The organism is Sphaerochaeta globosa str. Buddy, assembly GCF_000190435.1.
In the GTDB taxonomy this organism is placed as follows: Bacteria; Spirochaetota; Spirochaetia; order Sphaerochaetales; family Sphaerochaetaceae; genus Sphaerochaeta; species Sphaerochaeta globosa.
The window spans coordinates 3,161,907-3,217,724 of sequence record NC_015152.1 but is presented as its reverse complement, the minus strand read 5'-3'; the positions used below and the strand labels follow the sequence as shown (position 1 = coordinate 3,217,724).

At 51.6% G+C, this 55,818-nt stretch carries 55 protein-coding genes (2 of these 55 running past the window's edge); 16 read left to right on the top strand and 39 right to left on the bottom strand.

What is annotated here, in order from left to right:
- A protein-coding gene (locus SPIBUDDY_RS15050) for a GntR family transcriptional regulator (protein ID WP_013608622.1) crosses the window boundary here: on the bottom strand, positions 1–185 show its 5' portion. 466 nt of this gene lie to the left of the window's left edge; the window shows 185 of its 651 coding nt (coding positions 1–185); it begins with the start codon at positions 183–185; its stop codon lies off the left edge, out of view.
- A gap of 295 nt (positions 186–480) precedes the next feature.
- Here SPIBUDDY_RS15050 and SPIBUDDY_RS15045 point away from each other — a divergent pair, with 295 nt between their 5' ends.
- From SPIBUDDY_RS15045 to SPIBUDDY_RS15030, 4 genes are all read left to right on the top strand, one after another.
- Complete coding sequence (locus tag SPIBUDDY_RS15045) at positions 481–1,371, top strand: transketolase (protein ID WP_013608620.1); 891 nt, start codon at positions 481–483, stop codon at positions 1,369–1,371.
- Positions 1,368–2,285: a transketolase family protein gene (locus SPIBUDDY_RS15040; protein WP_013608619.1), complete on the top strand. Its 918-nt coding sequence runs from the start codon at positions 1,368–1,370 to the stop codon at positions 2,283–2,285. Before SPIBUDDY_RS15045 ends, SPIBUDDY_RS15040 begins: the two co-directional genes overlap by 4 nt.
- A gap of 12 nt (positions 2,286–2,297) precedes the next feature.
- On the top strand, positions 2,298–3,575 hold the full coding sequence (locus SPIBUDDY_RS15035) for an iron-containing alcohol dehydrogenase (RefSeq protein WP_013608618.1): 1,278 nt from the start codon (positions 2,298–2,300) through the stop codon (positions 3,573–3,575).
- Between the two features lie 61 nt (positions 3,576–3,636).
- Positions 3,637–4,455, top strand: a complete 819-nt coding sequence (locus SPIBUDDY_RS15030) for a sugar phosphate isomerase/epimerase family protein (protein ID WP_013608617.1) — start codon at positions 3,637–3,639, stop codon at positions 4,453–4,455.
- Positions 4,456–4,494: 39 nt separating this feature from the next.
- Here the strand turns inward: SPIBUDDY_RS15030 and SPIBUDDY_RS15025 are convergent, their stop codons facing one another.
- From SPIBUDDY_RS15025 to SPIBUDDY_RS15005, 5 genes are all read right to left on the bottom strand, one after another.
- Positions 4,495–5,268, bottom strand: coding sequence for a metal ABC transporter substrate-binding protein (locus SPIBUDDY_RS15025; protein ID WP_013608616.1), 774 nt, complete (start codon positions 5,266–5,268; stop codon positions 4,495–4,497).
- Positions 5,265–6,080, bottom strand: coding sequence for a metal ABC transporter permease (locus SPIBUDDY_RS15020; protein ID WP_013608615.1), 816 nt, complete (start codon positions 6,078–6,080; stop codon positions 5,265–5,267). Before SPIBUDDY_RS15020 ends, SPIBUDDY_RS15025 begins: the two co-directional genes overlap by 4 nt.
- The gene (locus SPIBUDDY_RS15015) at positions 6,073–7,104 is read right to left on the bottom strand and encodes a DUF1893 domain-containing protein (protein WP_013608614.1); all 1,032 of its coding nucleotides are present in this window, start codon (positions 7,102–7,104) and stop codon (positions 6,073–6,075) included. The genes SPIBUDDY_RS15020 and SPIBUDDY_RS15015 overlap by 8 nt, the downstream gene beginning before the upstream one ends.
- A gap of 135 nt (positions 7,105–7,239) precedes the next feature.
- Positions 7,240–7,656, bottom strand: coding sequence for a DUF3842 family protein (locus SPIBUDDY_RS15010; RefSeq protein WP_013608613.1), 417 nt, complete (start codon positions 7,654–7,656; stop codon positions 7,240–7,242).
- Positions 7,644–8,270, bottom strand: coding sequence for an SAM-dependent methyltransferase (locus SPIBUDDY_RS15005; protein WP_013608612.1), 627 nt, complete (start codon positions 8,268–8,270; stop codon positions 7,644–7,646). Before SPIBUDDY_RS15005 ends, SPIBUDDY_RS15010 begins: the two co-directional genes overlap by 13 nt.
- A gap of 790 nt (positions 8,271–9,060) precedes the next feature.
- On the opposite strand from SPIBUDDY_RS15005, the gene SPIBUDDY_RS14995 reads away from it, so the two are divergent.
- Positions 9,061–9,699, top strand: a complete 639-nt coding sequence (locus tag SPIBUDDY_RS14995) for a rhomboid family intramembrane serine protease (protein WP_013608611.1) — start codon at positions 9,061–9,063, stop codon at positions 9,697–9,699.
- On the opposite strand, the gene SPIBUDDY_RS14990 is transcribed toward SPIBUDDY_RS14995, so the two are convergent.
- Positions 9,696–10,781: an adenosine deaminase gene (locus SPIBUDDY_RS14990; protein ID WP_245523783.1), complete on the bottom strand. Its 1,086-nt coding sequence runs from the start codon at positions 10,779–10,781 to the stop codon at positions 9,696–9,698. The two genes, SPIBUDDY_RS14995 and SPIBUDDY_RS14990, sit on opposite strands and share 4 nt — an antisense overlap.
- Positions 10,782–10,956: 175 nt before the next feature.
- On the opposite strand from SPIBUDDY_RS14990, the gene SPIBUDDY_RS14985 reads away from it, so the two are divergent.
- Positions 10,957–11,469 carry an ankyrin repeat domain-containing protein gene (locus SPIBUDDY_RS14985; RefSeq protein WP_013608609.1) on the top strand — a complete coding sequence of 171 codons (513 nt, stop codon included), beginning with the start codon at positions 10,957–10,959 and terminating at the stop codon, positions 11,467–11,469.
- Between the two features lie 111 nt (positions 11,470–11,580).
- Here SPIBUDDY_RS14985 and SPIBUDDY_RS15935 read toward each other — a convergent pair whose 3' ends face one another.
- The 9 genes from SPIBUDDY_RS15935 to SPIBUDDY_RS14940 form a co-directional block, all read right to left on the bottom strand.
- Positions 11,581–12,453, bottom strand: coding sequence for an Ig-like domain-containing protein (locus SPIBUDDY_RS15935; RefSeq protein ID WP_013608608.1), 873 nt, complete (start codon positions 12,451–12,453; stop codon positions 11,581–11,583).
- Between the two features lie 254 nt (positions 12,454–12,707).
- Complete coding sequence (locus SPIBUDDY_RS14975; RefSeq protein ID WP_013608607.1) at positions 12,708–13,853, bottom strand: ankyrin repeat domain-containing protein; 1,146 nt, start codon at positions 13,851–13,853, stop codon at positions 12,708–12,710.
- A gap of 112 nt (positions 13,854–13,965) precedes the next feature.
- Positions 13,966–15,732, bottom strand: coding sequence for a proline--tRNA ligase (locus tag SPIBUDDY_RS14970; protein WP_013608606.1), 1,767 nt, complete (start codon positions 15,730–15,732; stop codon positions 13,966–13,968).
- 59 nt (positions 15,733–15,791) lie between these two features.
- Entirely contained in the window at positions 15,792–16,880 is a 1,089-nt protein-coding gene (locus tag SPIBUDDY_RS14965; RefSeq protein WP_245523841.1) for a Gfo/Idh/MocA family protein, read from the bottom strand.
- A 14-nt stretch (positions 16,881–16,894) separates the two neighbouring features.
- Positions 16,895–18,046, bottom strand: coding sequence for a Gfo/Idh/MocA family protein (locus tag SPIBUDDY_RS14960; protein WP_013608604.1), 1,152 nt, complete (start codon positions 18,044–18,046; stop codon positions 16,895–16,897).
- The gene (locus SPIBUDDY_RS14955) at positions 18,043–19,533 is read right to left on the bottom strand and encodes a tripartite tricarboxylate transporter permease (protein ID WP_013608603.1); all 1,491 of its coding nucleotides are present in this window, start codon (positions 19,531–19,533) and stop codon (positions 18,043–18,045) included. The genes SPIBUDDY_RS14960 and SPIBUDDY_RS14955 overlap by 4 nt, the downstream gene beginning before the upstream one ends.
- Positions 19,534–19,544: 11 nt before the next feature.
- Positions 19,545–20,039 carry a tripartite tricarboxylate transporter TctB family protein gene (locus SPIBUDDY_RS14950; protein ID WP_013608602.1) on the bottom strand — a complete coding sequence of 165 codons (495 nt, stop codon included), beginning with the start codon at positions 20,037–20,039 and terminating at the stop codon, positions 19,545–19,547.
- A 69-nt stretch (positions 20,040–20,108) separates the two neighbouring features.
- Positions 20,109–21,119, bottom strand: a complete 1,011-nt coding sequence (locus SPIBUDDY_RS14945; RefSeq protein WP_013608601.1) for a Bug family tripartite tricarboxylate transporter substrate binding protein — start codon at positions 21,117–21,119, stop codon at positions 20,109–20,111.
- A 12-nt stretch (positions 21,120–21,131) separates the two neighbouring features.
- Positions 21,132–22,154, bottom strand: a complete 1,023-nt coding sequence (locus tag SPIBUDDY_RS14940; RefSeq protein ID WP_013608600.1) for a LacI family DNA-binding transcriptional regulator — start codon at positions 22,152–22,154, stop codon at positions 21,132–21,134.
- Positions 22,155–22,351: 197 nt separating this feature from the next.
- Between SPIBUDDY_RS14940 and SPIBUDDY_RS14935 the strand changes: the two genes are divergently transcribed.
- Both SPIBUDDY_RS14935 and SPIBUDDY_RS14930 read left to right on the top strand, forming a co-directional pair.
- A complete protein-coding gene (locus SPIBUDDY_RS14935) occupies positions 22,352–23,017 on the top strand; it encodes a class II aldolase/adducin family protein (protein ID WP_013608599.1) in 666 nt (221 codons plus the stop codon).
- 53 nt (positions 23,018–23,070) lie between these two features.
- Entirely contained in the window at positions 23,071–23,799 is a 729-nt protein-coding gene (locus tag SPIBUDDY_RS14930) for a DUF6062 family protein (RefSeq protein ID WP_013608598.1), read from the top strand.
- Here SPIBUDDY_RS14930 and SPIBUDDY_RS14925 read toward each other — a convergent pair.
- From SPIBUDDY_RS14925 to SPIBUDDY_RS14865, 14 genes are all read right to left on the bottom strand, one after another.
- Positions 23,783–24,367, bottom strand: coding sequence for a hypothetical protein (locus SPIBUDDY_RS14925; protein ID WP_013608597.1), 585 nt, complete (start codon positions 24,365–24,367; stop codon positions 23,783–23,785). The genes SPIBUDDY_RS14930 and SPIBUDDY_RS14925 overlap by 17 nt on opposite strands.
- 5 nt (positions 24,368–24,372) lie before the next feature.
- Positions 24,373–24,759: an OsmC family protein gene (locus tag SPIBUDDY_RS14920; RefSeq protein ID WP_013608596.1), complete on the bottom strand. Its 387-nt coding sequence runs from the start codon at positions 24,757–24,759 to the stop codon at positions 24,373–24,375.
- A gap of 72 nt (positions 24,760–24,831) precedes the next feature.
- Positions 24,832–25,983: a GGDEF domain-containing protein gene (locus tag SPIBUDDY_RS14915; protein ID WP_172634210.1), complete on the bottom strand. Its 1,152-nt coding sequence runs from the start codon at positions 25,981–25,983 to the stop codon at positions 24,832–24,834.
- 80 nt (positions 25,984–26,063) lie between these two features.
- The gene (locus tag SPIBUDDY_RS14910) at positions 26,064–26,936 is read right to left on the bottom strand and encodes a cation diffusion facilitator family transporter (protein WP_013608594.1); all 873 of its coding nucleotides are present in this window, start codon (positions 26,934–26,936) and stop codon (positions 26,064–26,066) included.
- A gap of 127 nt (positions 26,937–27,063) precedes the next feature.
- On the bottom strand, positions 27,064–28,860 hold the full coding sequence (aspS, locus tag SPIBUDDY_RS14905) for an aspartate--tRNA ligase (RefSeq protein WP_013608593.1): 1,797 nt from the start codon (positions 28,858–28,860) through the stop codon (positions 27,064–27,066).
- A 74-nt stretch (positions 28,861–28,934) separates the two neighbouring features.
- Positions 28,935–32,144, bottom strand: coding sequence for a carbamoyl-phosphate synthase large subunit (carB, locus tag SPIBUDDY_RS14900; protein ID WP_013608592.1), 3,210 nt, complete (start codon positions 32,142–32,144; stop codon positions 28,935–28,937).
- Entirely contained in the window at positions 32,141–32,707 is a 567-nt protein-coding gene (locus SPIBUDDY_RS15930; RefSeq protein ID WP_049787887.1) for a glutamine amidotransferase-related protein, read from the bottom strand. Before SPIBUDDY_RS15930 ends, carB begins: the two co-directional genes overlap by 4 nt.
- A gap of 33 nt (positions 32,708–32,740) precedes the next feature.
- On the bottom strand, positions 32,741–33,286 hold the full coding sequence (locus SPIBUDDY_RS15925; RefSeq protein ID WP_049787886.1) for a carbamoyl-phosphate synthase domain-containing protein: 546 nt from the start codon (positions 33,284–33,286) through the stop codon (positions 32,741–32,743).
- A gap of 132 nt (positions 33,287–33,418) precedes the next feature.
- Complete coding sequence (locus SPIBUDDY_RS14890) at positions 33,419–33,808, bottom strand: hypothetical protein (protein WP_013608591.1); 390 nt, start codon at positions 33,806–33,808, stop codon at positions 33,419–33,421.
- Positions 33,805–35,067: a DUF1576 domain-containing protein gene (locus tag SPIBUDDY_RS14885; RefSeq protein ID WP_013608590.1), complete on the bottom strand. Its 1,263-nt coding sequence runs from the start codon at positions 35,065–35,067 to the stop codon at positions 33,805–33,807. The genes SPIBUDDY_RS14890 and SPIBUDDY_RS14885 overlap by 4 nt, the downstream gene beginning before the upstream one ends.
- A gap of 102 nt (positions 35,068–35,169) precedes the next feature.
- On the bottom strand, positions 35,170–36,042 hold the full coding sequence (locus SPIBUDDY_RS14880; RefSeq protein ID WP_013608589.1) for a DUF4097 family beta strand repeat-containing protein: 873 nt from the start codon (positions 36,040–36,042) through the stop codon (positions 35,170–35,172).
- Position 36,043: 1 nt separating this feature from the next.
- Positions 36,044–36,400, bottom strand: a complete 357-nt coding sequence (locus tag SPIBUDDY_RS14875) for a PspC domain-containing protein (protein ID WP_155816133.1) — start codon at positions 36,398–36,400, stop codon at positions 36,044–36,046.
- Between the two features lie 5 nt (positions 36,401–36,405).
- Positions 36,406–36,753: a hypothetical protein gene (locus tag SPIBUDDY_RS14870; RefSeq protein ID WP_013608587.1), complete on the bottom strand. Its 348-nt coding sequence runs from the start codon at positions 36,751–36,753 to the stop codon at positions 36,406–36,408.
- 14 nt (positions 36,754–36,767) lie between these two features.
- Entirely contained in the window at positions 36,768–37,421 is a 654-nt protein-coding gene (locus SPIBUDDY_RS14865; protein ID WP_013608586.1) for a PspA/IM30 family protein, read from the bottom strand.
- Positions 37,422–37,633: 212 nt separating this feature from the next.
- Here SPIBUDDY_RS14865 and SPIBUDDY_RS14860 point away from each other — a divergent pair, with 212 nt between their 5' ends.
- Positions 37,634–38,653 carry a sigma 54-interacting transcriptional regulator gene (locus SPIBUDDY_RS14860; protein WP_013608585.1) on the top strand — a complete coding sequence of 340 codons (1,020 nt, stop codon included), beginning with the start codon at positions 37,634–37,636 and terminating at the stop codon, positions 38,651–38,653.
- A gap of 55 nt (positions 38,654–38,708) precedes the next feature.
- Here SPIBUDDY_RS14860 and SPIBUDDY_RS14855 read toward each other — a convergent pair whose 3' ends face one another.
- Both SPIBUDDY_RS14855 and SPIBUDDY_RS14850 read right to left on the bottom strand, forming a co-directional pair.
- Positions 38,709–38,912 carry a PspC domain-containing protein gene (locus SPIBUDDY_RS14855; RefSeq protein ID WP_013608584.1) on the bottom strand — a complete coding sequence of 68 codons (204 nt, stop codon included), beginning with the start codon at positions 38,910–38,912 and terminating at the stop codon, positions 38,709–38,711.
- Positions 38,912–39,586, bottom strand: a complete 675-nt coding sequence (locus SPIBUDDY_RS14850; RefSeq protein ID WP_013608583.1) for a PspA/IM30 family protein — start codon at positions 39,584–39,586, stop codon at positions 38,912–38,914. The genes SPIBUDDY_RS14855 and SPIBUDDY_RS14850 overlap by 1 nt, the downstream gene beginning before the upstream one ends.
- 232 nt (positions 39,587–39,818) lie before the next feature.
- Here SPIBUDDY_RS14850 and rsmI point away from each other — a divergent pair, with 232 nt between their 5' ends.
- From rsmI to SPIBUDDY_RS14835, 3 genes are read left to right on the top strand one after another with little or no spacing between them, the layout of a single operon-like run.
- Positions 39,819–40,526 (top strand): 16S rRNA (cytidine(1402)-2'-O)-methyltransferase, encoded by a 708-nt coding sequence (gene rsmI / locus SPIBUDDY_RS14845; protein WP_041381413.1) that lies wholly within the window; start codon positions 39,819–39,821, stop codon positions 40,524–40,526.
- Complete coding sequence (locus tag SPIBUDDY_RS14840; protein WP_013608581.1) at positions 40,504–41,304, top strand: TrmH family RNA methyltransferase; 801 nt, start codon at positions 40,504–40,506, stop codon at positions 41,302–41,304. The genes rsmI and SPIBUDDY_RS14840 overlap by 23 nt, the downstream gene beginning before the upstream one ends.
- Positions 41,301–42,677, top strand: coding sequence for an MATE family efflux transporter (locus SPIBUDDY_RS14835; RefSeq protein ID WP_013608580.1), 1,377 nt, complete (start codon positions 41,301–41,303; stop codon positions 42,675–42,677). The genes SPIBUDDY_RS14840 and SPIBUDDY_RS14835 overlap by 4 nt, the downstream gene beginning before the upstream one ends.
- Here SPIBUDDY_RS14835 and SPIBUDDY_RS14830 read toward each other — a convergent pair.
- Positions 42,660–44,693 (bottom strand): Lon protease family protein, encoded by a 2,034-nt coding sequence (locus SPIBUDDY_RS14830; protein WP_013608579.1) that lies wholly within the window; start codon positions 44,691–44,693, stop codon positions 42,660–42,662. The two genes, SPIBUDDY_RS14835 and SPIBUDDY_RS14830, sit on opposite strands and share 18 nt — an antisense overlap.
- A 52-nt stretch (positions 44,694–44,745) precedes the next feature.
- On the opposite strand from SPIBUDDY_RS14830, the gene SPIBUDDY_RS14825 reads away from it, so the two are divergent.
- Genes SPIBUDDY_RS14825 through SPIBUDDY_RS14810 form a run of 4 tightly spaced genes read left to right on the top strand, consistent with a single transcriptional unit; the run spans position 44,746 to position 47,341 of the window.
- On the top strand, positions 44,746–45,498 hold the full coding sequence (locus SPIBUDDY_RS14825) for a Nif3-like dinuclear metal center hexameric protein (protein WP_155816132.1): 753 nt from the start codon (positions 44,746–44,748) through the stop codon (positions 45,496–45,498).
- Between the two features lie 13 nt (positions 45,499–45,511).
- Positions 45,512–46,039 carry a signal peptidase II gene (gene lspA / locus SPIBUDDY_RS14820; protein WP_013608577.1) on the top strand — a complete coding sequence of 176 codons (528 nt, stop codon included), beginning with the start codon at positions 45,512–45,514 and terminating at the stop codon, positions 46,037–46,039.
- Positions 46,032–46,319 (top strand): hypothetical protein, encoded by a 288-nt coding sequence (locus tag SPIBUDDY_RS14815; protein WP_013608576.1) that lies wholly within the window; start codon positions 46,032–46,034, stop codon positions 46,317–46,319. The genes lspA and SPIBUDDY_RS14815 overlap by 8 nt, the downstream gene beginning before the upstream one ends.
- Before the next feature lie 5 nt (positions 46,320–46,324).
- A complete protein-coding gene (locus SPIBUDDY_RS14810; protein ID WP_013608575.1) occupies positions 46,325–47,341 on the top strand; it encodes a hypothetical protein in 1,017 nt (338 codons plus the stop codon).
- Here the strand turns inward: SPIBUDDY_RS14810 and SPIBUDDY_RS14805 are convergent.
- The 6 genes in view from SPIBUDDY_RS14805 to SPIBUDDY_RS14780 are tightly spaced (at most 39 nt apart) and all read right to left on the bottom strand, a layout consistent with a single transcriptional unit that may run on beyond the window.
- Positions 47,334–48,158 (bottom strand): acyl-[acyl-carrier-protein] thioesterase, encoded by an 825-nt coding sequence (locus SPIBUDDY_RS14805; RefSeq protein ID WP_013608574.1) that lies wholly within the window; start codon positions 48,156–48,158, stop codon positions 47,334–47,336. The genes SPIBUDDY_RS14810 and SPIBUDDY_RS14805 overlap by 8 nt on opposite strands.
- On the bottom strand, positions 48,151–48,834 hold the full coding sequence (rsmD, locus tag SPIBUDDY_RS14800; RefSeq protein WP_281047955.1) for a 16S rRNA (guanine(966)-N(2))-methyltransferase RsmD: 684 nt from the start codon (positions 48,832–48,834) through the stop codon (positions 48,151–48,153). The genes SPIBUDDY_RS14805 and rsmD overlap by 8 nt, the downstream gene beginning before the upstream one ends.
- A complete protein-coding gene (gene recG / locus SPIBUDDY_RS14795; RefSeq protein ID WP_013608572.1) occupies positions 48,770–50,857 on the bottom strand; it encodes an ATP-dependent DNA helicase RecG in 2,088 nt (695 codons plus the stop codon). Before recG ends, rsmD begins: the two co-directional genes overlap by 65 nt.
- Positions 50,858–50,860: 3 nt before the next feature.
- Positions 50,861–51,517 (bottom strand): YggT family protein, encoded by a 657-nt coding sequence (locus tag SPIBUDDY_RS14790; RefSeq protein ID WP_013608571.1) that lies wholly within the window; start codon positions 51,515–51,517, stop codon positions 50,861–50,863.
- Positions 51,518–51,556: 39 nt separating this feature from the next.
- Positions 51,557–55,024 carry a DNA polymerase III subunit alpha gene (dnaE, locus tag SPIBUDDY_RS14785; protein ID WP_013608570.1) on the bottom strand — a complete coding sequence of 1,156 codons (3,468 nt, stop codon included), beginning with the start codon at positions 55,022–55,024 and terminating at the stop codon, positions 51,557–51,559.
- Between the two features lie 20 nt (positions 55,025–55,044).
- Positions 55,045–55,818, bottom strand: partial view of an FAD binding domain-containing protein gene (locus tag SPIBUDDY_RS14780; protein ID WP_013608569.1) — the 3' portion only. It continues 114 nt past the right edge of the window; 774 of the gene's 888 nt are visible here — the last part of the coding sequence; its start codon lies beyond the right edge, outside the window; it ends in the stop codon at positions 55,045–55,047.

Genomic DNA, 55,818 nt, shown 5'->3' with positions numbered 1-55,818 from the left:
GTGATCAAGCCATACTCGGCCAAGCGCCTGATGGCCTCGCGGATGGGAGTGCGGGAAACACCGAACTGCTCAGCCAAGGATTCTTCAGGGATTTTCATCCCTCCCTTCAGCTGTCCGGACAGGATTTGGTCCTTGAGCATGGTATAAACTTGGTCAGATAGGCTGTTTTGTATACATTTGGGCATGCGATGGCTCCTTAACTAGTCCCCTTAAGAGTAAAAGGTATTCTTAGGTTCGTCAATCACAATTGTGTACAAAAAAATCTCTGCATAATCAACAAGAAAATTTTCACCATTTTTCATGCATTTGTTGTGAATCAACCAAAGATTACCCAGTTTTTTTTGAGAAATGTCTAATATGTACAAGAATCCCTTTGACATCTTTTCTTCTCCATGATATCTATATTGTATACAGTACACAATACAGATTTTCTGCGGTATTGCACCAACCTGAATCTGTATAAAACAAGGAGTTTCCTAGATGAATACACGTGTCAAGGAGTTGCTCTCCCAGCCGGACCGAACGTTCAATGCCGATGAACTAGCCGTCCTGGCCGCATATTTCAGAACCGTTATGTTCAGTACCCTGCACGACAGGGGAACGGGACACTGGGGTGGAGCTGCTTCCAGTGCCGAGTTGACCACCGCCCTCTATTTCAACCGTATTTCCATTGACCCATCCAACCCAAAGAAGGAAGACCGCGACCGTGTCATCCTCTCCAAGGGTCATGCGTCCATGAATTTGTACACAATCCTCGCACACCGCGGATTCTTTCCCACTGAGGAGCTGTCTTCTTTCCGCAAGCTTGACTCACGTCTGCAGGGACATCCTTGCATGAACAAGCTTCCCGGCGTCGACATGTCAACCGGAGCTCTCGGACACGGCCTTTCAATTGGCCTGGGTATGGCTCTTGCCGCACAGCTTTCCAAGCAGCATTGGTGGACCTATGTGATCAGCGGCGAGGGCTGCCTGAACGAAGGACAGAGCTGGGAGGCCCTCATGAGTGCCGCCAAGTTCAAGCCTGAGCACTTTGTTCTGATGATCGACTACAACAAGGTTCAGCTCGATGGTACCGAGGATGAAATCATGCCCCTTGGACCGCTTGCCGAGAAGTTGAAAGCATTCGGCTGGAATGTCGCCCCCAAGGCGTACAACGGCCACGATACGAACGATATTCTTGACTCGTTTGCTTGGATGGACGGCGATGATGTTTGGCCGAAGGCTGTCATCTACGACACAATCAAGGGCAAGGGTGTTTCCTTCACTGAAGGGAAGAATACTTGGCACGGGGCTGTAATCGACGATGCCTCCTATGCAAAGGGTATTGAGGAATTGAACGCTGATCTGAGCAAGAAGGAGGCTGCACTATGAGCATTGCCATGCGAGATGCCTTCGGCAAGAAGCTTGCCGAGTTGGGCGCTACCCATCCTGAATTGGTGGTCCTGGATGCCGATGTATCCTCTTCCACCAAGAGTGCCTTGTTCGGCAAGGCTTATCCCGACCGGTTCTTCAACGTCGGCGTCGCCGAGGCCAACATGGTGGACATTGCTGCCGGTATGGCTACGGCCGGCTACCATCCGGTAGTAAACGCCTTTGCAATTTTCCTTGCCCTGAAGGCAACCGACCAAATCCGAAACACCATCTGCTACAACAACCTCCCGGTAATCATTGCAGGGGCGTACGGTGGTCTTTCCGACTCCTTCGATGGAGCAAGCCATCAGTCCATCACCGATATCGCCATCATGCGCGCACTTCCGAACATGCAGGTGATCGTGCCCTCCGACAGTGCCCAGGCTGAAAAGGCCCTCGAATATGCATTGACCCAGAAAGGGCCGGTGTACATCAGGCTCAACCGGAACGCCATGCCCGACCTGCCCCCGAGTAAGACTATCGAAACTGTGTGTGCAGCCGAGGGAAGTGATGTCACCATCGCAGCAAACGGCATAACCGCAAGTTTCGCTGTGGAGGCAGTTACCCTGCTTGCTCAGCAAGGCATCAAGGCGGAGGTGCTCAGCGTTCCTGTGGTAAAGCCGCTTGACCTGGCTCCTCTTGCAAAGAGTGTTGCAAAAACCGGTAGGCTGCTGTGTGTGGAAGAGCATGTTCTTGCCGGTGGGTTTGCCTCTGCTGTCAGTGAGGCCTTTATGAAACAGGGAATTTCCTGTAAATTTGATGCGATTGGAATTGAAGATACGTTTACCGAGTCCGGCCCCTATGAGCCGCTTTTGGCAAAGTATGGAATCAGCGCAGAGAATATTGCCGATCGTGCCAAGGCTCTCTGCAAATAAGGAGAATGAATAATGGATCAAATGAAACGTGCCTATGAACTTCTGAAAGAATGGAAAGGGGATTCCTATGTCCATGGTCTGGGTGTCCTCGACCAGGTAGGTCCTCTTGCCGCAGCTTTTGGAAAACGTGCACTGGTGGTCAGCAATACCACCTATATGAAGCCGATTGCTGATCGTGTTGTCTCATACCTGAAGAGTGCAGGTGTTGAGCTCGCCGGTGGCGTCATCGCTCCCGACGCTAAGCCCAATGCCCCCCGTGAAGACGTCTATCGCCTGGAATCGTATATCCTGCACACCAAGCCGGACAGCATTGTCGTTATCGGCGGTGGTTCTTCAATCGATGCCGTGAAAGCTGCCAACGCCCTTGCAGCCTTGGGCTCCAAGGTAACTCCTGAGATCGACCACTATTTTGGGACCAACGTGGTAAGTGATGCACTTGCGAAGACTAACACCACCTTGATTCCCGTAATCGCCGTGCAAACCTCAGCTTCCAGCGGTGCACACTTGACCAAGTACGCCAATATCACCGACCCGGTGGTAGGACAGAAGAAGCTGATCGTCGACAATGCCTTGGTGCCCACTGTAGGCCTGTTCGATTACGAGACCACGGTCTCCATGCCGATTTCAGTCACCATCGACGGAGCACTGGATGCCATCGCCCACACCTTCGAGGTGTTCTGCGGTGCCAAGGAAGCTACCTATGAGAAGGCCCAGCAGATTGCTGACTGTGCCATCAGCTTGGTTGCCAAATACGCAAAAGTCCTAGTCGAGGATCCAAAAAATGTGGAAGCTCGTGAGGCCATCGGCCTTGCCACCGACCTTGGCGGCTATGCCATCATGATCGGGGGCACCAGCGGCGCCCACCTGACCAGCTTCTCCCTCGTTGACATCGTCAGCCATGGAACAGCCTGCGGTATCATGAACCCGTACTACGCCGTACTGTACAGCAAGGCAATCCAGGAGCAGCTGAAGGTTGTCGGTTCCATTTTCTCTTCCTTCGGTTTTGGTTCCTCCGTTGAGAAGCTTGAAGGCCGTGCCCTTGCCTTGGCTGTGGCTGATGCCATGATTGCTTTCAGCAAGTCCATCAAGGCTCCTTCAAAGCTCACCGACCTGAAGGGCTTCACCGATGCACATATCCAGCGGGCCCTTGCCGCAGCAAAGGATCCCCAGCTTGAGATGAAGCTGAAGAACATGCCTGTTCCGATGAAGAGTAGCGATGTGGACGTATACATGGAGCCGCTGCTTCGTGCAGCAGCATCTGGAGACCTCTCCCTGATCAAGGAGATGTAAGTGATTTCACAGCAGCAGGACACCTTCTGGTGTCCTGCAGTTGTATCGTAAGGGAAAAACCATGAAATTAGCGGTAGCTATTGCCTCCAAGGAGGCGATGCCCAATGCGTTTGTAGTATTCAGGGGAGTGAAGGAATCCATCATCAAAGCCCATGCCCTTGGGTATGATGGAGTAGAACTTGCCCTGAAGAATCCCAATGAAGTGGATAAGCATGGGCTTAAGCAATGGCTCAGGGATAACCAGCTGGAGGTGAGCGCCATCTCTTCGGGTCAGGTTTTTGCCGCCCGGGGTCTTCACTTCACCGATGAGAACAAGGAAAATAGGGCAGAGCTCTATAAGACCTTTTGTGAATTCATCGACCTTGCCGGTGAGTTCGGCGGCTTGGTGAATATCGGTCGTACCCGAGGTCCCATTGCAGGCCGTGATATCACCTTGGTCGAGAACCTTTTTCTAGACATGGCTCACAAGGTTGCCGATCATGCCGAGAAGCGCGGGGTGGATCTGATTCTTGAGCCGGTGAACCGCTATGAGATTGATTTCATCAACAACCTCGATGAATGCAGTGAGATGTTGAGGAAAGTCAATCGCAAGAACTTTGTCATGATGCCCGACGTGTTCCACATGAATATTGAGGATGACAAAATTGGGGCGAGTTTCATCCGCAACAAGGAGTATGTCAGGTATGTGCACTTCGCCGATACCAACCGTCACGCCCCCGGTGATGGGCATATGCATTGGGATGAGATTTTTGAGGCATTGACTAGTATCGGATACGATGGTTGGACAACAGCCGAGATTCTTCCGTATCCCGATCCCGATACTGCAGCCCAGCGTACAGTTGCCTTCTTGAAGGGAACGTACGGAAAGTATTACCACTAAGCATATTGAGAGCCACCAGAACGGTGGCTCTCTGCTTCTCTATTCAAAAAGCTGCTCAATGTTGGCCTTGACCATTTCATTGAGGCTGTTCCTTCCTCCACGCTCGGGAAAATTGCGCCATACCACCAACTTGGTTGCAGGTGAAACCTCCATAAATGGTTTGGCGATCGGGTTGTGGATGTTGTCGATGATAAGGTCGTACCCACCTTTGGCAACCTCTGCTATTTGGGCTGCTGTCACCGGGCCGGGACCGAACGTGCCGGCTATCGAAAGCCCCAAGTCCTTTGCAAGGAAGGCTTGCATGGCATGACAGTAGACCTTCAATTGGTCCAGTTCTTCCTGGCGTACCTTCTCCGCCCCTGCCTTGATGGTCTGCCTATAGTGGGCGACACGCTTTTGGCTCTCATCCTGCGTTCCCATCAGCGAGGCAATGATTCCTGCCTGTTCGCTGACATTCTCAATGCTGTTGTTGGTGTTGATCTTGAGCAGTGAGGCCGCTTCCTTCTTGATCGAGGAACCCATGCTCTGCATCATCCGCTCATAGCCGGCATAGATGAAGTAATCCGCATGGTTGATCTTCAATACATCGCTGACGACAATCTCATACTCAGGGGGATGTATCAGGTTCGCCGGGGCGATGAAGGGTACGTCGTCCAGGCCTGCCAAGTCGGCAAAGGCCGCGGTCCAACTGGTGGAGGCGACAATCAGAGCAGGTCTGGATGCAGCAGAAGCAGCAACCTCTTCGGGGACACCCTGGGCAAAGAGAGAGACACTGATGACGAGCAAGAGGGCAATGAAACGATAGTTCTTCATACAGCAATTCCTTTCTTGTGTGATGTAGGGGCGAGATAGAGCAAAGCCGAAAGCAAGGCAATTGTTCCACTGGGTGGAAGGTCGGTGGCAACAGCCAGCACATAACCGAAAGTCGAGATGAACAAGCCGGTGAGGCAGGAGAACCCTATGAGCTGCTTGAGACTTGCAGCACGCTTGCTTCCTACCATGACTGGAAGGATGAGCAGGGCATCGATGAGCAGAGCACCCAATAGCTTCATTGCAAAGGCGATCACCAAGGCAATAACCAGAACCATGAGCGTATAATGCCATGTGACCGACATACCCAATGAATGGGCGATCTCCGGGTCGAAAAATATGGCGCTGACTGTCCTGAAGTTTACAACCAGATACAGGATGAGCACCAAGGCGATGACTGTCAGGCCGAGAATATCAACGAAGGTCAACGCAAATGGGCTACCCCAGAGCAATTGCAGGGTATCCTTGGCAGGTACATCCCACAGATGCATGACCAACGAGGCCAAAGCCATGGAAAACACCATTGCCGCTGCACTGGCAAGAGAGAAGCTTTGCGAGTTGCTGCCTTTGAGGCGGAGCATCAGAAGGACGAGCAAGAGGTTGAGCAGGATGCTGGTCGGAAGAACCGGCAGGGAGAATGCAAGAGAGATGGCCCCCCCAAGGATGACGCCATGCATGAGCATGTAGCGCATCGGTACCAGATTCAGGCGCAGAACCATTACCCCGCTTGCGGGAAAGCAGAAGCCTGCTATTGCCATGGCAACCAGGCCCCGTGCAACCGGGGGAAGACTGAGAGCATAGAGAAAGTCATGCATGCTTGCCTTCCAGTCGGAGAACCGGCCAGCGGAGGTCGGTTTCCAGTTCCTTGTCATGGGTTACGATGATGATCGTCGGCATTTCATCCATGCTGAGGGAGTGCAGTACCTCGATCAGTGTTTTTCGGCTCTTTGCATCCAGAAACGAGGTAGGCTCATCCAAAAGCAAAAGTCGTGCCTTTTGGCAGAGGGTCCGTGAGAGTGAAACCTTTTGGCGTTCACCTCCGCTGAGGGTAAAGAAATTACGATCAGCCAGCTCATACACTCCGGTTCTTCGCAGTGCCGTGTCGATCTCCCATTTCTGTTGCTTGATATCGAGGCTCGGATCAACAGCCATGCTGACCACCTCCCGTACCGAGACAGGATAGTGTTCTTGTGTCTGCTGCTGTTTGATGTATCCGATCGTCCGCTTGGGCAAGGAGGTTATTTCCTGGTCATCGATAAGGATTGACCCCTTAGCTGGAGTGAGCTTTCCCAGCAAGAGATTGAGCAACGTGGTTTTTCCCATACCATTGTCACCTTGGATGATGAGCCTGCCGCCTTGCTCTACAGTAAATGAGAGATCCTCAAGGATTGGAGGAAGATCGGGGTATGCATAGCTGACCTGCTGTACGGCAATACCAACTCCCCGTACCAACTTTGCACGCCTTCTGAGCAGGCGGTACATTTCCTCTTCGCTTGTCAGGTCAAAAAGCAAATCCTCGGTTTTGCATGCCAGTCGCTCAATTCGTTTTTCCCAAGTGATGCGAATGCCGTGTTCTTCGTAGAACGCTACGGCGAGGTCGCTCACCAGATTGATGTGCGCCCTTGCAATGCCCATGCGGCTCATCAGAACAGCTGCGGCTTTGCCTGCTGCCGTATCGTGGGCTGAAAGGCAGTCACGCTCTCCTGTATAGGTGGCCAAGAAGCGTTCGAAGGCAAAAAGAGGGGAGAGCCAGCGACCGCTGTCAGAAAAAATGAGTTGGTCGTGGTTGTAGATGCTTAGGGTTGTTCCCTCGGGAAGTGGTTGCTGATACGGTTCCACAGGCAGCTCCATAGTAAAAAAGCCATGAAAGCAAAGGATTGACATCCTTCTCTGCCTTCATGGCTCGTTTCTTCATAGGTACATGGTATAGGATCAACCCCTTCATGGGGCTTGGTTGGGCGAATTGTACAAGCCTCAGCCTTGGTTGTCAAGAAAGGTTGCAATCTCCTTGATGGCGAGCTCTATCATCTCTCCCAGGCTCAAGTCTTGCCTTCCTACGATGCTGACATTGCATTTGCTTATCGGCAGCAGAATCTTATGTGCCTGACTTTGTGCAACAGCGATGGCCATGGCAGGGGTTATTTCCCCATGCAGGGCATCGGCTGTGATGATTCCCAAAGGCCCGATGATCAGATCGGCGTTCCTGGAGGCAACCACGACCGGGTTCTCCCCGGTTGCAATGGCATCGGCGCCGCTTCGGAGCATGGCACTCGCTGCAAGGCTGTTTGTCCCGATGGCCAGCAGATGAACGTGGGGAAATTGTTTTTTGATTGCCTCAACCATACTTTTCCCCAAACTTCCGCCTTGGCCGTCGATGATTACGATTCGCATGGTGTACTCTCCGTTTCCAATTTATCCATACCTACCAGATAAATCTCAAATGAATCATCCCTGCAGGCTTTCGGCTTGAAGGGCTTCACTTTTACAAAAAGGGTGCGCATGAGCTTGAGCATCTCCACTTGGCCCCCCCCCTGAAAAATCTTGACCACCAGATTGCCATGGACCTTCAGATGGTCCTTGGCAAGGTAGATAACCTGCTCAGCAAGATTCTCGCTGCGCGAAGTGTCTACTGAACGGTTGCCCATGGTCATCGGGGCGGCATCACTGATGATGACATCGTAGGGCCCATGGGAGATGAGTGTATTGCGCATCTCTTTACCAAAAGCATCGCCAACATAGGACGTGACCGTCACCGGGACTGGATTGAGGCTCAAGGGATTGAGGTCGACTGCAATAATCGTTCCCTTGCCTTTTATCAGCTCATTGTGGGTATACAGCGTCCAAGATCCAGGCGCTGCCCCCACATCCAGGACGGTGTCTCCACTCTTGATGAGGTTGAAGCTCTGTTGGAGTTCTTCGAGCTTATAGACGGAACGGGCGGGATAGCCCTCTTTGTGTGCACGTTTGGTATAGGAGTCTGCACGGTCTCTTCTGCTGGTTGCCATGTCTTGACTATACCAAAGCAGGAGGAAGGGCACAAGAAAGGTGCCAGTGAGAATTGGTTGGTGTGAAGGTATTTCTCGCTGGCACCCAAGGTAAAAACACGAAAAGGAGGTTGAAAAAACGGTTGCTCTGTTCTATCTATCTCTATGCAATTCATGTGCCAACTACAATAGTGTGGTTTTTGGACAATACATATACACAAATGGACAGTTTTTTATTTGTGAGAGGTGTGCACGTACTGTGAAATTTCTTCACATGGCAAAAATAGTGCACAGTTCAGGGCAAAAAGATGGTGCCAGCGGAATTTGTGGGGTGGGGAGAGAGGACCGCTGGCACCAAAGAAATCACACTTTAAGGAGGTTTGAAAAAAACTGTTGCTCTGTTCTGCTAATTACAATGCAACATGCGTGCCAACTCTAGAAATATGTACATAAGGACAATTTATATAGCTAAATGTAAACTAAGTGTGATAGGAGTCAGAGCAGTAGGTGTGAAGAAAAGTAACACCAATACAATTTTTCACAGAAGCTGGGCAAAAAAAGAAGGATGCCAAAAGTTGATTGGGGTAATCTCTTGGCACCCTGTCGATATGAAAAAGGAGGAGTATGAAAAAAAATGTTGCTCTGTTCTAGCTATAACCATGCAATTTGCATGCCAAGTTGAAATCCTTCAATTGGGTGCCCCTGTATGCTATGGGCCTTCCGAAATGCTGTGCATTGCTTGCGCACCCTATGATAGTTGTGCAAAAATTGCACAATTGACGATTTGGCGAGCAATTTATACTGTATAGCTATGAATAAAGCCTCGCTGATAAACCGGAGATTCCGGGACGGTACGTATAAGAATTTTACCCTGAAGCTCGTGGTGCTTAATGCACTGGTCTACCTGCTTACCGCCTATATATATCCACGCAGTGCATATTACCTGGCCATGATTCCCTCGTTTGTGCTTGGCGGGTATGTGTGGCAACCGTTTACCTACATGTTCGTGCATGGTGGATTCAACCACCTTCTGTTCAATATGCTCAGCCTTTTTATTTTCGGCTCGATGGTGGAAAAGCGCATTGGCAGCAAGGAATTTCTGCTTTTCTATCTGCTTGCAGGGCTATTCAGCGGCATTGTGAGTTTCATCAGCTACTATTTGGCTGGCACGAATGTAATTCTTGTCGGAGCTTCCGGGGCGATTTATGCAGTACTTCTGATGTTTGCCGTCTTCTACCCTTATTCGGTGATTTTTGTTTTTGGTTTCATTCCTGTCAGAGCTCCGATACTGGTAATCCTCTATGCGATCATTGAGCTGTCCAGCCAGGTGTTCGGCCGGGGTGGAAACGTAGCGCATCTTACCCATCTGAGCGGACTGGTATTTGCCTATTTGTATTGCAGGATCAGAATGCGCATCAATCCCATCGAAGTATTCAAGCGAACCCTTTAGTCGGTAATGCCGTATTGTTCGCGGATTTGTAGATACCCTTTCTTGATTACATTGTAGATAATGGAGAGCTTCTGGTCATGATGGATGAAGGCTGACTTCATCGCATTGATTGTAATCTTCTCCAAGTCGCGTATATTCAGGTTGTAGTATTGCACGGCAAGTTCCATTTCCCTGGTAAGGTTTGTGTCGCTCATCAAGCGGTTGTCACTGCACAAAAAGACGCGGAACTTATTCCGAAAGAGAATGGGGAAGGGGTGACTTGCATAGTCTTTTGCAGCCCCGGTCCCAACATTGCTGGTCAGGCACATCTCCATAGGAATTCGTCGGTCAAGGATGAAGTTTGCAAGCGAACCCATCTCCTCGATCCTCGTTCCATCAAGGCCCATATCCTCCACCAAGCGAACTCCGTGTCCGATACGATGTGCTCCGCACAGCTGAACGGCCTGCCAGATGGATTCCACCCCGAAGGCTTCTCCGGCATGGATGGTAATGTTGAAGTTTTTATTGCGGATGAACTGGAAAGCCTCCAGATGCTTCTTGGGAGGGTAGCCGATCTCATCGCCGGCAAGGTCGAATCCAACCACACCCCGATCTGCAAATGCTACTGCAAGCTCGGCAATCGTCTGGCTGATCTTGGGGCTCTGGTTGCGCATGGTGCATAGGATAAGGCCGGTAGGCATGCCTGTATGCCTTGTCCCTTGCTGCAATCCGTCAAGGACTGCTTGCACTACTTGCTCAAGGCTCAGGCCATTATGTATGTGCAGGATGGGGGCGAAGCGGATTTCGGCATAGCAGACATGCTCCTTCGCCAAATCCTCAACCGCTTCAAAGGCAACCCGCCTAAGCGCATCTTCTGTCTGCATGACTTGGGTTGTTACCCCGAATGGTTCCAGGTACAAGGAGAGGCTTTTTTGTCTGCAGCCGCGTACAAACCAATCATGCAGCTTCTGAGGATCCTCGCTGGGAAGCTTGACATGCTGCTCATTGGCCAGGTCCAAAATGGTCTGAATTCTCAGGCCGCCGTCAAGATGGTCATGCAGTTCCACTTTTGGAATCTGCTGGATTATTTCCTTGGTTACCATGCGACCATCATACAGCATATTTGTATGAAGAGGCAAATCCTAAAGCAGCCAAATGAAAAGGCAAAGGGTCAAACCCGGAATATTTTTTGCTTACAGACTATACAATTTGTGGAAAACTTGAAATACTATAGGCATATAAGTGTAAATCAAATAATGAGTAAGGAGATATAGTGATATGGCGAAACGTGAAGAAACCCTGAATAAGAAGTTACTCGCAGCTGCTGTTTCTGCTACCAAAGTGAAGGAAATCAAGACCCTTCTTGACCAAGGGGCAGACATTCACACCCAGAACGAGTGGGGCCTTACTCCTATCATGCTGGCAGCCCAATACAACCCTTCAGTCAATGTCTTGAAGGCGCTTTTGGATGCCGGAGCGGACATCCAGGAAGCTGAGCCGAAGTATCGGTCCAATGCCCTGCACCTCGCAGCAAACAAGAGCATAAGCCCGAAAGTCATTGAGGAACTTCTCAAGGCGGGAGCCGATCTCAATGCCCGCAACTACCTCGGGGAGACCGCCCTGATCATGGCAGTGAACAGCAACCCTGAAGCCCGCATCATCTCCGCCCTGCTGAAAGCCGGAGCAGACATCAACGCCCGCGACTATCAGGGTCACTCGGTACTTGAGTATGCCAAGGCAGCCAAGAGAACCTATATTGTAAACCAGCTAAAGAAGATGGGTGCGAACTAGGCCTTCTCTTTCCAAGCAATCAGGCTTTCTCCCAAAGCTGGGAAGAAAGCCTGTTTTATAGGTAGTACCAATCGAAGGGTAAGGTTTTTCTAAGAACCATTGTTCAAGCACTTAGTATTTTGGTGCGTATGCAGCCCTCAGGACTCTGAACTCACCCGAAACTTCATATTCTGTGGAACGAGAATCAGATATCCTGCCTGAAATTATTCCTCCCACATACTCATCACCGAATTCAGTGAATGTGACGCTGATGGGAGGTGGGTCCAAACTGGAATATCCAGCCGAGAATGCAAGAGTTGAAGCATCTTGCATGCTATGTATTGAAAACCTTACAGCATCCAAAGCATCACCGATGCACGTGTCGTCTACTGCATCGGGCACATAGAGCTCAAAGCTCTCAAAGGGGTAGTTGTTCTCCAAGGGAATAAACTGACCATACTCTTTATCCATAGGAGTGTTTGAAGCAAGTCTTCTGCTGCCGTTGCCACTTCCGAAGTCCCTGAGGGTATGGGAAGGGACATCATACTCTGTGAAGATTGTATCTCTATCAAGGGCCGATCCTTGTGCAGGGCCAGATGTTAGCCAAAACGAGTAAGTGTCAGAGGCATCGGCAGTGTTGGTGAAGGAAACACGCACATATCCGTTGTGCACGGAAATCTGGACATTGTCAGTCTTGTTTTGGTCCTCGGTCGTTACTAAGATTGTAGCACTACCCCGTGATACTGCGGTGACCAAGCCCTCAGCATCGACTGAAGCAACCGCAGTATTATCGGAAGCCCAAGACAAGCGCTTGTTGGTTGCGTCGGCGGGAGCAATGGTTGCAGTAAATTGGAAGGTTTCACCAATCATGAGCGGGCGAACTTCGTCAATCGTAACCTCTGTTACATTTTTGGGAGGATTAAAAGCGTCGGTACAACCGATGAGCAGAGCCATGCCGAGTGCGAGCATGCAGGCAACCGTAATAGGGGGTGTCGTACGTTTCATTGAGTATTCCAGAATCGATGGTATGCAGGCAGCAGGAGGGAAATCACCTGTGTCTTTTGGGCTGTTCAGTAGAGCGCCAAATCGGGCTATACGGTTTGTAGTGGCCCAAATTGGTGTCTTTGCTCTATCTAAAAGTAATATTTCATGCTTAATGGTATTCAACTGTTATACATTTGTAAAGAAAAAATTATCTGAATTGCCATGAAAAACATGATGATGTACTGTCCAAATTGGATCTTATGAACGATGTTGGCCTATTTGAAGAGAGCAAGCATGCTCTCCTTGTTGGGGTTCATCTGGACATACTCCCGGGCGCTATAGCCTTCCTGACTTTTCCGGTCGGGATCTGAACCGGCTTGGAGAAGCAGCTTGACCACCTCCGTATTGGGGTTGGCTGCCGTTGCATACATCAAAGGTGTCTGGCCCTTCTCATCGGTGCTGTATATCGAGGCGCCATGGGCGAGCAGGCGGGAGGTGATGGACCTGTTGCTGTTGTGCCAGGCTGCATATGCCAATGCAGTCATCCCGGTTATAGATGCTGCGTCGATTTGTGCCCCTGCATTGATCAACTCATCCAATACATCGAGATTCTGATTGTATGCAGCTGCATACATCAAGGCGGTGACACCGGCAAGGTTGCGCGACTCGACTTTGGCTCCATTGCGTACCAGCAGCTTGATAAGATCTCCATCGTTTGCTCTTCCCGCAGCCATCATCAACGCGGTGTTTCCTTCGTTGTCCGCGATATCAGGCTTTGCGCCGAATGTGAGCAGTGCTTCCACCGCATCACTATCCGGTTGCCTTTCCAACAAGTATAGCAACGCCGTTTTGCCTATATAGTCTTTGTAGTTCACCTCCGCTCCTGCAAGGATGAGAGTGGTGAGGATGTCGGAATCGCTTCTGCTGTAGGCTGCAAAGTGGAGGGCGGACTGCCCATATATATTGGTCTGTCCTGCAGAAGCGCCGGCCTTCAAAAGTAGGTCGATCACTTCCATGCCTGCCTTGCCGATGCAGGCGCGATGCAGGGCTGTCTCTCCTTTGGGGGAACGTGCCTGTACGTCGGCCCCCTTATCAAGCAGGAAGGCCGTCACCCGAGGCTCTTTGTTGAATTCAGCGCTGTACATCAGAGGAGTGCTGCCTTGGCTGTCGATTTGGTTGACCTCAAAGCCGTTGTCAAGCAGCAGTTGCAGTACCTCGACATCAGCATTGTTGGTTGCTGCATAGAAGAAAGCATTCCATCCGTCTTCCTCTTCAACGAGAAAGGAGCCTGCACTGATGGCAGCAAGCATGACATCGGAGGGATTTCCCTGCGAAGCGGCTCGGTACAAGTCCTGTTCCGAGGCGAAGCTCGGAGATAAGAGAAGCAGCAAAAGAACGAGAAGTGCAGTGAGGTATTTCATGGCCAACCCCCTAGTTGCAGTGTAAGACCCGTCTTTCGCGTTGCCAAGACAGAGAGCAAGGCAAAAAGAAAACCTTCGCCAAAAGACGAAGGTTTTTAGAGGTAAAAGCAGCTTAGGCCTGCTTCCATTCCTTTTCGACTATCTGGCCCTTTAATTCGGCCTCAAGCTTGGCGATCAAGGCTTTAGTCTCTTCCACTACCGAAGCAAGCTCGAAGCTGAAGCTTTCTTCCAAGTTGCGTCTGAGCTTCACCTCAACCTTGCCCTCCTTCAGGGAACGGTTGCCCAAGGTTATACGAATCGGAAGCCCGATGAGGTCGGCATCGGCAAACTTGACACCGGCCGACTCCTTGCGGTCGTCGTACAGCACTTCAATTCCGGCATCACTGAGCTTGTTGTAAATCTGTTCGCCAATCTCGGCATCCTTTACCAAACTTACCAGGTGTACTTGCATCGGAGCTACCGAAATCGGCAGGGAAAGCCCCTGCTCGTCACTGTAGTTCTCTGCAAGACAGGCAAGCAGACGTCCCACGCCGATACCGTAACTGCCCATGATTACGGGCTTTCGCAGTCCACCCTCATCCTGATAGCTGCAGTTCATACTCTCGCTGTAGCGGGTATTGAGCTGGAAGATATTGCCAACCTCGACTCCCTTGGAAGAGGAGAGGGGCTTGGAACATTCAGGACAGCTATAGCCGGCTGCTGCGCTGGCAATATCGGCTACCTGGCCGGTATAGTCCCGTCCAAAATTGGTGTTCAACAGGTGATACCCTTCCTCGTTCGCACCGGCAACAAGATTGTTGCTGTTTGCAACCGAGTCATCGACAATGACCAGGACATCCTTGCTGCATCCAATTGCCGAACCATAGCCGGGGACCATCTGCTTCTGCAGGATTTCCTCACAGTGAGCCGGACGAAGGGCGTTGGCACGGGCTGCATTCTGCAGCTTGTTTTCCTCAACGTCGAGATCACCGCGTACAATGCCGACGATGAGCTTGTCCTGTTCTTCTCCATTGGTATCATTGATGAAGGTGCCAACCATGAACACAGCCTTGGCGGTCTGTCTTTTCTCAATCTTGAGGAAGGCAGCCAGCTCGTCGATGGTCTTGCACTCGGGGGTGAGAACCTTCTGTGTCTGCTTCATTGGTTCGACATAATTCGTCTTGGCAAAGGTTGCAACCTGACGGTTGGCGGTATAGCCGCACGACGGGCAGGTGATGATGGTATCCTCACCGATGGAGGAGAGGTACATGTACTCATGGGAAATCTTTCCACCCATCATGCCGCTGTCAGCCCCGACAACAATGACCGGAAGCCCGCATCGGCTGAAAATCCTGAAGTACGCTTTATAGTGGGCGGCATACTGAGCATCCAGACCTTCTTGGTCGACATCGAAGGAATAACTGTCCTTCATGGTGAACTCGCGTACCCGGATCAAGCCGGCTCGGGGCCGGGGATCGTCACGCCACTTGGTCTGAATCTGATAGACCAGAAGCGGAAGCCTCTTATAGCTGTCGATCTCTCCACGGGCGAGGTCGGTGACGGCCTCCTCATGGGTCATGGCAAGAACCATGTCGCGTCCGACACGATCGCTGAAACGGCTCATTTCCTTGTCGATGCTATAGTACCGGCCGGTTTCCTTCCAAATATCGGCAGGGTTTACCAAGGGCATCAGTATCTCTTGTCCACCGATTGCATTCATTTCCTGGCGGATGATCTGCTCGATCTTTTTGGTTGCATTGAAGCCGAAGGGAAGCAAACTGAAGATACCAGCTCCCAATTGGCGGATAAAGCCTGCACGAAGCAAATATTCATAGCCCTTGCTGTCGGCGCCGTTTGGGGCTTCACGAAGGGTTTTGGAAAAGAGTCTGGACATCCTCATATTGATACGTCTCCTTGGTATTCGAACAGTGGCCATTGTAGCAAAACCACTCTCCCTTCTCAAGGTATCTGGTTTACTGACTTGAGGTTTGTCGCTTTTTCTTGGGCCTGAATGGCCAATTCCATGGTAAGCAAGGTATGCTCCTGGGTAATGGCATGATCGGTGCAATTGAGGCAGTCGAGAATCATCGCACCAAAGAATGGAAAGCCGATAGAGCCGAAAGCCTCGATGTGATGCTCACCCTGCCCATCGACCAGATAGACTTGGTCCCCTTGGTTCGACCTGGCAACATCCAGATATTTCCGAATTTCAACCGAAGCTTTTGTTCCGACTATAAAAACTCTTCCATCTCCCCAGGCACCCATTCCATCCGGTGTGAACCAATCGACACGGAAGTAGCAGGTTGCTCCCCTGTCCCCAACCAGGACGCATTGGCCAAAGTCTTGGAAATCAGGATGATCGGGATTATTGTAGTTTGCGATGCTGCTGTGCAGAATTTTTGCCGAGCGGCTGTTCGTATAGGTAAGGAACTGCTCCAGTTGATGGCTGCCGATATCCACCAAGATACTTCCATTTTCTTCAGGATTAAAGAACCAGGGTGGTCTTGATGCTTTGTTGAGCCGGTGAGGGGCGAGGATGTTCACCGAAAGAACTTCTCCCAAAACCCCGTCTTCAATCAATTGTTGGGCATAGAGGGCACCTTCCACATGGATGCGTTCCCCAAAATAGATGAAGTATCGCTTGCCCGTTCTTTTGCACGCGTCTCGTATTATTCTGGTTTCCTCCAGTGACAGCATTCCGGGTTTGTCACAGAAGTAGTGCTTGTTGCTCTCCATTACTGCCAAACCGAGACTACAACGAAGGGATGGCTTGATGGCACTTGCTACCAAAGATATGCCTGCGTTATTGAGAATGTAATCAGATGAAGGAGCAATTTGTGCTTGTGGGTAGGCTGCGAGAAATACTTCCACCTTGTTTGGGTCTTCATCATAGACATATGCAAGCTGCGCACCAGCTTCCAGCAAGCCGTTGGTCATTGCATAGATGTGGCCATGATCAAGTCCGATTACGGCAAAGGCAAACTCACTTGCCTTTACTACCCGCTCAGCCTGTTTTGCCGAGCGGGGGGCATAGTACATTCCATCCATTTTTTGCACAGGATTTACTCCATGAAGAATCGTTTGTCGGTTCCCGCCGAGGCATATGCGGCGTAGAGGACTTTCATTGTCTCATAGGCAAGAGGAAAGCCCGATTCCGGCTCCCTGCCGGTATCGACGCACTTGATGAAATCCTCAAGCTCCCCGACATACCCGCGCATCTCTTCCTCACACAGAAAAACATGCTGCCATCCAGTTTTTGTCTCCACTTTCTCTGTCATATAGACATCCTCCAACTTGGAAGCGTCTGTATGATAGCAAAGGAAGCTATCGTTGGGGGCAATTCTTCCCTCATAACAGGCATTGGATGTGTACGCCTCAACTTTGTTTCTCACCCCTCCGACAATCATATCACCGCTGGTTATCACAGCCTTCGTTCCATCGGAAAAGGTCAGAATAGCTTCCGACCAGTCTTCAACATCGACAGGATTGGAAAGGATGGAACCACGTTCAGTACGTGGAAGCCCTGTTGTTATCCGCGAAGCATCACAAAGTACTGAGGTCACCCGGATTTGTTCACCACGGCGTTTTGCCTCGACCTGCTTCAGATAGAGCAGGGCGCTGAGGGGGTGACAACCCTGGCGGATGAGACAGCCTCCTCCGTTTGCAGACCAGAGAGCTGCATGGGCGGCATGGCTACCACTGTGAGCCTCATCGCCTTTGAGCAGCAACAGTTTTTCCCCGGTTGCTTCAATCATTTCCTTGATTTTAACAACAGCGGGCGCATAGATGTAATTTTCTGCATAGAAAAGTTTCTCTTTCCTATCCAATAGAAAAAGTCTGAGATCTTCCAATTCCTGGCACACTGCATCATACATAAGGCTCCTGTCATCATTTCCGCTACCGAAGTAGCCATTGAGAGGTTTCTCGCAGATGACATGCTTGCCGCTTTCCATGGCCTGTTTGACCAATGGAATGTGGGAACTGGGAGGGACGATGATGTCTACGATGTCCACCAAGGGATCACGAAGCAATTCTTCTACCGTTGCAAAGGCTTTTTCAAATCCATTAACCTGTACAAACTGCTGGGTTTGCTTCAAATCAGCAGAACATGCACCATACAACCTAACTTCATATCCAGGGATTTTCTTGTATGCCTGGGCGTGGATATGTGCAGCAAAGCCGCAACCGATGAATCCAATGTTGAACCGTTTCATGAGCGTACCTTCTTCAATTTTCTAAATACTCCGAGTTGAGCGAGAATCATACCAACGATGATGACGAGAAAGAAAATGCAGATCGGACGCTGGAACATAGGCAGGAACGAACCATCCGACAATCGCAGTCCTCGACGCAGGTTTGAATCGGTCATTGGACCTAGGATGACTCCAAGGAGGAACGGGGCAGCCGGAAAGTTGGCAGCTGACATGGCCAGTCCTATCAACCCAAACACAAACATGACTTTGATATCAAACTGGTTGTAGTTAATAAGATAAGCTCCTATGACACAGAGCAAATAAATAATGGGCATCAACATCTTTTTCTTGATTCCCAGTATCCGGACGGTTACACGGCTGATTAACAGTCCAAGTATCCACATGATAATGGATGACGCGATAAGGTAGATACTGACACTGTAGACGAAAGAAGGTGATTCAGTCATGAGCAGAGGCCCTGGCCGGTATCCGTGCATTAGAAATGCTGCAAGAAGTACTGCCGCAGGAGCTGAACCCGGAACAGCAAGACTCAATACGGGGATGAGGGCCCCGCCGATGCATGCATTGTTTCCCGTTTCAGCAGAAATCACCCCGAGTTCATTTCCATTCCCAAAGCTTTGTGGATCCTTGCTTCGGCTCTTGCTGGCCCAGTAGGAGAGCCAGCCACCGGTGTCTTCGCCGACACCTGGTATAATCCCTACAATGACACCTATGATGCTGGAACGGATGATTGCACTCCAGTTCCTGGCGATAGAAATCCACCCTTTCTTGGGTTGGAATTTAGATACCTTGATGGCTGTTCCTTCCCCTTCTTTCTTGAAGGCACGGACAATTTCAGGAAATCCGAACAAACCGATCATGACTGGTATGAGTTGAATATTTGACATGAGATTCACATTGCCGAAACTGAACCGTGCAAAGGTATCCACCGTATCCAGACCGATCATCGCTACCAGAAGGCCCAGAATACCACTAATCCACCCTTTCAGCGCGTTCCCTGTAGCCGTAAGTGCTCCGCAGATGAGGATACCGAAGATGGATAGCAGAAAGAACTCCCAGCTGGCGAATTTCAGAGCCATGCTGGTGAGAAACGGAGTGAGAGTGAGTACAAAGACAACACTGATCAAGGTGCCAAGCATACTGGCAGTTGTTGCGAGGAAAATTGCATGTCCCCCATCACCTCGTTTAGCCATGGGAAAGCCATCCAAAGCTGTGGCAGCACTAGCAGGGGTGCCAGGTATGTTAAGGAGAATTGCCGATTGACAGCCTCCTGAAATGGAACCGACGTAAACACCTAGCAGTGAAATGAGTGCTGTCTGGGTGGGAAAGTTAAAGGTAATTCCGGTCAGCAAAGCAATAGCCATGGTTGCACTGAGACCTGGGAGCATGCCCATAATGAGTCCAGACCCAACTGACAAGACAAGGACCAAGAGGTTGATGGGAGTACAAACAGTGAGGATTGCTTCAAACAAGTAGTTGGCGATCATACGGGCCTCCGTTAGGGAAGTGAGACATTGAAGCCAAATTGGAATAGTAGAATCACCAATCCGACGGCTGCAATCGAGATGATGATGCTTTTCACGATGGTTGAGGCACGAAGAAAAAGCATCAGGGCAATAAGGAAAATGGGAGAGGATACATAATAGGGAACCTTTCCAATGATAAAGAATGCGTAGACAGCCATAATGGCCATGCCTCCTACCATCATACGGATGTCGGTATTCTTGACTGCTTGCTTGAACCATCCAAACAGAAGCAAGAATCGTTTACTGATGCTGCTGTCTTTCAGACTCTGAAAGAATAGAGTCAGGCTCAAAATAAAAAGCAGGGCTCCCAATAGAATGGGTAGTAGGCCCGGGGAAATTGAGAGGTTTGTAATGCCATACGGAGGTCTTGCAGCTTTCAGATAGATTCTGATGCCTTCCACCGTAGTGTAGATGCCCAGCAGGGTGAGCACCAGAGAGATGGTGAAGTCTTTTTGCTTGGTGTCCATGGTGAGATCCTGAAAAATGTGGGTAGCGAAGAGTACCAGGGCGAGCAATCGCCCTGGTATTCACAAGAATTAACGGGTTAAACCGAACTTTGCGGGATCAATACCCACAGCTCCGGCATCATACATCAGGTAGCTTGCCTTGCTGGCAAAACCATCGAGGTATTTCTGGGAGTCTGCACGACCCATCGGGATTACGGAGAAACTCTTCATTGCGGCGAAGTCAAGGAACGCCTTGTCTTTGACTGCATAGGCAAATGCGTCATCGAGTTTGGCGAGTTTATCTTCACTCAATCCATTAGGCATCAGGATGCCTGTCACTTCGCCCATCGGCACAAATTTCTTGGCTTCAGGGAAGGAGTGGAGAATGGACTTCACAATCACGCCGGGAGCAAGTTCGATGTCGGTGTCGGAGAGGGTGGCAAGGCACTTTACATCACCACTGATGATGAGATCCTTGTACTCGGCAAGCAGCTGAGGACAGAAATCAACTTCACCAGAAAGAGTGGCTGTCAAAGCAGGGCCACCGCCGGCATAGGTGATGTGCTTGTAGGGAGCTCCTGCAATAGCCTTGATGACCTCAGCGCCGAAATGTCCACCGCTGCCGATGCCGGCAGTACCTGCTGTAATCTTGCCTGGGTTGGCCTTGATTGCTGCAATGAGCTGCTCGATCGTGTTGTACGGGGAGTTTTTCGGAACAATAATGGCATTGGGTGCAAAGGTTGCAATCCAGATGTCCCATTCGCGGTAGGTCTTTTCGGTGTAGCCGTTGATGGGCATGGTAGTGAATGCCAACATGCCATTGGCGAGCATGGTATATCCGTCTACCTTGGCATTCTGTACGTTCAGCGAACCAGCGCTTCCTCCGGCACCAGGGGTGTTGACCACATTGATGGTTGTCCCAAGCTTTTGGCCCATTGCATTGGCTAAAGCGCGGGCAGTGAGATCGGTGGTACCACCGGCACCATACGGAACCGTCAAGTTGATGGCTTTGGTGGGATAAGATTCTTCTGCAGTACCTTGGGCAAAGCAGAAACCGACTGCGAGCAGGAGCACTATGCAAACCGCAAGTGTCTTTCTCATTATTTTCTCCTCCTAACGTATATCTCTTACAGAATTTCCCTCGACCAGGGAGCAATCCTGTATGATATGTTGAAATGGCACTTCATCATCCTGCTGGATCTGCGAAAGCAACAGGCTCGCCGCCTTTCGTCCCAGCTCCAAGTCGTTCATATCGACATGGGTGAAGTCGTTTTTTCCTGCCATGACCCACTCAGGGCTGCCGATGATCATGACTGACAGATCATCGGGAATGGATACGCCCCGTTCTGTGAGGCATTTGATTCCTCCCAGAGCCTGAATATTGAACCCATAAAAGATGGCAGTGATATCAGGATGTTCTTCGAGAACTTTTTGGGTAAGTTGGCATCCTTCTTCTGCAGAGAATCCTCCCTCGGCGACAACAAGGTGACCTTGGGGAATACCATACGATTCTGCTGCATCAAAAAATGCATGTTTTCTGGCTTCCAAATCCTCGATGCCGCTGTCCCAATTGATGTAGGCAACCTTTCTATGCCCCTTGGAGAACAGGTAGTTGGCGCCTAGGTAACCACAGCCATAGTTGTTGGTGGCAACCCAGAAAAAGTCCTTGACACCTGGAAGGGGGCGGTCAACCACCACCATTTTCATGCCAACTTTTCTTAGCAGCTTCGTGTTCTCTGTTCCCATTTTCGTAGGGGTGAGAATGATGCCGTCCACCCGTTGTTGAATCATCCTGTTTAGGATTGCCTTTTCCCGTTCCGGCTTGTCCAAGGTGTTGCAAATGATCAAGTCATATCCATGTTTAACAAAAATCTCTTCACTGGCCACAATAATCCTAGTGAAGAATTGGTTTTCAAACTGGGGAATCAGGATAGCAATAAGTTTCCTGCTTTTCCCTTTCAGTGATGATGCCCCTATGCTTTTCACATACTCGAGTTGTTTTGCCGCTTCCAATACTTTGCGTCTGGTCTCATCGCTGATGTAGCGTCCTTCTTTCTGATTGAGGACATAGGACACTGTCGCTGCAGTAGTACCGGCTAGTTTTGCTACATCCTTGAGTGTTGCATATTGCTTCATCAATGTCCCCTTATCGATGTGCAATCGATTGCTTAAGTTGAAAAACTATAGGCAATCGTTTGCTTAAATAGCATTGCATGGCTTTTTCATGCTGTCAACAAGAATCGTTTAAAATCTATCGATTGAAATCGGTATGAGTTTCCGAGTGAAGATTGTTTCGCTTTCCCACCTGAGAGCGCTCATGGTATACTCGGCCTATGGATATCAAACAATTCGAACAACAACGGCGGCAAGTCGCTTCTTTCATGACGCGCTTGTACGACCGACAGCTTACTACGGCAAGTGGTGGGAATATCAGCTTGAGGATCAGTGAGGACCTTTTCTGCATTACCCCTTCAGCTTTGGACAAAGGTCTGCTCACCTTTGAGGATATCGCAGTGGTCACCCTTGAGGGAAAGAACCTCACACCCCACTTGCGTTTGAGCATAGAAACAGAGATGCATCGCCTGATTCTCATCTCCCGCCCCGACTGCAAGGCGATTGTTCATGCCCATCCTACCTATGTATCGGCATTTACAGCCATTCAGAAGGATGGGAAGTGTGCGATCAACACCCACCTGATCGCTGAATCCTATTACATTCTGGAGGATCCAATTCTGGTCGAGTACCGTCTGATGGGGACCGTCAATCTTGCTGAGATTGCAGCGGTAAAGGCCTTCGACCATGATGTGTTGCTCTTGGAAAACCATGGTGCCGTTACGCTTGGGCACTCGATGCTCGAGGCTTTCGATAAAATCGAATTGCTCGAACGTGCTGCCCAAATGACTGTTGTTACCGAGCAGATGGCAGCTGCAGGCTACGCTGTTTCTCCCTTGGCTGACCCCCGTCTGAAGCAGCTGATGCAGATGAAATACCAAAAGTAGGGGATGCATATGACTCATACCAACATCCTCGGACAACGTGTCTTGGTTGGCTTATGAAGCTAGAATTGGAAACTATACCCGTATGGGATGGTGTTGCTTCTCAGAGTGAGTGCTTTCTCTGCGATCTGATGGCCGAGGCCCAGAAGGATGGACTTTCCTTCTATCTGGGAAACTCGGTCATGAATCCCGAGACTCGGGTCAAGGTCAACGAGCATGGGTTTTGTACCAAGCATTGGCAGTTGTTGGCGGCTGCCAACAAACCCCAGGGAGTTGCCCTGATGGCTGATACCTATCTGGGAATGACACGCTCCAAGGCAGAGAAATCCATCAACAACCTGCTGGGAACGAAAACTCCCAGGGGGGCCAAGAAAGCCATCCAAGCTTTCAAGCAGGAGATGGAAGCTCGTGAAAAAGGGTGTCTGGTCTGCAGCGCGATGCAGCAGCGCCTTGACCGATATGTATTCACCACGTGCTATTTATGGGGTGAGGATGAAGCTTTCCGTCAAGCCTTGCAGGAGGGGAAAGGATTTTGCCTTCACCATTTTCAGTTGCTCTTGGAAAAGGCTCCAACCGTACTGAGCTCTTCATTGGTCGCCTCGTTTGTGCATGACCTTACCCAGACTGAGGTATTCAATCTGGATAGGATTGCCAAGGATGTGTATTGGATGACCCAGAAGTACAAATCAGAGAATATGGACAAGCCTTGGAACGGTTGTGAGGATGCCCACAAGCGGAGTGTGGATAAAATGACCGGCCGCCATCGAGTTATTGATCCTGTGTAGGAAGCTTCTTTTTCCGATTCTTTCGGTCCTTGATACCCAGGAAGAGCTGACGGTCATCAACTTCGCCCTCTACGTCCCTCTGCATGAGATGGTGTGTCGTACCATCCTGTTTGCTGAAGTGGTAGTACTCAAGGCTCTCCTGCTTGGGACTGTATAGCAGGATATATTCCTTTTGCATCAGAAAGGAGACGCCCAATACAAGCTTGAACCCCTGCTCCTTGAGCTGATGCAGGTGTTCTTGCTGTGCTTTTGACAAATAGTCGTAACCGAGAACAATGCCCAACAGGTGCTTGCCTTTCCGGTCGTGAACCAGAATGTCGCACCCTTCTTGCAGGATATCGACCTTGATGTCCCCCGGCAGGGAGAAGAAGGTGGGGCTGGCACTATCCTCGCTCATGCCAAGGACGCTTCTCAGGCTTCGTTGCAGTTGTGAAGCCAGGCAGTGTGCAAGGCTTGCTTTTGCCCGAGGCCAAGCTAGGACTTGCTCATCCTCATGCATGAACTGTAGGAGGGCTTTCTCAAAAGCCTCAAAAAGGAGAATGGTCGTGAACCTTCCATTGCCTGCCATCTTGGTTACCTGAAATCCACAGACCAGTGCATTTCACTGACGCCGCTGATGGTCTGATAGATGGAACAGTAACGGGTTGCGGTTTCAAAGGCTTTCAGGAACTTCTGCTGGTTGTCGACACCGGTAGCCTCTACGGTGAGGGAAACCTCTGAAAGTGTCGTAGGCACTGTATCGCGCTTTTCTCCGTGTACATCAAAACTGATATGTTCCCAGCTCACGCGCATTTTTACGGCAAGCTCCTCAAAGGTGGAGAACAGACATCCTGAGAGAGCTCCGAGCAGATAGTCATAGGGTGCGCTCTCAGGGCCGATGGTAAAACTGGCGCCCTTGTCGGTTACAAACTGGTAGTGACCGCTTACGAAATCTGCACGAATATGTTTTTTATCACCCATGGAATACTCCTCATCTTTTCTTTCATCATAGCCCATACAGAAGGATTTTTCCAGCAAGAGTGATACTGCAGTTCAACTCCTCGTACCCAGCTTGCTGCGCTTTTGTGTGTACATAGTAGCATCGAGGTGGGTGATAAACGCTTTGGCATCACAGAAGAGGGCCGTATCATACAATGCCGCACCCATACTCACCGATAGTTCATATCGTCGTTTGGCTGATTGATTGCTTGCTGTAACTTCGAACTGCAGTCGCCGGGCAAGGTCCTGCAGGTACTGGGAGTCGGCATCGTGCAGCAGGATGGCAAACTCATCACCGCCGTAGCGCGCTACAATATCTTTTGGACCTGCAACATGCCTGAGAATCCTCGCCATCTCCTGGAGTGCTTGGTCTCCGACATCATGCCCCAGATTGTCATTGATCTGCTTGAACCCATCCAAGTCCATCAGGATGCAGCCAAAGCTCTGTTGAAGATTAGCTGCGTGGAGATATTGCTCAAGCATCTCATCAAACCACAACCGGTTGGAGATACCGGTGAGGTGGTCGATACCGATTTGGTTTTTCTGGATGTTCAGTGCTGCGGCTACCAAAAATATGGTAGTTACCGGCCATATCAGAACCAGCCCATAGAACAGCGCTTGTAAAAGCCCGCCGACAAAAGCGATGACGGGAAAGAATACCAAGGTCCAGTATATCCTGGTAGGAACTTTCTTGGTTGCCCCGATCAATGGAATGACGGTTGCTCCCAGCAACAGAAGCTGAATGATGGAGAAGACCATAAAATGGGAACCGCGGGAATATACATTCTGAGCATCGACTTGGAAAAACCACCCGGTGAAAGGGGAAGCAAAAGCCCCGAGAGCTATCACCGCTGTAAGCATTGAAAGCGGAAGCAGCCACCGCTTCAGCCGCACAGGATTTCTATGGGGCAGCAGATCGGCATACAGGATGAAACATATGGTAGGCAGGATATGGAAAGCATAGTAGATGGTGTGATTTACCAACAGTAACGTATGGATTCCCTTAGTCGGAACACCATCGAAGAGCCAACCGACCAAATCGGTAGCCAGCATGATGCTGGTACTCAGGATGAAAAGATGGTAGAGCTTGAGGTCGAAGGTGTATCCCAAGCCTCCAAACAGAGGTTTCCAAGTAGTTGCGGCATAGCAGAAGCCGAGCAGCATGAAACAGAAAAGAAGGATTTGGATGCGCAACATGGTTTCCATCATGAGACTGCCTGATTCATTTTCATACGATCTCTCTTACCCATTTCAGAGCATAACACAAGAGAAGAACCAAGGGGTCCTCATTTTCTTTTTGGATTCACGTGTACCATGCAGTGCTTGACCTGGGGAAAGTTCTTTTCGATAGCATGGTGTACACGCTCGGCAATGGAATGTGCATCCACAAGGCTTTGCAAACCATCGGCTGAGATTTCCACATCGACATAGCAGCGGGACCCAAAGGTCCTGGTTCTCAGCAAGTCCAATCCAATCACTCCTTCCTGGTCGAGAATGACGGTACGAATCTGCTTGACTGTCTCTTCTTTGCAGGCATGGTCGACCATCTGGTCCGCCCCGTCGCGGAAAATCTGCACGCCGACACGGAAAATAAAGAAGGCGATGACGATGGCCGCTATTGAGTCGGCAATCGGATAGCCCATTCTTGCAAACAGGATTCCTATCAAGCCACCGGTGGTGGCGAGGACGTCGCTTTGCGAATCCCAGGAGGAAGCCAGCAACGCCGAGGAGTCGGTTTTCTTTGCCGCCCATCGGGTGTAGAGGAACATAATTTCCTTAAGTATGATGGATACAATGGAGGCAATGACTGCAAGCAAGCCGGGGATGGGGCTGTTGAGATGGGAGCCCTGGATGATGGATGAGATTCCGTCCACCAATAAGCCCAACCCCACGACCATGATGATACCGGACAAAAGAATTGCGCTAACACTCTCCAGGCGCTCGTGGCCGTACTGGTGCTCAGCATCAGATTCCTTTGCAGCAGCTGAAATCCCCACTGAGGCGATGACCGAGCTGATTACATCCCCTGCATTGTTGATACCGTCGTTAAGCAAGGCTGCAGAGTGTGCGAATACACCAATGGAGACTTTGCTGATAGCAAGCACTACATTGTTGAAAATGTTGATTTTCGATACGGTCAGGGCCAAGTTCTTTTTCATAGGTCATCTCTCTACATAGAATAAAGACATCCGCAGGATTTGTAGTCCTGCAGATGTCTTGTACACACTAGGTCTGTTTCCCTGCTTTGTCAAGGAAGTACCCCGGATTCCTCCGGGGTACTCAAAATCAAGCTTTCGGCTTGGGATAGTTGATGATCAAGTGAAGGTCGTCGAGCTGTTGCTGATCGACTTCCGACGGTGAATCGTCCATCGGACTGACTGCAGCCGTATTTTTCGGGAAGGCGATGACTTCGTGGATGGAAGTCTGTTCGCTCATGATCATCACCATGCGGTCGACTCCCGGAGCAATGCCGCCGTGCGGGGGTGGCCCGTAGCGGAAGGCGTTGAGCAAGAAGCCGAAGCGCTCCTCGGCAGTTTTGTCATCAAAGTTGCAAATGCGGAAAATCCGCTTCTGCAACTCCACATCATGGATACGAATGGAGCCCGAGGCTACCTCATACCCATTGAGGACCAAGTCGTACAAGTCACCCTTTACACTGCCCGGATCGGACTCAAGGGTATCCAGGTACTCAGCCTGGGGCATGCTGAACATATGGTGGGCGGCTTCCCAGTGGCCACCTTCCTCATTGTACTCAAAGAGGGGGAAGTCGATGATCCAGCAGAACTCAAAGGCTTTTCTGATAAGCTTCAGGTCCCGACCCAGCTTGGTGCGGACAGCGCTCAGACTTGCACAGCACTTCTTCCAATTCTGGTGGGCTACAAAAAGGATCAAATCCCCTTCCTTGGCATCGACTTTCGCTAGCAACTCAGCTTCGAGGCCGGCAAAGAACTTGCTTACACCACCAGAGAGGCTCTTGTTTTCGCCCACCTTGATCCACGCAAGCCCCTGGGCTCCGTAGACCTTGGCTGCGTCCTCAAGTTCGGTGATGTACTTGCGGGAGAAGTCGACTCCTTCCGTCTTGGGTGCACACAGTGCCTTCACATATCCACCGTTGGCCACAATATCCTTGAACGTTGCAAAGCTGCTCTTCTGGGCCAGCTCGTTTACGTCACAAAGCGGTACGTCGAAACGCAGATCGGGTTTGTCGCAACCATAGGTATTCAGGGCATCGTTGTACGTGAGTCTTCTGAAGCGGGCGGGCAGCTCGTAGTTCATCACTTCCCTGAATACGCTGTTGAAGAGACCTTCCATCAAGGAAAGGACATCGTCACGCTTGACGAAGCTCATCTCTACGTCCAGCTGGGTGAATTCGAGCTGGCGGTCGCCGCGGGCATCCTCATCGCGATAGCAACGGGCGATCTGGAAATACTTATCCATACCGCCGACCATGAGAATCTGCTTGAAGAGCTGGGGGCTCTGGGGAAGGGCGTAGAACTTGCCTGCATAGATTCTGCTCGGAACGAGGAAGTCACGCGCCCCTTCAGGGGTGCTCTTGATCATCGTCGGGGTCTCAATCTCGTAGAAGTCGCGGGAAGAAAGGTACTTTCTGCAAGCCAGAATGAAGTCATGCCTCAGCTTGAGCCTCTGCTGCATTCCTTGGCTTCGCAGATCGAGGTAGCGGTATTTCAGCCTGAGGTCCTCGCGGGTTTCCTTACCGTCATCGATTTGGAAAGGAAGCGGGGCGCAGCGGCTGAGAATCTCGATGCTTTGTGCTTTCACCTCGATTTCACCGGTTGACATCTCGGGATTGACCATGGAATCGGGTCTCTGGCGGACGATACCGGTAACGGCAATGCAGTATTCGAGGTGCAACTCACTTGCAACAGCCTGAAGAGCGGGGGAAGCATCGTCGTCGACCACCACTTGCGTGATGCCGTAACGGTCTCTCAGATTGATGAAATGCAGCGCTCCATGATTGCGGTCGCGGTGTACCCAGCCATTGAGGACAACAATTTTTCCATTGTCAGCCTTGGTCAGTGCCCCGCAGGTAGTTGTTCGTTGGGAAAATACTTCTTCAGACATACTCGGTCCCTCGTGGGTCTCCTTTGTAAAAGTATTGTCATACTATCGCAACAAGACCCAAAAGGCAATTGCTCCTAGGAAGAGAGAGAACGAACAACCACTTGTTTTTTCTGCAGATACTCAATGGCCTGTACAGCCGCTATAGCTGCACTGGTGGTCGTGGTATACGGAATTTTCAGTCGCATGGCAATGCTGCGGATCTCATCGTCGCTGGCATGCGCCTGGTATCCCATCGGGGTGTTGATCACCAGCGCTATCTGTCGGCTCTTCAGGTAATCGGAGACATTCGGGCGCCCTTCATGTACTTTTTGCATTACCTCGCACAGAATTCCCTGCTCAAACAGGAACGCAGCAGTGCCCTTGGTGGCTGCGATGCCGAAACCCAGGGCCATCAATTTCTGTACAACCGGCAGAATGGTATTTCGGTCCTTCTTGTTGACGCTGACAAAGACCTTTCCACACACCGGCAGTTTGTTGCCTGCGCTGATCTGGCTCTTGGCAAAGGCTTCACCGAACGTCTTTCCCAAGCCGATGGATTCCCCGGTTGAGCGCATTTCCGGGCCAAGGGCCGGGTCCACATTGGAAAAGCGATCGAAACTAAACACCGCTTCCTTGACTGCCCATCCGGTTTTGCAACTGCCTATGGCCCTGCCGCCTTCTTTCTTGACAAGACCTTGGCTGACCAGGTCCTGGCCCTCCCAAATCCTGACTGCCGTTTCGATGAGGTCGACGCCTGATGTCTTGGAGATGAAGGGGACGGTCCTGGATGCACGGGGATTAACCTCGATGAGGTACAGCAGCCCGTCCTTGGCTGCAAACTGAATGTTCATCAGGCCCTTGGTATCCAAGGCAATGGCGAGCTTGTGCGCCCATTCCTGCATCTGCTGAAGAATTTGTGGACTGGATTTATAGGGAGGAAAGACAGCAGCCGAGTCACCGCTGTGGATTCCTGCAGCCTCAATATGCTGCAAAATTCCCCCGACATACAGACTTTTGCCATCGCAGACTGCATCGAGGTCATACTCAAACGCATCCTCGAGAAATTGGTCCACCAGAACAGGAGCCTCTTGTGTGGCCTCAAGGTGGGTGAGCCTTCCTAGAGCCTCTTCATCGTAGACGATGTACATCCCCCGCCCTCCAAGGACAAAGGAGGGTCGGATAAGCACCGGAAAGCCTACTTCCTTTGCCAACGGAAGAATATCCTCGGTTCGTTTTGCGCTGCGGTTTTTCGGCTGTCTCAGCCCCAGTTCAGTCACCAAGGCTGAGAACTTTCCCCGGTCTCCTGCATCCAGCAGCCCCTTCAGGCTGGTACCGACAATAAAGGCCCCTGAACGAATCAAATCCTGGGCGAGGTTGAGCGGAGTCTGTCCTCCCAATTGGACGACTACGTTCTTTGCCCCCTCAAGACGTAGAATTTCCTTGACCTCCTCGCTTGTCAGGCTCTCCAGATACAGCCGGTCGGAAATATTGAAATCGGTTGAGACGGTCTCGGGGTTGCTGTTGACCATGATGGTCTTTTTGCCCAACTTGCGATAGGCAAGCGAAGCGAGGGTGCAGCAGGTGTCGAACTCCAAGCCCTGGCCGATTCGGTTAGGCCCGCTGGCAAGAATGATGACCGCTTCATTTCCCAAGGGTTTTGCCTCACTCTTCTCCCCATACGTTGTGTAGAGATAGGGGGTGAGGGCGTCGAATTCGCCTGAGCAGGTATCCACATGGTGGGTGACCGGGTGCATCTCATAGGCGTAACGAAGCCGTTCGATATCCGAAGTCTTCTTACCGGTCAGAAATGCAAGGTGGCGGTCGCTGATACCGGCCCGTTTTGCTTGCAGCAAGGTTTCATAGTCCAGCTGTTTGCGAATGGCCTGCTCCAATGCATACTGCTGTACCAGAAGATGCAGGAACCAGCGGTCGAATTTGGTTGTCTCTTCAATCATGGGAAGGGCGGAAAGCCCTTTTCTGACCAGTGTTGTATAGGCACTGAGCAGTCTCAGAGGATGGGCACTGCCAAGGAAATTCTGTACATCCGACTCGCTGTAGAGCCCGACCCCTACCAAGTCACATAATCCTTCCAGCTTGCGCTCCGAAGAGCGGATCGCTTTGTTCAGAGCTTCCAAGGCGGTTCTTCCCAATGCGAGGGCCTCTCCCACGCTTCGCATCTGCGTGCCCAAGGCTGACAGGGGGAGCGGGAACTTTTCCAGTTCGAAGCGGGGAACCTTGACGGCGCAGTAGTCCAAAACCGGCTCGAAGCAGGAGACCGACTGACCGGTGATCTCATTGACCACCTCATCGAGGGTGTAGCCTACAGCCAGTTTGGCCGAGCAGCGGGCGATGGGAAAGCAGGTGGCTTTGCTGGCAAGGGCTGAAGAGCGGGAGACGCGGGGGTTCATCTCGATGACCACCATCCGTGCCGTTTCTGGATGGACGGCAAACTGGACGTTGCTGCCTCCGCAATCGACGCCGACTGCCCGAAGGATGGCGATCGAGGCATTTCTCATCGTTTGGTAGAGCTTGTCGTCCAGCGTCTGGATCGGGGCGATGGTGATACTGTCCCCGGTATGGACTCCCATGGGGTCGATGTTTTCGATCGAGCACACGATGATTGCATTATCTGCCTTGTCGCGCATGACCTCCATCTCAAACTCTTTCCAACCGATCAACGACTCCTCGATGAGAGCTTCCCCTGTGGGACTGGTTTCGAGGGCATGGCAAAGGAGGTCCGGGAACTCTTGCTCGTTGTTGGCAATCGAGCCCCCCATGCCTCCCAGCGTGTAGGAGGGGCGGATGATGCGGGGGTAGGGAAAGTCCTGAAGCAGTGATTGGGCTTCAGCCAGGGAGTGCACGACAAAGCTTTTTGCACTCTCGAGCCCAAGGCTTTGGACGACCTGCTTGAAGGCTCCCCGGTCTTCAGCAAGCTTGATGGAGGTGATTGATGAGCCGATTACCTCGACACCATACTGCTCAAGCAACCCAGCCTTATCCAGTTCCAAGGCAAGGTTCAACCCGCTTTGGCCTCCCATGGTGGTAAGAATGGCATCGGGTCTCTCACGCTGAAAAATTTGCTCGACATACTCAATCTTCAAGGGGTCCAGGTAAACGGTGTCAGCCAAGGAGGGGGTGGTCATGACGGTTGCCGGGTTGGGGTTGAGCAGAATGACCTCATAGCCCTCTTCCTTCAAAGCTTTGACAGCCTGCGTACCGCTATAGTCGAATTCACATGCCTGGCCGATGACAATCGGACCGCTGCCGATGATGAGGATGCGTTTGATGTCGGTGCGTGCGCTCATGCCTTATGCTCCTGTACGGTTTGGATGAAGACGTCGAAGATCCCTGTAGCATCCTGAGGCCCCGGAGAGGCTTCGGGGTGGAACTGTACACAGCGGATGGGCAAGGTGGTGTGATAGAGTCCTTCTATGGAGTTGTCATTGGCATTGCGCAGCCATACTGCGACAACAGGCGGCAGGGAGTCTTCCTGGCTTGCATAGAGGTGGTTCTGGCTGGTGACAAAGCAGGCGTTGGTGCGAAGGTCGATGACGGGGTGATTACCGCCATGGTGGCCGTACTTCATTTTTTGTGTCCTTCCTCCCAAAGCCCAGGTGATCAGCTGATGACCCAGACAGATGCCGAAGACCGGCATAAGGGCCATGACTTCCTTGGCCATTGCTACGGCATCCGTTAGCTGTGCCGGGTCTCCCGGACCGTTGGAGAGCAGCATCGCATCGCATCCGCTTCCCAGGATTTCTGCTGCCTGTACGCAAGGAGGGAACAGGGTTACCGCTACATTGCGTTTGTATAACTCTGCTATGATCGAGCGTTTGATTCCGAAGTCCACCACGGCAAACCGAAGCATAGGCTTTTTGGGCAGGTTCTCAAGAGCAGGGTCCTAGATCGGTTGCTTGATTGCAACACCCTCGATGAGGTCGATCTCTCCTGCATGGGGGTAGAGAGCCAGGCTCTCTTTTGCCACCTTGTATTGTGTCTCTGTCAGCTTTCCGTTCTCAGTGCTGAAAATCATGGCATTCTGCGCACCATGATTCCTGAGGTGGATGGTCAAATCTCTCGTATCGATGTCGGTAATCCCTGTCACGTTGTGCTTGGCAAGGTATGCATCTAAAGAGACCCTCTTCAAAGGAAGAGGGCCTTCATATACTGAGCGAACTATCATTGCTGTACAGCAGATGGGACTTGGAGAGGAAAGACCCTCCTCAAAATCTGGTTCACAGCCATAGTTTCCTATGTGTGGATAGGTCATGACCACCATCTGTCCATGGTAGGAGGGATCGGTGAGAATCTCCTGATATCCGGTCATGCTGGTGTTGAAGACGAGTTCTGCTGCAACCAAGGATGTTCCAAGCTGGGGTGCTGGTTTTCCGAAGCTTTTTCCTTGGTACAGAGTTCCGTCCTCGAGAAGCAGAAAGCATGTGTTCATGGCTACTCCATCCGCTTAAATTGTAGGGATGATAGCCAAAATTGAAAGAATATGCAACAGTTTCTGTATTAATATACAACAAAAACGAATTTTATAGGATGATATGCAACAAAATTATGTTAATCTGTTGCATTACTTCTTTGATTTCTTGTTCAAGGTAAAATTCTCCGGGTTGAAGGCATCACTGCCCAGCCACAGGTCGATTCTCAGTCCGCTGTCTGAATTATCTACGCTTGCATGCTTGATTTGCCAGCCGATGAGTTTCAGCCTTGCGTCCCATGCCATATCACTGCCTGCCATCAGGCCGTAGTATTCAGCTAGCTCGGGCCTGTTTTTCGGAGGATTCAGGGAGTTGTAGATTCTCTGTATTTCCTCCTCGCTTCTTGGCTTGTCATCGAAAAAACTAATATGTGCCCCATCATCTTCCTGATGCAGGGAGACGACCAGTCTGAGGGGATTGCCTTCGAGCAGGAAGTTTGAAACTTCTCCGATTAGTCGTCCGAGAAACTCTTTTCGTTTCATGTGGTGAAATCCTCCTTCGGGCGATTGGTTTTATACCATTGCAGGATTGCGATGAAAAGGCTTGCCGTTAGTCCTCCGGCAAAGCCGTTGTTGTACAGGTCAAGGCCTGCATGCCAATTGGCAGTGACTTCCACCATGATCAGGTGGATGAAACCGGCAAGCAAGCCCGCCACTATACCGAACTGGCCGGCAATGGGAGCGAGGGTTGTGGCAAACAATGCAGCCAGCAACGGACCGGGGGCTGTCAGTGACTTTCCGAATACCAAGGTGGAGAGTATGACCCCCAACACCACCGGGATGGTATTCTTCAGGGTTTTTCCGAAGCCTCCGAAGGCCATGATGGTGAATATGCCTCCGATAACCGGCCCGTTGATGGATCCCCCTACAAGCAGGACATACGCCCAGTAGGTCAGTCCCAAAAGGCCAATGTTCAAAAGCGTTCCCCCAAAGTAGCCGGTGTCAAAGAAGTCGAAGGGAAGGCGCCCAGTCAGCTTTTGGATTGCCACAAGCCCTTTCAGGCTTTGCCTGGGTTTGTCTACGATGAGGGCGGTGATGATCAGCACGGCACAAAAGAGGGGAACAAGCAGGATAAGGGGGAGTGAATAGGCTGTATTCCAGGTTACCGAAATGGACTGCATTTTGTTTGCTGCGAGCAGCAGGTTTGCCGCAAACAGACCAATGAAACCACAGCTGAAACCTACGTTGTAGAGATTGTAGCCTTGATGGAGTTGGAGCATGGAACCGGCTACCGCAGGGAGAATGAAGCCTGCACCGATGCCGATAAGGAGTCCCAAAGGAATGGAGAGCGAATAGGGAAGCCCGAGTGAGAACATTATGTAGGTCACCAAAGGACCAAGGGCTGTGCCAAAGAGTGCGATGAGGCTGTACGATCCGAACGTCTTGCGGGCGAGTTTGCTAGCCAACCATACTCCCAGGATTATCGGGATGCAGTTAAGCAATGTGTTGCCGAAGAAAGCAAAGCCCATCATGGTAAGAACGCAGGAGAGTGTTGGTCCTGAAAGACTTACAGCAGCAAAAAAGACCAAGACCAACCCCAACGTTCCTACCGTTGCTGCATTGAAGAGAGAGGTTCCCACTCCGTAGAGGGTGAAGTCGTTGATCAAGCGGGCACTCTCTTTTTGTAAGGAGATTACCTTGGAAATAACGGTAATCGGGCCCTCTAGTACCATGCCGGCTATAAAGAGCAAGGCAATCAGAAGGGTCATCAGAAGGTATAAAAGCTTTTCACTACGCTGCACGGTGCCTCCTCTGGTATATAGGTATGCTACCGATAGATATGGCTTGATGCAAGCAAAAAAAGGCTGTCTCTCTCAAGACAACCTGTAGGTGATGTTTCGTTTCTAGTACCAGAGCTCAATCTTTCCACTTACGGTGGAAAGCGTGACCTTGTTTTGGGCGTTTCCTGTTTCAGCGGTAGCACTCTTTCCCAGTTCCTTGTCATTGAAGACTACCTGGCTGCTGGTGGTGGAAGCTTGTACTTTCAAGTCAGTGCTCTGTTTCAAGTCAATCCGTACCGATCCACTGGTTGAAGAAGCATTGAGCGATCCTCCTTCGAGAATCTTTACGTCTGCTTCGACATTGGAACTGATGGATTTGAGGCTGGCATCCTTTGCTTCAATATTCTGCACTTCGATACTTCCACTGGTGCCGAGAATTTCTGCCGATTGCTTGCTGGTGACCTCACTGCCGTTGATGCTTCCACTGATGCTGCTCAGTGTAATAGTCTGATCGGAAGTCAGAGTCAAGAAGTCAATTCCTCCGCTGGTGCTCCTGGCCACCAGGTTTCTGCCCTGGATGGGGTGAAGCAACCTGATTTCCCCGGAGATGCTGGACAGTTCAAGACTATCCAAACGACTCGCCGGCAGGGTGATGACTACCGCCGAGGGGGAGTAGGGGAAGAAACGGAAAAACCATGCTTGCTTGGGCTTTACCTCCACGTTCAGATTCCTGCCCGTTTTGGAGACCGACAGGACATCTGATTCATTCCTTCCAATCGAAATGGAAGCGCCTTTTGCAGCGTTGTCCACCTCGATGACAATGTCGTTGGAAATCGTGGAAACTTTCAAAGAATCGGTAGCTGCAAAATCAACGGTCTGGTTGGAACGGCTGTCCCTGTTTCGGACGTTCCACCCTTTGGTTAGGGTGAATCCGAGGGCCAGCAGGACGACCAGAATGATCAGGAACACCTTGTTGGCCTTGGTATCGCTTAGCATGTCAGTTCCCCTGATGGAATCGGTCGTCCCAATCCCGTTCCTTGTTGAACATTTCGCCTTCCATCTTCTCAACCTTGCGCTTCAGCCTCTCATACTCGGCCTTCAATTCCGCTTCGCTCTGGTTGGGAGTTGTGTCGGTGTAGATGGTTTCGTCTGAGTAGGAATTCCCTGGATTCATCGGAATCAAGAGAGCCGCAGCCAAGTAGATCAAAGCTCCTGGGAATATACCGGTGGCAAGCACCACCAGGAAAACGATTAGACGAACTGGGTCGGCGGGCAAGTCCCTCCACTCAGCAAGGCCGGTGCAAACCCCGAAAATCTTTCCCCGAGGGGATCTGTACAATTTTTTGGTAGCCATAGCAATCATTCCTTCCATTCCTTATCTTGCATCCCTTCGGGCTTTGCCCTCCGGTTGTTCATTATTGTTTCCAGATTTGCCAGCCTCTGCTGTAAATCATCGATACCCTTCTTCAGTTCAGTTCGATTGGAAGTCTGCTTCCACTCTGTGAAGGAAGCGGCATCCATGTCGCCCTTTCTCTTCCCACCCTTAAGTTTGGTCGAACTGTAGGTTCCCGGAGGAAGTCCCATTTCCATCTCCCGCATCCTGAGGGCTGCGTCGATTTTTTTCTTTCTCAAGTTATACCGATTATCGATAGTGGAAATGATGATGATGAACGTGAAGATGACACTCAGAATCCAAATTGCTTCCATGCTCTGCCTCTTTTTTACAAACCCGAGCGCTTGCGCAGTTCAGCAATCTCGGCATCGATGTCATCCATCTCTTCCAAGTCCCTAAACTTCTCATCGAGGGAGGATGTAGTCCGATGCATCTCATTGGTAGCCTGCATGCGGTCGATCTTCTCTTCCATATCGCTGAAACGACCGAAGGTGCTGCTGTCGCTTGCTCGCTTCAATGCTTCCTGGGCAACCTGCTCTTCTCGTGCACGCTTGGCCCGTTCAACCATAATCTGATACTTCTGTTTCACTGCACTGAGCTTGTCCTCGATCTGGTTGATCTCGCTTTTTGCGGTTTTGATCACTTCATCGTACGTTACAAGTTCAGCCTGCAGTTGATCAAGCGATGCCTTGGCCAGCTTTCTTTCCAGCAAAGCTTCCCTGGCCAAATCCTCACGTCCCTTGCTGATTGCAAGCTCCGCTCTGCTCTGCCAGCGGTCTATAGCATTGAGCGCCTCTTTATACGTGCGATCCGTCTTGGCTCTGCTGGCCATTTTTGCTGCGCAGGAGCTCTTGAGCTCAATCAGGGTATCTTCCATCTCTTGCATCATCAACTTGATCATCTTTTCTGGATCTTCTGCCTTATCGAGCAGTGAGTTGATATTTGCGTTGACAATATCTAGGAATCTTGAAAACACTCCCATACTTTCTCTCCTTAGGTAGTAGTACCACCTGTGTTCATGAAAATCTAGATGCATGAATCGTGCCAACTAGTGAAAACTTTTAAAAATGTGCCTAAATAGCCATTTTATCAAGGATTGCGTCCCTTGCTCTTTTCGCACTCCCCAAGCTGTGATACCCTAACGCTGGTGAAACCTGCCAAGGATGGCTAAATTTACCAAGTGAGGTGCAACGCATGGATGCCGTGCAAGCCGGATATAATCAGCAACCACTAGGTGAAAGCGAAGTCTTTCTTGACTTCCAAAGCAAGCTCAGCAGGGCTGCAACGGTGAATCGCTCGGTGCTGCTGGTCGGAGAACGGGGCAGCGGCAAGGAAATTGCCGCCAGACGCCTGCACTTTCTCTCCCCAAGGTGGCAGCAGAACCTGGTGACGGTCAACTGCGCCGCACTTCCCCCTTCACTGATTGAAACCGAACTCTTCGGCTACGAACAGGGAGCCTTCACCGGTGCCCAGAAAACCCGTAAGGGGCGGTTCGAGGAAGCGGAAGGGGGAACCCTCTTTCTGGATGAAATCGGCTTGATTCCCCTGGAAGTCCAGGAGAAAATTCTGAGGGTGGTCGAGTACGGTACCTATGAACGAGTGGGCTCCTCGGTAACCCATGAAACCAATGTTCGGATCATCGGAGCAACAAATGCCGACCTACCGGCCTTGTGCGACGAGGGCAAGTTCAAAGAAGACTTGCTCGATCGCCTCTCCTTCGAGGTGCTCTTCCTTCCCCCTCTGCGTGAACGGGGTGAAGATATCATCCTCCTGGCCACCTATTTCGCTTCGAAGATGGCCCTGGAGTGCGGACACAAGGAAATGCCCTCCTTCAGCGAGACAGTTGTTTCCCAGATGCTGTGCTATCCTTGGCCCGGCAACGTACGCGAGCTGAAAAACGTAGTGGAACGGGCTGTCTACCGCAGTGATGCGGCCTTGATCGAGTACCTCGAGTTCAATCCCTTCGACAATCCTTTCAAACAGGGAAGCAAGGTGCCAGCAGAGATTGTTTTGCAGGAAGCAGAGCTGGATTTGAGCCAATTTGAAGCAGCACGCCTGGAACTTGACCTCAAGTACCTGAAACAAGCCCTCAAGACGGCCTCAGGCAATCAGAAAGAGGCAGCCAAGCTGCTCAACCTCACCTATGACCAACTGCGGGGACTGTACCGCAAATACCAAGACCGGCTGCAAGAAGAAGAGCAGGACACCAACTGATGCCCTGCTCAAGGAAGAAACCCAAATGACAGTCATGAAAGAACGTTTGATTCGGTTATCGTGAAGGCAGCATGAGCGCTACCAGAATATAGGTGATGGCCATCGGAACAAACCCAACCGAGAAGAGCAGGATAAGGCCGATGATTCTGAGCAGGAGTACCGGAAGCCCCGACCAGGTAGCCAATCCTTGGAACACTCCCAATACCATGCCCCGTCTTTCACGATACAGGGTACGATCCTCTTCTCTGTTGTAGTACATTATTTCTGCTCCTTCTTCTTTGCCATGGACTGCTTCAAACTCGCAAGCTCGGCTTCAATGGCATTATCGGATTCCATTTTTGCAAACTCATCGCTTGCAGAAGGGGTCCCGTGGTAGCCAACCATTTCGGCATCGGCTTCCATCCGCTCTATCTTGCTCTCCAGTTCGCTGAATTTGCGTGCAAGGTCTGCACTGTCGCTGCTTTTCAGAGTCTGGGCAACCTGCTTCTTCTCCTTGGCACTTCTGGCTCTCTGGACCAGGATTTGCTGCTTGTCCTTGACTTCCTTGAGCTTGTCGGCGATCTGGGTAAGCTGGGCGCTCTGGCTGGCGAGAATGGAGGTGAGGTTGGCAAGCTGCTCGTCGATGCGCTTAATCTGCTCGCTTGCATGCTTCTTCTCCCCAAGTGCTTCACGTGCCAAATCCTCGCGACCGTTGGTGATGGCCAGCTTTGCACGATCTTCCCAACGGAGGACCGACTTCTCAAACTCGGCTTTTTCCCTCTCAAGGCTTGTCTGCTCCGCTTTGCGGGCTGCCATGGAAGAACGGGCCTTGGTCTGGGTATCCTCCAGTTCGGTGATCATCAGGCTGATCATCTTTGCCGGATCTTCAAGCTTGTCCAAAGCACTATTGACGTGTGAGTTGAAGATATCGGCGATTCTTTTAAACATCTGCATCATTGTCTCCTTTCGCCACTAGGTGGCTGTTGTGGTTTCGTTGTTACGTAGATAGCTATGCAGAAGGCGTGCCAACTTTTAAAAACAAGGATGCAGGGAGCAATTTTCCTGCACTTTGGCTGAAAATGGCTAGGTTTCCTACCTATTGTGGTGAAAAATACCAAACTACGTGGGAAACGATACCAACCCAATACGCTTGTAAGGACGCTCTAGAGCATGTAGACTGATGCGCATGAGTACCTTCTATATGGTGGCGACACCAATCGGGAACCTTGAGGATATCACCTACCGGGCTGTACAGACGCTTAAGAGTGTGGATGTTATCGCTTGCGAGGATACCCGCCATACCCAGCAATTGCTTACCCACTATGAAATCTCCAAGCGCCTGATAGCTTGTCACGCCCACAACGAGATCAATTCCGCCAAGGGAATCGTAGAGCTGTTGGCAAGCGGCTTGGATGTAGCCTTTGTCAGCGACGCCGGAACCCCCGGCATCAGCGACCCGGGGGCACGGGTGGTCACTGCTGTGCGGCAGGCAGGCTTCACCATAGTTCCCATTCCGGGGGCCAGTGCGGTAGCCGCCTTGGTCAGCGTAGCCGGCTTTGTCGGCAAGAGCTTCACGTTCGAAGGTTTTCTCAGCCCGAGAAAGGGTAGGCGGACCAAGCGTCTTCAGCAGCTGTTGGAACGTGAGGAAGCCTTCATTCTCTATGAGTCGCCGTTTCGTATCGTGAAGACTCTCCAAGAGATTGCTACCCTCGATGCAACACGTTCTGTTGTCGCAGGGCGGGAGATGACCAAGAAGTTTGAGGAATTCCTGCAGGGAACGGCTGCCCAGATTGCGGCCACCCTTACGGGTAGGGATGCGATCAAGGGGGAATTTGCAGTGCTGGTCGCCCCCAAGCAATCGGGTGATGCGGATGATAACGATAGCGAAGCTTAAGACACTCAAGGACCGCACCTGCGTACGCAAGTGCGCCCTGCTGTTTCACCAGATGGCGCAGCAGGCTATGCGCAATCAGGAAGATCATCTGTATCTTTTGGCCCTTACCGGCTTGTTCGGCTCCGAGCAGTTTACAGCGGTGCTCAATGAAAGCGAACTCGCCCGCCTCGGTCTGCTCTCAGCTGCATTGGAGAACGAGAAGGGAAAGCAAAAAGCTGTAGTGTGTGAGGATATCCACTACCTCTTGCTCCAAGCGTTGGGCAGTGATCCTTCTGATTGGGATTTCTTGGATGAAGAAGGAAACCTTGACAGCAGCCAGCGGACAATCGTGGAACATATCTTGATACTCGACCGCATACGCTCTCCCTATAATGTTGGTTCCATTTTCCGTTCGGCCGACTCCTTTGGAATTCAGAAAATCTATCTTATTGAAGGCTGTGCCGCCGTCGACCATAGCCGAACCTATAAAACCAGCCGCGGCTGCACCAAGACCGTTGAGTATGAGATACTCAGTGAGGAAGCGATGCTTACTCGGTTGGAAACGATACAGCTTCCCCTGTTCGCACTGGAAACCGGAGGAACCGAGCTAGACCTGTTTTCATTTCCGCCCAAAGGTATTGCCGTGATCGGCAGTGAGGAGCTGGGGGTGAGCCCGGCCCTACTGGGTGCGTGCGAAGCATCGATGGGCAGGCTTACCATCGCCCAGGCGGGTACCAAAGGATCGCTGAATGTCGCGGTTGCAGCAGGAATCATGATGCATGGATGGTTCTCTGCATGAAACTCTTCAAGGAAACTGCACTCAACGCTGAACAGAACTATACGCGTATGACCGAGCAACCGGTTACTTCGCTCATCCTGCAATTGGCCACCCCCACGATCATCAGTATGCTCATCACTTCCTTGTATTCTATGACCGATACTATTTTTGTCAGCAGGTTGGGAACACAGAGCAGTGCTGCAGTCGGGGTTGTCTTCTCGATCATGAGCATCATCCAGTCAATCGGCATCACCCTCGGACAAGGGTCGGCAAACACGGTTTCCCGACTGCTTGGTGCAAAAAAGCGTACTGAAGCCAATCAGGTTTTCAGCACAGCCTTTTTCACCTCCATGGGTCTGGCCCTGGTCTTCACCCTGTTCGGGCTTGCTTGGACCAACTCCCTGGTACGCTTTTTGGGCGCCACCCCTACCATCGCCCCGTATGCTGTCAGCTACGCTTCGGTCATCCTCATCGGTGCCCCCTGGATGGCTGTCAGCTATACGATGAACAACAACCTCCGCTCGGAGGGTAAGGCATACCTTGGGATGCTGGGCATGGCAAGCGGAGCACTGCTGAATGTCATTCTCGACCCAATTTTCATTTTCGGCTTCGGCATGGGCATTAAAGGGGCAGCACTTGCCACGGTTCTCAGCCAAGGTGTCAGCTTCTGCATTCTATTCTCCCATTTTTTACGCAAGCGCAGCAATTTGAATCTTTCCGTCCGACAGGTACGATTGAAGTGGTGGATCTATCGCGACATCCTGACCGTCGGAGCCCCTTCGCTGTTTCGGACCATGCTGCACACCGTATCCGCCATCTGCCTGAATGTATTCTCCGCCCCCTTTGGCGATCAGGCCATTGCTGCCATGTCCATCACCACACGCGTCATGCAGTTTCTCAACTCAGCCTTGATCGGGTTCGGCCAGGGGCTGCAGCCTGTCGCTGGTTTCAGCTGGGGCGCAAAGCGCTACGATCGTCTGATTGAAGCCTTCAAGTTCTGTGTACGTACCGCGGTGGTGGCTTTCACCTTCATCGGTGCGATCTGTTTTGCGGGGGCGAATTATATTATGTTGTTGTTTCTGTCAGACCCGGCGGTAATTGCCATCGGGACGGTTGCCATCCGCTACCAATGCATCCTGATGCCGCTGTCGGCTTTCAATACCCTCAGCGGGATGGTGTTCCAAAGTACCGGGCACGGCAGTTCCAGCTCGATTCTGGCACTGGCAAGGCAGGGATTCTTTTTTGTCCCCGTCATTGCCCTGTTGCCGTCCTTTATCGGACTGAGCGGAGTGCAAATCGCCCAGCCTATCGCCGATATTCTCACCTTCCTGCTTTCTCTTGCCTACATTCTTCCTTTCTTGAAGAAACTGCGCACGCTAGCCTCGGTTGGCTAAGACCGCCTGATACATCTTGCGCAATCGGTCTTCAATATCGTAATTGAAGTTGCCGGCGCCGTAGTTGCCCTTTGCATTGCGGATGCCTGCAGGGCGTCCGGTCAGCAGTTGCATGCCTTCATCGATGCTTCTGATGGGATAGATGAAGAACTTGCCTTCCTTGATCGCCTCAAGCACCTCGTAGTCGAGTATTAGATTGCGCACATTCTGGATGGGGATGATCACTCCCTGCTTTCCCGTCAGGCCGGTGGCTTGGCAGGTATGGAAGAAACCCTCAATTTTTTCGTTGATGCCCCCAACCGGCTGGATCATACCCATTTGGTTCACCGAGCCGGTAACGGCAATGTCCTGACGGACCGGAAGCTCGCCAATGGCTGAAAGCAGGGCGTAGAGCTCGCTTGAGGAGGCGCTGTCGCCATCCACTTCAGCATAGGATTGCTCGAAAGCGATACCTGCATAAATGGAAAGAGGGAACGTGCGGGCGTAGTGCTTGCGCAGGTACCCCTCAAGAATCAAAAGGCCCTTGTCGTGAATTTCGCCGCTGAGGCCTGCCTCATGCTCAATATTCACAATGCCCTCGTTGCCGGGGGCTACCGTGCAACTGATGACCGTCGGAGTTCCGAACGAGGCACTGCCCCGGTCCATGACTGCAAGGCCGTTCACCACCCCGACCTTGGTACCCGAAAGGCTGATGATCATGTCCCCGCTGAGAATCTCCTCGTTGATCTTGCTCTCGCTGATTCCGTTGGCATACTCACGTTCCTCATGGGCGGTGAGTACCACCTGGTCGTCAATCTGCTTTTTCTTGTGGTATCGGGCCCACCAGTTGGACTCTTCAAGCAAGTCGTAGAGGGTGGAGAATTGGGTGCTCAGATGCTCACGCGACTCCACATACCAACAGCTGTACCTGAGCAGCTGGAGGAAGGCTTCATCACTGAGTTCCAGCAGCTTGTTTGCTTTTGCATAGCTGTCCAGGTTGGCTATGGTCTGGGCTATGGTCTGTTCGTTCAGTCTCATGGAGTAGTCAAATTGAGCACAGAGTTTGAAGAGTGTGAGAAAACGTTCATCGCCTTCGGTGAGTGTGTCGTAGGTCTCTTCGCTGCCGATTAGGATTACTTTGACCGGTATGCGGGGCATTTGCGGCCTGATGGACGGACTACGCAGCTCTCCTTTGGTAATCGTTCCGCTTTCCAGTGTCAGGGCGTTTGCATCCAGGTAGCGCTTCAGTGCATCCCACAGGCCGTGCTCACTGAGCAACTCCTCGGCATCGATGACCAAAAAACCGCCGCTTGCTTCAAGCAAGGAGCCGGCATGCAAGGCCATATGAGGCATTTTCTGCTCACTGTCCACCGACCCAAAGAGATTGGAGAACGAGGGATGTGATTCAATGATGAAGGGCCTCTGGGTAGCCTTGGCATGGTTTACCAGCAGGTTTGCCCGGTATTTGGTTGCAAGCGGGTCCAGCTTGCAGGCTTTTTCATCAAGACCCTGGATATGCTTTTCCATCCGCTTGAGGTCCAAGCGTATTTGATTGAAGTGGTCAAACAGTGAATGATCAGGGAATTGCGCCTCGAATTCAGCGAGCAGTTCAAGGGCTGTTGCATAGAAGTCACGCTTTTGCAGGGCGAGCGCCAAAAGTTCTTGGTTGAAGGCCTCTGCAGCATCGCAGAACAAATGGCCGTCCCCTGGTTTGAAGGTAAGCACTCTTGGGCTGTTGGGCTGGAGGAAATTGTAGACATAGACCAAGTCGCGTAATTGCGAGGTGTCATGCCTGGTTTCCTGGACGGCATGGCGTACCGCCTCGTGTCTTCCACTGCCGCTGTCGCCGCTGACAAAAATGTTGTATCCGGTCTTTGACAGGGAGAGCCCAAGTTCAAGGGTCCTGAGGGCGCGTGGCTGGCCGACAATCGGCTCACTGGAACCAAGAGCTCTGCACCCTCGGATGGTTGCGATGTCGAAATCAAAGGAAGCTTCTTCGTATGTGAGCGGTTTTGCTCTCACCTGTGTATCGGTCATGCTCGAACTATAGGTGGTGGAACAAAAGGTGTCAACTCTTTATACTATGACTATGAAACGTAGTGAACTTGTCTCCTATCTTGATGCATATCTAGAAGTTGCCTCCTTTACTGGCATCGATCGGTCGCTTAACTCACTTGTTGTTGGGCCGGCAGACAGACAGGTGGGAAGAGTAGCTTTTGCCGTCGATGCATGTCAGTCTACCTTTGAAGAGGCGATCAAGGCAAAAGCGGACCTGTTGGTTGTGCACCATGGCCTGTTCTGGGGCGAGCCGCTTGCCGTATGCGGGCCTCACTACACCCGATTGAAAACCCTCATCGAAGGGAACCTTGACTTGTATGCAGCCCACCTGCCGTTGGACGCCCACCCGGAGGTGGGCAACAATAGTGTCATGGCAAGAAAGCTTGGGCTGAAGGACATCCAAAGTTTTGCACCCTACAAGGGATGCATGCTCGGCTGCAAGGGAAATCTTGGTGAAGGCCGCACGGCACAGTGGATTGCAAAGCAGTTGGGTTTTGTTGATCCTGTTATCCTTCCCTTCGGCAATGAGCTGATCACACAGGTGGGTATTGTCAGCGGCGGCGCAAGTTCCGATGTGCTTGCAGCCATGGCTGAAGGCCTTGATTGTTTCATAACCGGCGAGTTTGAGCATCAGAACTATCACGATGCCGCCGAGGGCGGGATCACCGTAATTGCAGGGGGGCACTATATGACCGAAACATTCGGCTTGCAGGCACTTATGGAGCACCTCAAGCAGAAGTTCGGGCTTCAAGTCATCTTTGTTGCCAACCCAACCGGGTTATAGTATAGTCAGCACTATGGGACAAAACAAACGAAGTTACCTACCGCTCTTGCTCACTTTTTGTATTATCCTAGCAGACCAGCTTTCCAAGGCTTGGATTGTGAAGCACATCGCTGAGAACACGGTTGGTTTTCAATATTGGGGTGATTTCCTGGCTATTGTCCATGTACGCAACACGGCCATCGCCTTCAGCATGGGCGACAGTCTGCCTTTGCTCATCAAGTTGTTGTTCTTTATCATTATCCCCATTATTCTGGTCATCGTCGTATTTTTCGTCTATTTTTCCAAGCGTTTTGACCTTAGTGTATTCCACCGTTGGGTGCTCGCCCTTTTTTTGGGAGGAGGCATCGGCAACCTGATCGACCGGATTTTCCGAAGCTTCAGGGTGGTGGATTTCATCAGTGTAAAAGTCTATGGATTTTTAGGCTTCGAACGTTGGCCGACTTGGAATATTGCTGATGCCTCTCTGGTCATCAGCGGTATCCTGCTTGCAATCAGCATTCTGTTCGAACAATCGGAATCCAAGGAAGGAAAGCATGTCTAAGAAATCGAATACCCTCTGGTTCATGTTGGCGGCCACCGTCCTGAACATCCTTTTGATGATGATTCTTTTCATCGTCTGTTTCATCCTGATAACCCGGTTTGTCGATCCCAATAGCTCCCTGATTCCTCTGTGGCTGGGACTGACGTTCGTGGTGAGCATCGGGGGAAGCTTCTTTGCTTACTCCAAAATCATCAAGTGGATGAACAAAAAGTTCAATCTCGAACAGAACCTCAGCCCGCTTTGGGGTGGTCGCAGACCTCCCAAGCGCAAGCAGGAGTAGGTTCGATGGCTCTCTCGCTTTCCTCATTTTCCAAGATCTCTTGGTACCCGTTCAGCGATGAACCGGTAATTCGCAGTCTTTGGTATATGAGCCGGCTTTGCGACCCATTCTTCTTATTTCCCGAAGAGAGTCCTGACGGCAAATGGCACTTGTTCGGCCATACCTGGGTGGGAATTGAGCATTTCATCAGTGAGAATGGAATCAGTTGGGAACCGAGAAAAATGATTGAGCTCAGGGGCCACTCCCCATCCCTGTATCACGAGGACGGCATCTATTACCTGATATATGAGAAGCACAATGCATCGCTTCCTCCCCTTCGTAAGGGAAGACTCAGACGCAGGGAGATCGAGAAGATTACCTACAGCCGTTTTGAGATGCGTTCCTCGACCGACCTGATTCTCTTCAGTGAACCAAAAGTCCTTTTGGATAGCCGTACGGTTCCATTTGCCAAGGATGGCTTGAAAAAACCGCGCATTTCCCGTCCCCAGATCATCAAGACCGAACAGGGCTATCGCTTGTATTTCGGGGCTTCCCATTTGGAGCTTCCTGATACCAAGCAAAAAACCAGCAGACACTTTGCCATGGCCCTTTCGAGCAATCTGGAAGGACCCTATGCCTTGGCCAATGAAGGCGAGCCCATCCTCTCTCCCTATGCCGACGATTCATACCGGAATATGGCCGTAGGAAGCATTAAGGTGGTGAAAACCGTTGATGGGTACGTTGGCTTTGAATGCGCCATGTATTGGGACAAGAAGAAGGGCAAGACCACCAGCATGCTGCTGCAACTGGAAAGCACCGACGGCCTTGTTTTCAAGCCATCGTTCCGCTCTCCTGTTCTTGTCCCCCCTCAGTCGGGGTGGGCGAGCCGCTACATTGTCAGCTGTGACGTCCGCTACAAGAGCGAGGAAGCCTGCTGGTATTGCTATTACAGCGCCAACTCAAAGAGCGGCCTGTTTCCTGTCAAGGAATCCATAGGCCTGCTTTTGGGCAAGGAACCCACCTTGCGCAAGGTTTTTATCTAAGATCTTCCCTTCGTTTCCAGCTTGTTGTTCCGAGCCATACCAAGGTGGTACTACCATCCTTCTCCTTGCGCAAAATCCTGTGCTCCAGTATCGGATCATCGGTAAAGAGAGCCTTTTGGTCTTTGGAGTAGGTATACACGTTCAAGTCATCCTCCAGATACGTCTGCCTGAGGTAGGAGACATCCACACTAGAAACCTTGCAACGGTTGCGAAAGGATGCAGGAAGACTTTCCAGGGCCCAGTTGAGATAGGAAATGTTGTTTACATGCAGGTTTCTGTCGGTGTCCAGGTAGGCGATGATGGGTTTGTAGCTGCTCAGAAGCTCAAGTTCCACCTCATCCTGTTTCCTCGGAAGCGTCATATCCAGATGGTGAGCCTCATCGGAAGCAGGGGGAAGGCCGATGCGCAGCGACATATCCATCGGACGGCAAGGTCTGCCGCTGTCCAAATCAATGATGGCCCAGTGTGTTTTTGCAATGAAGACGGGGTTGCCCACATTGTCATAGCCTTTGACCACGCGCGGTAGGTGCAGCCTGATCGGCTCCTGCGCCCAGGTCTCGATCTTGATCGCCTCATTCCAGGCGGTGTAACGAAAGACTTCCATGCTGCTGCGGGTGATAACCCAAGTCTTTCCCTCTGTATGCAGGGAAGGGATGGAACAGCCACGCAAGGCGGCGTGCACGCCTGCAGCCTCCTGGACGATCTGGAAATAGAAGGCCAATCGCGCTTCGGAGAAGCAGTCTGTCTCGTAGCTGTAGGTCATGAAGGTGCTTGTGGCTATGTTGTTCTCATCGATCAAGGCAAGGTCGTTATGCATTATGTTCTCCCGCATCTTGGGTATTTTTGTAGAAGCGGAGGGTGCTTCTGCCATATTTACGCTGGTCGTAACAGACCAGGTTTCCCACCTGCTCAGGCCACTGGCCCTTCTCTTCTGAAGGATAGTGGATAATGAACAATCCTGTGGGTGTGAGCAGCTTCTGCTTGTCCACTGCCTGGGCAAGGCCGACCTTTCCCTGCATGGGGAAGGGAGGGTCTGCATACACAATGTCATACTGACGCTTGGCGGTAGGGATGAATCGATGGACATCGGCCATGAAGAGAGTTATTTCGCTCTCCACCATGCTGATGTTCTCCAAAATGGTGGTTCGCTTGAGCCGGTCCTTTTCTACGAGGTGTACAAGGGAAGCACCACGGCTTGCGGCTTCAATGCCGACGCAACCGCTGCCGGTGAATAAGTCCAGCCAGCTCTTTCCCTCCAGGTTGCCCAGGATGGAGAAGAGCGACTCCCGCATCATATCCATTGCAGGTCTTATGATTCCCGGGGGACAGGCAACTGTCCTTCCCCGATAGATTCCTCCGGTTATGCGCATACTGTACACCTCACTCCTTGATGATAGTAACCTGAGCCCACTTATGCAAGTTGCCTTTTTAAGCCTCGCTGTGCTCTTCTTCAAAGGGTGGGGCGTTGGCGAGAGTGGCCCTGATCGGCTCATGCTCGACTTGCAGAAGGCCGGGATCGCTCTCCAGAATATGGTCGGCTTCGTTGCGGGCGATCTCGATGAGGGGGAGATCATCGGTCAGCGAAGCGTAGATGAGCTTGAGGTATCCCGACTGTCTGGTTCCGGTAAGCTCTCCCGGGCCGCGGATCAAAAGATCCTGTTCGGCGATGTAGAATCCATCATTCGACTCCTTCATCACCTTCAACCTTTGCTTTGCCTCATCGGTAAGCTCATCACCGAAGACCAAAAAGCAGTAGGACTGCAATACCGAACGTCCGACACGCCCGCGCAGCTGATGCAATGCCGAAAGTCCGAATCGGTCGGCATGCTCGATGACCATGCACGTGGCATTGGGGATGTCGATGCCGACCTCCACGACACTGGTGGAAACCAAGTAGGCAATCCTGCCTCCCTGATATTCCTTGAGGATGTGTACTTTCTCCTCCTCATCGAGCTTGCTGTGAATCAGGGCGGAGGGGACGGTAGGGTACTCGTTCTTGAGAAATTCATACATGTTATTCACATCACGCAGGTCGCTTTCCCCGCTGTCATCGATGCGCGGATAGACAAAGTAGGCTTGGTGGCCCCTTTGGAATTCCACCCCGACTGCTTGGTACATACGCTTACGGCTCTGTTCGTTGACCAGGTGGGTGATCACCGGCTTTCTGCCGGCAGGCATGGTTCGCAAGGTGGAGACATTGAGGTTTCCAAACACCGTCAAGGAGAGGGTGCGTGGAATGGGGGTTGCGGTCATGAGCAGCAAATCGGGGACCTGGGCTTTTTCCAGGAGGGCGAGCCGCTGCTCGACACCAAAGCGATGCTGTTCATCGATGATGACATACCGCAGGTTGCGAAAGGCAACCTCGGCGGAGAAAAGCGCATGGGTGCCGATAATGATGTCTACTTCCCCGCCTTTGATGGCTTCAAGCAGAAGCCTACGTTCCTTGTTTTTCACCGATCCTGTCAGGAAGGCAAGCCTGATACCCAGCTTTTCCAAAAGAGCGGCCCCCGACTCGGCGTGCTGACGGGCCAAGAGTTCGGTAGGAGCCATGAAGGCGACCTGGCCTTTTTGGGAGAGGACATGCAGGGCGCTGATCCAAGCGACCAAGGTTTTACCGCTGCCGACATCGCCTTGCAGAAGGCGGTTCATGGGCATGTCGCTGTCCAGGTCCTGACGAATTTCCGTGAGGCTGGTTATCTGATCGCCTGTCAGGCTGAAGGGAAGGGTCTCTATGCACTTCAGTTCCAACTTGGTAGGAATGCTCGGCCCGGTTCTTGTGCTGCGCTGCTGTAGGCTTTTGTGCCTGCGTGCAACCAACTGCAAATAGAAAAGTTCGGTCAGGGCAAGCGTCCTGTGGGCTTGGTGGAGGACCTCGACCGAGGGTGGGAAATGGTAGGCCCTGATAGCTTGGTCGGTACTCAATAGGTGGTAATTCTCACGCATCGAGGCAGTCATTTCATCCTCAAAGGTATCAACGCTTGCAAGCACTGCCTTCATATTGGTCCTGATCAGGCGCTGGCTCAGTGATCCCCGAAGCGGATAGATGGGCAAAATCTGTCCAAACTGTTTGGGAAAATCGCCATCCTCGGTTGCTGGATACAGCTCGAACTGGGAACATTGCAGTTCCCCCCTGTTTCGGTTTACGCTGCCGTAGAGGTAGTAGATTCTCCCGACCTTGATGGTTTTTTCCAGGAAGTTGCGACCAAAGCAGAGCAGACTCAGTCTGCCATCACCAAGGCCCGAAACATCACGCACCAAAATTTTTAAGGTACGTTTCTTGCCTGCCTTCAGACCGAAGTAGGAGTGGGAGAGCACTTCGACCAGGGTATTGGCCATTTGGGCGTCCTCAAGGCCCCCCAATGGGTGTACTTCACTGCGGTCTTCCCAGGTTCTCGGAGAGAGCAGAAGCAGGTCGCTGTACGTACTGATGCCGAGCTCGAGATACGCAGCCTTTGCGGCTGGGCCCACTCCGCTGAGCTCGGTAATGGGCTGTTTCAGGCCACGGACATATGCCATCGATCAGAATCCAAGGTTTGTGAAGAAACCAATCATGAAACGCAGCAGCAACGAAGAGCCTATATAGCAGGCAATGAAGAAGATGAGGCTGGTGGTGATCAGTTGCCGGTCATTGATGGCTTTCTTGGGGTAGAAAAGATTCTGCACCCAATTGAGCACCCCGCCGATCATGGAGTCGAGCATCGTGATATAGCTGATGGTCTGTGGACTGCGCTTGTAGCAGAAAAAGAGCCGGATGCCCAAAAGGACAATCAGGAACCAGAAGACTGGACTGATAAGGTAGGACCAGAGCGTCTGCAGGACCAAGGCGAAGACCATGCCTATCGTAAGCCGTCCATACGAGCCGTAGAGGCGCAGCATCGACTGAACCACCGAAAGCACCGCCAGGGCAACCAACGGGGTAAGGTCCAATTTGCTTCGTTTGAGGCTGCTGATTCCCCTGAACCAGGTGAGGTAAGGGTCGACGATTTTACCCAGCAGGGCGGCTAGCGGATTTTCCTGGAGCTGACCGGGAATGCGAATCCACGTCAGAACAATTCTGAGCCAGATCAGCAACGAATAGAATGAGAGTAGGGAAGCGGCAATCGAGGCAATGGTCATGAAGACATTGGAAGATGCCGGTATAATGGGAACCCCGCCGTCATAGTAGGTTTGGTTCATGTTGTTCCTCCACTGTTCAAGATACAGAACTTTTCCCCATTAGTCGAACCAAATGTTCAATACCGAGGGATTTTCCTTCACCGTCTCTTCTATCTCATTGCAGTACCGAACTGAAAATTCACGACCGCACTCGACGGTGATCGGCATGCTCTCACCTTCCATCCTGAAATGAAGCATGACACTGCAGTTTCCTCCATAGGAAAGACAGGTGTCGCGCAAATGGGAGATATGCTCGGTACTGCAGAAGGATTTCTCCAATTCAATGTGGCAGCGGGAGACGGCAATCGGGGCAAGCTGGTTGGGGTCCTCAAAGATTTGCTCGATCAGGTAGGAAATCTTGTCGTTGCCCCGGGAGTTGTCGAACTTGCCGACAAAGCCGTAGATGCCATCGACATGCAACAGGTCCCGGTACTGCTCAAACGTTTTGGGAAACAAGGTTGCATCGAACGTTGCGTTGCGGTCGGTTAGCTGCAGGAAGGCCATGATGCCACCCTTCTGGGTGGTGAAGGGTCTGATTGAGCTGACCATGGCTATAATGTTGGTGGGTCGATTGAATGCAACATTCTCAAGGTGTGCCGTATTGGCCGTAACCCGCTGGTTGATCGCCTGGGAAAAGGCATCCAGGGGGTGTCCGGAGATATAGAATCCCAACAGGCCTTTTTCCATTTCCAGCTTTTCGGGCAGCTTCCAATCCTCGGCCGGCTTCATGGTAAACGTCTCCATCGAGGCCTCTGTTTCATCATCGAAGAGGGAAATCTGTCCGAAAGCGGTTGCTTCCTTGCGCTTTTGCACATATGTAATGGCATCGCCGAGGTTTTCCAACAGGGTGGGGCGGTTGGTCCCCAGGGTATCGAAGGCACCTGCTTTTATCAGTGACTCCAAGAGCTTGGTGTTCATAGCCTTTGCATCGAGGCGGGTCAAAAAATCCAAGAGGTCCTTATAGGGACCGTGCGCCTCACGCTCACTGACCAATAGCTCCACCACTCCCTCTCCGACGTTCTTTATGCCGGCAAGACCGTAAACGATTTTTCCGTTTACAACGGAGAAGTGCTTGTCCGAGTAGTTGACCGAGGGGGGGAGTATCTCCAGACCTTGGTCCTTTGCCACCTGCAGATACTCGCTGAACTTATCGGGGCTGCCCATCTCGTTGGTGAGGTTGGCCGCCCAGAATTCTGCTGGATAGTTAGCCTTGAGGAAGGCTGTCTGGTAGGCGACGACCGAGTAGGCCACTGCATGGCTCTTGTTGAAGCCGTAGCCTGCAAAGGGCTCGAGCATCTCAAAGATTTCCGCGGCGTGTTGCTCACTGCGACCGAGAGCCTTCGCTCCGGCAATGAACTTAACCTTCTCCTTCTCAAGGGCTGCAACCTTTTTCTTACCCATGATGCGCCTGAGAATATCAGCACCACCCAGCGAATAGCCGGCTATGATCTGGGCTACCTTCATAACCTGTTCCTGGTAGACAATGACTCCGTAAGTGGTTTTCAGCTCCTCTTCCAGTTCCGGATTTGCATAGGTGATGGGTTGACGGCCGAGCTTGCAGTTGACGAACTGGGGGATATAGGCCATCGGACCGGGGCGATAGAGGGCGTTGAGGGCGACCAGGTCCTCGATGTTGGAGGGCTTCGCCTCCTTGAGGATGTTCTGCATTCCCTGGCTTTCAAACTGGAAGACAGCCGTACTATCTCCACGGCAGAGCATTTCAAAGGTCTTTGGGTCCTTCTCGTCTATTGCGGTACTGGTAAACTTCGGATCCTTCTTGTGGATCAGGTCCTCGGTGTGTTTGATCAGTGTCAGCGTCTTGAGACCCAGAAAGTCCATTTTTACCAACCCGCACTCCTCGATGAGGTCCATGGTGTACTGGGTGGAGATGGCTCCAGTCTTGGCATCACGATACAGCGGTACATAGTTGACCAGTTCTTCCTTGCCGATAACCACTCCTGCGGCGTGGGTGGAAGTATGCCTGTTCAGACCTTCAAGGCGACGGGCGGCATCAAAGAGTTCGGCGTAGATGCCTCCCTTCTGTTCGAGTTCAACCAACTCCTTGTTCTGCTCGAAAGCCTTGGCGAGCGTCATTTTGGGGTCGTCCGGGATGAGCTTGCAGATGTTGTTCGATTCATCGAAGGGGATGTCCAGGACGCGGGCGACATCCTTGACGACAGCTTTGGCTTTCAACGTCCCGAAGGTGGCGATCTGGGCCACCCGTTCGGTCCCGTAATGTTCGGTAACGTAGTTGATGACCTCCTGCCTCCGTTCGAAGCAGAAGTCGATATCGAAGTCGGGCATGCTCACCCGTTCGGGGTTGAGGAATCGTTCGAACAGCAGGTTGTACTTGATGGGGTCGACGTCGGTGATATCGATGGAATAGGCAACCAAGGAACCGGCTCCCGAGCCGCGGCCCGGTCCAACAGGAATGTCGTGTTTCTTCGCCCATTGGATATAATCCATGACAATGAGGAAGTACCCTTCGAACTTCATCTTGATGATGACATCCAGCTCATAGTCCAAGCGCTTGGTCAACTCCTCGGTAACCACGCTATAGCGTTTCTTCAGGCCTTCGTGGGAGAGGTGACGCAGATAGTGTGCCGGTCCCTCGAAGCCTTGGGGAACTTCGAAGTCGGGCAACAGTGGCCCCGGCAAGTGAATCTCAAGGTTGCAGCGATCGGCAATTTTTCCAGTATTCTCCAAAGCTTCCGGACACCAGCTGAAGATTGATGCCATTTGCTCTTCGCTTTTCATGTAGAATTCCTGATTGGGAAACCGCATGCGGTCGGGATCATTCTTCTTGGAGTTGGTGCCTACGCATAAGAGTAGGTCCTGGGCGTTAGCATCGTCTTTCTCTATGTAATGGATGTCATTGGTACAAACCAAGGGGATGCCGGTCTCCTCGCTGAGCTGCTTGAGCAGGGGATTGGTCCGCTTCTGATCAGGCAGGTTGTGGTCCTGCATTTCCAGATAGTAGCGGCCGTCGTCGAAGACCGAGGAAAACCAGAGGGCGCGTTCCTTGGCTTTCTCGTATTGGTCGTTGAGCAGGTGCTGCAGAATTTCCCCACCCAGGCATGCCGAAAGACAGATGACCCCTTCGTTGTATTTGACCAAAAGCTCATCATCGATGCGGGGTTTGAAATAGAATCCCTGTGTATAGGAAAGGGAGTTGAGCTCCATCAGGTTGTGGTAGCCTTTCTCATTGATTGCCAAAAGGATGAGGTGGTACTGATTGGGTTTCCTACCGCCGGGAGCCGGTCGTTCGGTATGGCCTGCAGGGTTACAGTAGAATTCACAACCGATGATCGGTTTGATGCCTGCATCCCTGGCTGCATTATAGAAACGCAAGGCTCCGAACATGTTCCCATGGTCGGTTATGGCGAGGCTGGTCATGCCCAGGCTCTTCGCCTTTGCCATGTAACGGCCGATAGGGGCGGCCCCATCGAGGAGGGAGAAGTCGGTATGATTATGCAGATGGACGAACCTGCTCTGCTGTGTGGTGATCTCGGTCTCAAGCTCAGACATGTATACAGTGCTCCACGTGTTCAGGAGGAGAGGGACTGGGCGTTGAGGTCGTGCAAAAAGGACTCGAATATCCTTCTTCCACGCTCGAGTTGCAGTTCACTGATTCCTGAATGCATTTTAGTTAATTCGGCTACCAGCTCATAAGAGAGCGTATTGACCCGTTCTGGATGAATCGGGAGGGTCATGCCCGACAACTTTGACTCAAGGTCCTTGCTGATATGGAAGGCCTTGCTGGGAAAGGTGATACAGAACTGGACCTTGGATAGTGAGTTCTGCGACCGGTTTGCCTGGAAGGCAACTATAACACATTCGTCGGTGTTGCGGATAGGGTCCTCAACACAAATGAACTTCTGATAATCCCCATATTCGAGGCCGATGCGGATACGGGTCAACAGGGCTTTCTGCGAGCCGAGCAACAGCTTTCCATCCTTGTCATAGAGCTTTGATATGGGAATCCAGTGGGTGGAAACCTTGCCTCCCTGATAGTACTTCACCTCTGCCATGGCATCCAGTACAGCCAAGGCAGTGGAGAGTGAGAGACGGATGTCGGGAACGCAGAGGCTTCCCCCGATGGTAATCTGCCTTCTTACTATCTGGGAGGCGAGCGTCCTCAGTGTTTCCTGCAATACGGGTGGCAGGACGAGCTTGCCTGCAAAGAGGAGCTGGCTGGCCGTTACCATCGAACCGATTTCCACAAACCGGTCGTTGCGGGTGATTTTCTTCAGCTCTTCAAGCGAGGCGAGGTCGATGATGCCGTCCTTGATTTCATTCGGATAATACTCCTTCTGGCTCAT

Coding starts and splice junctions, on each gene's coding strand:
- SPIBUDDY_RS15045 (WP_013608620.1), top strand. CDS start 481: ATGAATACACGTGTCAAGGAGTTGCTCTCCCAGCCGGACCGAACGTTC.
- SPIBUDDY_RS15040 (WP_013608619.1), top strand. CDS start 1,368: ATGAGCATTGCCATGCGAGATGCCTTCGGCAAGAAGCTTGCCGAGTTG.
- SPIBUDDY_RS15035 (WP_013608618.1), top strand. CDS start 2,298: ATGGATCAAATGAAACGTGCCTATGAACTTCTGAAAGAATGGAAAGGG.
- SPIBUDDY_RS15030 (WP_013608617.1), top strand. CDS start 3,637: ATGAAATTAGCGGTAGCTATTGCCTCCAAGGAGGCGATGCCCAATGCG.
- SPIBUDDY_RS15025 (WP_013608616.1), bottom strand. CDS start 5,268: ATGAAGAACTATCGTTTCATTGCCCTCTTGCTCGTCATCAGTGTCTCT.
- SPIBUDDY_RS15020 (WP_013608615.1), bottom strand. CDS start 6,080: ATGCATGACTTTCTCTATGCTCTCAGTCTTCCCCCGGTTGCACGGGGC.
- SPIBUDDY_RS15010 (WP_013608613.1), bottom strand. CDS start 7,656: ATGCGAATCGTAATCATCGACGGCCAAGGCGGAAGTTTGGGGAAAAGT.
- SPIBUDDY_RS15005 (WP_013608612.1), bottom strand. CDS start 8,270: ATGGCAACCAGCAGAAGAGACCGTGCAGACTCCTATACCAAACGTGCA.
- SPIBUDDY_RS14995 (WP_013608611.1), top strand. CDS start 9,061: ATGAATAAAGCCTCGCTGATAAACCGGAGATTCCGGGACGGTACGTAT.
- SPIBUDDY_RS14990 (WP_245523783.1), bottom strand. CDS start 10,781: ATGGTAACCAAGGAAATAATCCAGCAGATTCCAAAAGTGGAACTGCAT.
- SPIBUDDY_RS14985 (WP_013608609.1), top strand. CDS start 10,957: ATGGCGAAACGTGAAGAAACCCTGAATAAGAAGTTACTCGCAGCTGCT.
- SPIBUDDY_RS15935 (WP_013608608.1), bottom strand. CDS start 12,453: ATGAAACGTACGACACCCCCTATTACGGTTGCCTGCATGCTCGCACTC.
- SPIBUDDY_RS14975 (WP_013608607.1), bottom strand. CDS start 13,853: ATGAAATACCTCACTGCACTTCTCGTTCTTTTGCTGCTTCTCTTATCT.
- SPIBUDDY_RS14970 (WP_013608606.1), bottom strand. CDS start 15,732: ATGAGGATGTCCAGACTCTTTTCCAAAACCCTTCGTGAAGCCCCAAAC.
- SPIBUDDY_RS14965 (WP_245523841.1), bottom strand. CDS start 16,880: ATGGATGGAATGTACTATGCCCCCCGCTCGGCAAAACAGGCTGAGCGG.
- SPIBUDDY_RS14960 (WP_013608604.1), bottom strand. CDS start 18,046: ATGAAACGGTTCAACATTGGATTCATCGGTTGCGGCTTTGCTGCACAT.
- SPIBUDDY_RS14955 (WP_013608603.1), bottom strand. CDS start 19,533: ATGATCGCCAACTACTTGTTTGAAGCAATCCTCACTGTTTGTACTCCC.
- SPIBUDDY_RS14950 (WP_013608602.1), bottom strand. CDS start 20,039: ATGGACACCAAGCAAAAAGACTTCACCATCTCTCTGGTGCTCACCCTG.
- SPIBUDDY_RS14945 (WP_013608601.1), bottom strand. CDS start 21,119: ATGAGAAAGACACTTGCGGTTTGCATAGTGCTCCTGCTCGCAGTCGGT.
- SPIBUDDY_RS14940 (WP_013608600.1), bottom strand. CDS start 22,154: ATGAAGCAATATGCAACACTCAAGGATGTAGCAAAACTAGCCGGTACT.
- SPIBUDDY_RS14935 (WP_013608599.1), top strand. CDS start 22,352: ATGGATATCAAACAATTCGAACAACAACGGCGGCAAGTCGCTTCTTTC.
- SPIBUDDY_RS14930 (WP_013608598.1), top strand. CDS start 23,071: ATGAAGCTAGAATTGGAAACTATACCCGTATGGGATGGTGTTGCTTCT.
- SPIBUDDY_RS14925 (WP_013608597.1), bottom strand. CDS start 24,367: ATGGCAGGCAATGGAAGGTTCACGACCATTCTCCTTTTTGAGGCTTTT.
- SPIBUDDY_RS14920 (WP_013608596.1), bottom strand. CDS start 24,759: ATGGGTGATAAAAAACATATTCGTGCAGATTTCGTAAGCGGTCACTAC.
- SPIBUDDY_RS14915 (WP_172634210.1), bottom strand. CDS start 25,983: ATGGAAACCATGTTGCGCATCCAAATCCTTCTTTTCTGTTTCATGCTG.
- SPIBUDDY_RS14910 (WP_013608594.1), bottom strand. CDS start 26,936: ATGAAAAAGAACTTGGCCCTGACCGTATCGAAAATCAACATTTTCAAC.
- aspS (WP_013608593.1), bottom strand. CDS start 28,860: ATGTCTGAAGAAGTATTTTCCCAACGAACAACTACCTGCGGGGCACTG.
- carB (WP_013608592.1), bottom strand. CDS start 32,144: ATGAGCGCACGCACCGACATCAAACGCATCCTCATCATCGGCAGCGGT.
- SPIBUDDY_RS15930 (WP_049787887.1), bottom strand. CDS start 32,707: ATGCTTCGGTTTGCCGTGGTGGACTTCGGAATCAAACGCTCGATCATA.
- SPIBUDDY_RS15925 (WP_049787886.1), bottom strand. CDS start 33,286: ATGAACACATGCTTTCTGCTTCTCGAGGACGGAACTCTGTACCAAGGA.
- SPIBUDDY_RS14890 (WP_013608591.1), bottom strand. CDS start 33,808: ATGAAACGAAAAGAGTTTCTCGGACGACTAATCGGAGAAGTTTCAAAC.
- SPIBUDDY_RS14880 (WP_013608589.1), bottom strand. CDS start 36,042: ATGCTAAGCGATACCAAGGCCAACAAGGTGTTCCTGATCATTCTGGTC.
- SPIBUDDY_RS14875 (WP_155816133.1), bottom strand. CDS start 36,400: ATGGCTACCAAAAAATTGTACAGATCCCCTCGGGGAAAGATTTTCGGG.
- SPIBUDDY_RS14870 (WP_013608587.1), bottom strand. CDS start 36,753: ATGGAAGCAATTTGGATTCTGAGTGTCATCTTCACGTTCATCATCATC.
- SPIBUDDY_RS14865 (WP_013608586.1), bottom strand. CDS start 37,421: ATGGGAGTGTTTTCAAGATTCCTAGATATTGTCAACGCAAATATCAAC.
- SPIBUDDY_RS14860 (WP_013608585.1), top strand. CDS start 37,634: ATGGATGCCGTGCAAGCCGGATATAATCAGCAACCACTAGGTGAAAGC.
- SPIBUDDY_RS14855 (WP_013608584.1), bottom strand. CDS start 38,912: ATGTACTACAACAGAGAAGAGGATCGTACCCTGTATCGTGAAAGACGG.
- SPIBUDDY_RS14850 (WP_013608583.1), bottom strand. CDS start 39,586: ATGCAGATGTTTAAAAGAATCGCCGATATCTTCAACTCACACGTCAAT.
- rsmI (WP_041381413.1), top strand. CDS start 39,819: ATGAGTACCTTCTATATGGTGGCGACACCAATCGGGAACCTTGAGGAT.
- SPIBUDDY_RS14840 (WP_013608581.1), top strand. CDS start 40,504: ATGATAACGATAGCGAAGCTTAAGACACTCAAGGACCGCACCTGCGTA.
- SPIBUDDY_RS14835 (WP_013608580.1), top strand. CDS start 41,301: ATGAAACTCTTCAAGGAAACTGCACTCAACGCTGAACAGAACTATACG.
- SPIBUDDY_RS14830 (WP_013608579.1), bottom strand. CDS start 44,693: ATGACCGATACACAGGTGAGAGCAAAACCGCTCACATACGAAGAAGCT.
- SPIBUDDY_RS14825 (WP_155816132.1), top strand. CDS start 44,746: ATGAAACGTAGTGAACTTGTCTCCTATCTTGATGCATATCTAGAAGTT.
- lspA (WP_013608577.1), top strand. CDS start 45,512: ATGGGACAAAACAAACGAAGTTACCTACCGCTCTTGCTCACTTTTTGT.
- SPIBUDDY_RS14815 (WP_013608576.1), top strand. CDS start 46,032: ATGTCTAAGAAATCGAATACCCTCTGGTTCATGTTGGCGGCCACCGTC.
- SPIBUDDY_RS14810 (WP_013608575.1), top strand. CDS start 46,325: ATGGCTCTCTCGCTTTCCTCATTTTCCAAGATCTCTTGGTACCCGTTC.
- SPIBUDDY_RS14805 (WP_013608574.1), bottom strand. CDS start 48,158: ATGCATAACGACCTTGCCTTGATCGATGAGAACAACATAGCCACAAGC.
- rsmD (WP_281047955.1), bottom strand. CDS start 48,834: ATGAGCCGATCAGGGCCACTCTCGCCAACGCCCCACCCTTTGAAGAAG.
- recG (WP_013608572.1), bottom strand. CDS start 50,857: ATGGCATATGTCCGTGGCCTGAAACAGCCCATTACCGAGCTCAGCGGA.
- SPIBUDDY_RS14790 (WP_013608571.1), bottom strand. CDS start 51,517: ATGAACCAAACCTACTATGACGGCGGGGTTCCCATTATACCGGCATCT.
- dnaE (WP_013608570.1), bottom strand. CDS start 55,024: ATGTCTGAGCTTGAGACCGAGATCACCACACAGCAGAGCAGGTTCGTC.